Source organism: Ammoniphilus soli, assembly GCF_040813775.1.
Genome location: NZ_JBEGDL010000017.1, coordinates 57,672 through 105,825 on the forward strand (window position 1 = coordinate 57,672; position 48,154 = coordinate 105,825).

Annotated in this window: 38 protein-coding genes and 2 pseudogenes (1 of these 40 running past the window's edge); 2 read left to right on the top strand and 38 right to left on the bottom strand. The window is 42.3% G+C overall.

What is annotated here, in order from left to right:
- From ABLT31_RS25380 to ABLT31_RS25395, 4 genes are all read right to left on the bottom strand, one after another.
- A protein-coding gene (locus ABLT31_RS25380; protein ID WP_367757054.1) for a sugar ABC transporter substrate-binding protein crosses the window boundary here: on the bottom strand, positions 1-955 show its 5' portion. The gene continues 137 nt to the left of window position 1, outside the view; 955 of the gene's 1,092 nt are visible here — the first part of the coding sequence; its start codon is at positions 953-955; the stop codon falls past the left edge of the window.
- 27 nt (positions 956-982) lie between these two features.
- Positions 983-1,645, bottom strand: coding sequence for a ribulose-phosphate 3-epimerase (gene rpe, locus ABLT31_RS25385; protein ID WP_367757056.1), 663 nt, complete (start codon positions 1,643-1,645; stop codon positions 983-985).
- A 61-nt stretch (positions 1,646-1,706) separates the two neighbouring features.
- Positions 1,707-3,245 (bottom strand): FGGY-family carbohydrate kinase, encoded by a 1,539-nt coding sequence (locus ABLT31_RS25390; RefSeq protein WP_367757058.1) that lies wholly within the window; start codon positions 3,243-3,245, stop codon positions 1,707-1,709.
- Between the two features lie 29 nt (positions 3,246-3,274).
- Positions 3,275-4,213 carry a sugar-binding transcriptional regulator gene (locus ABLT31_RS25395; RefSeq protein WP_367757060.1) on the bottom strand — a complete coding sequence of 313 codons (939 nt, stop codon included), beginning with the start codon at positions 4,211-4,213 and terminating at the stop codon, positions 3,275-3,277.
- Positions 4,214-4,588: 375 nt separating this feature from the next.
- Here ABLT31_RS25395 and ABLT31_RS25400 point away from each other — a divergent pair, with 375 nt between their 5' ends.
- Complete coding sequence (locus ABLT31_RS25400; RefSeq protein WP_367757062.1) at positions 4,589-5,293, top strand: SDR family oxidoreductase; 705 nt, start codon at positions 4,589-4,591, stop codon at positions 5,291-5,293.
- A 135-nt stretch (positions 5,294-5,428) separates the two neighbouring features.
- Here ABLT31_RS25400 and ABLT31_RS25405 read toward each other — a convergent pair.
- From ABLT31_RS25405 to ABLT31_RS25480, 16 genes and pseudogenes are all read right to left on the bottom strand, one after another.
- Positions 5,429-6,283, bottom strand: a pseudogene (locus ABLT31_RS25405) (tyrosine-type recombinase/integrase).
- A gap of 1,194 nt (positions 6,284-7,477) precedes the next feature.
- Positions 7,478-8,839: an MFS transporter gene (locus ABLT31_RS25410; protein WP_367757064.1), complete on the bottom strand. Its 1,362-nt coding sequence runs from the start codon at positions 8,837-8,839 to the stop codon at positions 7,478-7,480.
- A 1,273-nt stretch (positions 8,840-10,112) separates the two neighbouring features.
- A complete protein-coding gene (locus ABLT31_RS25415) occupies positions 10,113-10,325 on the bottom strand; it encodes an aspartyl-phosphate phosphatase Spo0E family protein (RefSeq protein WP_367757066.1) in 213 nt (70 codons plus the stop codon).
- A gap of 357 nt (positions 10,326-10,682) precedes the next feature.
- Positions 10,683-10,955, bottom strand: a complete 273-nt coding sequence (locus tag ABLT31_RS25420; RefSeq protein WP_367757068.1) for a hypothetical protein — start codon at positions 10,953-10,955, stop codon at positions 10,683-10,685.
- A gap of 77 nt (positions 10,956-11,032) precedes the next feature.
- Entirely contained in the window at positions 11,033-11,422 is a 390-nt protein-coding gene (locus tag ABLT31_RS25425; RefSeq protein WP_367757070.1) for a carboxymuconolactone decarboxylase family protein, read from the bottom strand.
- Between the two features lie 118 nt (positions 11,423-11,540).
- A complete protein-coding gene (locus tag ABLT31_RS25430) occupies positions 11,541-11,732 on the bottom strand; it encodes a hypothetical protein (protein WP_367757072.1) in 192 nt (63 codons plus the stop codon).
- 146 nt (positions 11,733-11,878) lie between these two features.
- On the bottom strand, positions 11,879-13,933 hold the full coding sequence (locus ABLT31_RS25435; RefSeq protein WP_367757074.1) for a (Fe-S)-binding protein: 2,055 nt from the start codon (positions 13,931-13,933) through the stop codon (positions 11,879-11,881).
- Positions 13,934-14,349: 416 nt separating this feature from the next.
- Positions 14,350-15,327 carry an electron transfer flavoprotein subunit alpha/FixB family protein gene (locus ABLT31_RS25440; RefSeq protein ID WP_367757077.1) on the bottom strand — a complete coding sequence of 326 codons (978 nt, stop codon included), beginning with the start codon at positions 15,325-15,327 and terminating at the stop codon, positions 14,350-14,352.
- 14 nt (positions 15,328-15,341) lie between these two features.
- Positions 15,342-16,106, bottom strand: coding sequence for an electron transfer flavoprotein subunit beta/FixA family protein (locus tag ABLT31_RS25445; RefSeq protein ID WP_367757079.1), 765 nt, complete (start codon positions 16,104-16,106; stop codon positions 15,342-15,344).
- Between the two features lie 33 nt (positions 16,107-16,139).
- Complete coding sequence (locus tag ABLT31_RS25450) at positions 16,140-17,687, bottom strand: acyl-CoA carboxylase subunit beta (RefSeq protein ID WP_367757081.1); 1,548 nt, start codon at positions 17,685-17,687, stop codon at positions 16,140-16,142.
- Between the two features lie 50 nt (positions 17,688-17,737).
- The gene (gene acs, locus ABLT31_RS25455; RefSeq protein ID WP_367757083.1) at positions 17,738-19,702 is read right to left on the bottom strand and encodes an acetate--CoA ligase; all 1,965 of its coding nucleotides are present in this window, start codon (positions 19,700-19,702) and stop codon (positions 17,738-17,740) included.
- A gap of 47 nt (positions 19,703-19,749) precedes the next feature.
- On the bottom strand, positions 19,750-20,532 hold the full coding sequence (locus ABLT31_RS25460) for an enoyl-CoA hydratase (protein ID WP_367757086.1): 783 nt from the start codon (positions 20,530-20,532) through the stop codon (positions 19,750-19,752).
- A gap of 40 nt (positions 20,533-20,572) precedes the next feature.
- Complete coding sequence (locus ABLT31_RS25465; RefSeq protein WP_367757088.1) at positions 20,573-21,475, bottom strand: hydroxymethylglutaryl-CoA lyase; 903 nt, start codon at positions 21,473-21,475, stop codon at positions 20,573-20,575.
- Positions 21,476-21,510: 35 nt separating this feature from the next.
- Positions 21,511-21,723, bottom strand: a complete 213-nt coding sequence (locus ABLT31_RS25470) for an acetyl-CoA carboxylase biotin carboxyl carrier protein subunit (RefSeq protein WP_367757090.1) — start codon at positions 21,721-21,723, stop codon at positions 21,511-21,513.
- A 10-nt stretch (positions 21,724-21,733) separates the two neighbouring features.
- On the bottom strand, positions 21,734-23,095 hold the full coding sequence (locus tag ABLT31_RS25475) for an acetyl-CoA carboxylase biotin carboxylase subunit (RefSeq protein ID WP_367757092.1): 1,362 nt from the start codon (positions 23,093-23,095) through the stop codon (positions 21,734-21,736).
- Between the two features lie 35 nt (positions 23,096-23,130).
- Complete coding sequence (locus ABLT31_RS25480) at positions 23,131-24,270, bottom strand: acyl-CoA dehydrogenase (RefSeq protein WP_367757094.1); 1,140 nt, start codon at positions 24,268-24,270, stop codon at positions 23,131-23,133.
- A gap of 395 nt (positions 24,271-24,665) precedes the next feature.
- Here ABLT31_RS25480 and ABLT31_RS25485 point away from each other — a divergent pair, with 395 nt between their 5' ends.
- Positions 24,666-26,456 carry a helix-turn-helix domain-containing protein gene (locus ABLT31_RS25485; protein WP_367757096.1) on the top strand — a complete coding sequence of 597 codons (1,791 nt, stop codon included), beginning with the start codon at positions 24,666-24,668 and terminating at the stop codon, positions 26,454-26,456.
- 1,340 nt (positions 26,457-27,796) lie between these two features.
- Here ABLT31_RS25485 and ABLT31_RS25490 read toward each other — a convergent pair.
- The 18 genes and pseudogenes from ABLT31_RS25490 to ABLT31_RS25575 all read right to left on the bottom strand — a co-directional run bounded on the left by ABLT31_RS25490 (position 27,797) and on the right by ABLT31_RS25575 (position 46,156).
- A complete protein-coding gene (locus tag ABLT31_RS25490; protein ID WP_367757098.1) occupies positions 27,797-28,255 on the bottom strand; it encodes an acyl-CoA thioesterase in 459 nt (152 codons plus the stop codon).
- A 52-nt stretch (positions 28,256-28,307) separates the two neighbouring features.
- Entirely contained in the window at positions 28,308-29,420 is a 1,113-nt protein-coding gene (locus tag ABLT31_RS25495; protein ID WP_367757100.1) for a cupin domain-containing protein, read from the bottom strand.
- A gap of 19 nt (positions 29,421-29,439) precedes the next feature.
- The gene (locus ABLT31_RS25500) at positions 29,440-29,940 is read right to left on the bottom strand and encodes a DinB family protein (RefSeq protein WP_367757102.1); all 501 of its coding nucleotides are present in this window, start codon (positions 29,938-29,940) and stop codon (positions 29,440-29,442) included.
- A gap of 1 nt (position 29,941) precedes the next feature.
- Positions 29,942-30,886: a fumarylacetoacetate hydrolase family protein gene (locus ABLT31_RS25505; protein ID WP_367757104.1), complete on the bottom strand. Its 945-nt coding sequence runs from the start codon at positions 30,884-30,886 to the stop codon at positions 29,942-29,944.
- Positions 30,887-30,910: 24 nt separating this feature from the next.
- Positions 30,911-31,498, bottom strand: coding sequence for a hypothetical protein (locus tag ABLT31_RS25510; protein ID WP_367757106.1), 588 nt, complete (start codon positions 31,496-31,498; stop codon positions 30,911-30,913).
- A 100-nt stretch (positions 31,499-31,598) separates the two neighbouring features.
- The gene (locus tag ABLT31_RS25515) at positions 31,599-32,813 is read right to left on the bottom strand and encodes an FAD-dependent monooxygenase (protein WP_367757108.1); all 1,215 of its coding nucleotides are present in this window, start codon (positions 32,811-32,813) and stop codon (positions 31,599-31,601) included.
- A 50-nt stretch (positions 32,814-32,863) separates the two neighbouring features.
- Positions 32,864-34,042, bottom strand: a complete 1,179-nt coding sequence (locus tag ABLT31_RS25520; protein ID WP_367757110.1) for an acetyl-CoA C-acetyltransferase — start codon at positions 34,040-34,042, stop codon at positions 32,864-32,866.
- Positions 34,043-34,243: 201 nt separating this feature from the next.
- Positions 34,244-35,602: an acetyl-CoA carboxylase biotin carboxylase subunit gene (gene accC, locus ABLT31_RS25525; protein WP_367757112.1), complete on the bottom strand. Its 1,359-nt coding sequence runs from the start codon at positions 35,600-35,602 to the stop codon at positions 34,244-34,246.
- A 36-nt stretch (positions 35,603-35,638) separates the two neighbouring features.
- Complete coding sequence (locus ABLT31_RS25530; RefSeq protein WP_367757114.1) at positions 35,639-36,187, bottom strand: acetyl-CoA carboxylase biotin carboxyl carrier protein; 549 nt, start codon at positions 36,185-36,187, stop codon at positions 35,639-35,641.
- Positions 36,188-36,266: 79 nt separating this feature from the next.
- Positions 36,267-37,595 carry a phenylacetate--CoA ligase family protein gene (locus tag ABLT31_RS25535; RefSeq protein ID WP_367757116.1) on the bottom strand — a complete coding sequence of 443 codons (1,329 nt, stop codon included), beginning with the start codon at positions 37,593-37,595 and terminating at the stop codon, positions 36,267-36,269.
- 248 nt (positions 37,596-37,843) lie between these two features.
- A complete protein-coding gene (locus ABLT31_RS25540) occupies positions 37,844-38,623 on the bottom strand; it encodes an IclR family transcriptional regulator (RefSeq protein ID WP_367757118.1) in 780 nt (259 codons plus the stop codon).
- A 1-nt stretch (position 38,624) separates the two neighbouring features.
- On the bottom strand, positions 38,625-39,389 hold the full coding sequence (locus tag ABLT31_RS25545) for an IclR family transcriptional regulator (protein WP_367757121.1): 765 nt from the start codon (positions 39,387-39,389) through the stop codon (positions 38,625-38,627).
- A gap of 137 nt (positions 39,390-39,526) precedes the next feature.
- Entirely contained in the window at positions 39,527-40,330 is an 804-nt protein-coding gene (locus tag ABLT31_RS25550; RefSeq protein WP_367757123.1) for an SDR family NAD(P)-dependent oxidoreductase, read from the bottom strand.
- 169 nt (positions 40,331-40,499) lie between these two features.
- Positions 40,500-41,810 carry an MFS transporter gene (locus ABLT31_RS25555; RefSeq protein WP_367757125.1) on the bottom strand — a complete coding sequence of 437 codons (1,311 nt, stop codon included), beginning with the start codon at positions 41,808-41,810 and terminating at the stop codon, positions 40,500-40,502.
- 107 nt (positions 41,811-41,917) lie between these two features.
- A pseudogene (locus ABLT31_RS25560) lies at positions 41,918-42,905 on the bottom strand (acrylyl-CoA reductase family protein).
- A 74-nt stretch (positions 42,906-42,979) separates the two neighbouring features.
- Positions 42,980-44,464 carry a hypothetical protein gene (locus ABLT31_RS25565; protein ID WP_367757127.1) on the bottom strand — a complete coding sequence of 495 codons (1,485 nt, stop codon included), beginning with the start codon at positions 44,462-44,464 and terminating at the stop codon, positions 42,980-42,982.
- Between the two features lie 84 nt (positions 44,465-44,548).
- On the bottom strand, positions 44,549-45,307 hold the full coding sequence (locus tag ABLT31_RS25570; protein ID WP_367757129.1) for an SDR family NAD(P)-dependent oxidoreductase: 759 nt from the start codon (positions 45,305-45,307) through the stop codon (positions 44,549-44,551).
- Positions 45,308-45,319: 12 nt separating this feature from the next.
- Positions 45,320-46,156: an MBL fold metallo-hydrolase gene (locus ABLT31_RS25575; RefSeq protein WP_367757131.1), complete on the bottom strand. Its 837-nt coding sequence runs from the start codon at positions 46,154-46,156 to the stop codon at positions 45,320-45,322.
- Positions 46,157-48,154 lie beyond the last annotated feature (1,998 nt).

Here is a 48,154-nt window from a genome sequence, read left to right on the forward strand (position 1 = left end):
TGATTTCATAGATATAATTGGCAATTTTTTCACCCATTACTTCAAAGCCTTGTGCAACAGTTGCTACCATAGGAGAACCATTTTTCATTTCTTCAATCGCTGGTGCATGGCCATCAATCCCTACGACAATGATATCTTCTTTACTGAAGCCGGCAGCTTGAATCGCTGCAGCAGCAGCCATAGCAGGCTCATCCCAACCAGCCCATACAGCTTTAATATCTTTTCCATAACGTTGGAGATAGTCTTCCATAGTTTGTAATGTATCTTGGTAGAAATTGGTATAATCGATATTATGGGATTCAATAATTTCAATACCTGGATTCTCTTTTGCAACAAGATCTAATACTTCGCCTCTTTTGCGAACACCGTGATGTTCGGCCATCTTGAAGGCAACAATTTTCCCTTGGCCGCCTAAACGGTCAGTGAGGTAACTCGAAACCTTAGAGGACATTACGAAGTTGTTGCTCGTTATATCAACTTCAATGCCTGGAGTCCAGCCAGAATCGATGGAATAAACCGGAATACCAGCCTTTTGAGCGCTTTCCAGAGCAGCCTTCCCTGCACGCAAGTCAGCCATTGATACAATAATGGCATCTACTTTTCTTTGGACCGCATCTTCTACATTGGAAGCCCATGTTTGTCCAGAACCTTTACTGTCCGAGACGCTTAGCTCCCAATCATACCCTTGAGCTTTAATATAGTCTTCAAAGCCTTTCTTAGCCCGCTGTTCAGAATTAGCACCTGCGGTCATATGTACCCACGCAATCTTCAACTGCTTCTTCCCGCCGGAAGCAGGCTGAGCATTTCCGTTTGATTGTGGATCGGAAGCATTCGTGCTAGAATTAGAAGTAGATCCGCCTTCCTTACTGGAAGTCTGTTGAATTTCCTGGTTCGAGCATCCAACCAACAAAGCAACCAAAGCACTGAGAATCAAGTAAAACCATTTTCTTAGCATTCAATTTCTCCCCTTTAGTTAAGTTTTTCAGCTTTTTATTAAGAATAAAGACTTGACCTTCTCAACGTTTCGGCTGACATCCTCGTTGGAGAAGAGCATGGTCCCTATTACTAGATTTTGTGCCCCGTGTAAGACCAGGTCGGGAATTGTCCATTCGTTTACTCCGCCATCAACGGCAATGATAGCAGGCAAGTTTTCGGATTCGACAAGATCCCTTACTCTTTTTATCTTGGGCAAAACTTCCCTGCGCAATGGTTGGCCGCCAAAGCCAGGCTCTACTGTCATGAGATTGACCTGATCCACATCGCGAACGAGGGATTGTATCTGATCAAAAGTTGCTGTTGGAGCAAAGGCCATGGAAACTTGACAACCCCTCTTCTTCACTTGTTCTATTGCACGGAGGGGATGCGGACAGCTCTCAAATTGGATGGTTATCATGTCTGCACCTGCACTGATGAAACTGTCGATGACTTGGTCTTGCCTGTACATCTCGAGGTGAACATCAATGGGCAGTGATGTCACCTTGCGAAGATCTTCGATGGTTTTTGGACCAAAGGTCAGGTTATTGACATAATGACCATCCATAATATCCACATGAATCCAGTCTACCTTGTTTCTTTCAAGCTCCATTACATCTTTGGCCAAGTACACATGATTAGCGGCCAGTATGGACGCCGAAATCGTCGGCAATTGAACCACATCCTTTCCTTACTTTTACAGTTTTTATATACATAAAATGACTTTCGCCATGTTATGAAATGCCTGTTGTTTCTCTCATCCAATCGCCGAATTGGGGATACGCTTTTCGGTACTGTTCGGCTAGACGCTTATAAACTTCATGATTTCTCGAGTTGGGTTCAATTCTATCCTTGAAATGTACCATTTGACTGACGGCCTCTTGGATGTCTTTATGAGCCCCGGCAGCCACACTGGCCAGAATGGCTGAACCTAAACTAGGCGCCTGTGTAACGTTTGGTATGTTAATCCCGATATTGCTCACATCGGCATGAATCTGCATGTACAATCTATTGTTGGCAGCACCGCCTGCCAGATAGACTTCGTTTGCCTGGAATCCGTTATCCTTAAAGGTCTGGATGATATGATCCGTACCATAAGCTACCCCTTCCATTATGGCGCGGAATATGTGTTCACGGGTGTGCTTCAAGGATAGTCCATAAATCATTCCACGAACGGAAGGCTCAACAAAAGGCGTTCGATTTCCCTGCCAGTAGTCAAGGACTAGTAGTCCATCGGAACCCGGCTCAATTTCCGAAGCTTTCAAGGTTAATAAATCGTAAACGCTTACCCCCATCGTTTTAGCTGTCTCTTCTAAGTCCTTACAAAAATTAGTACGGAACCAATTGATAATGGATCCTGTTGAAATCTGACCTCCCTCTACCATTCTCAATCCCGGTACGATCGCATCGGGGAAAGAACCAAAAACACCTTTGGCGTGTATACTTTGCTCCGTTAAACCGAGCACAAGATGAGAAGATCCGGTAATCAAGGCCAGCCGTCCGGGCTTGACCACTCCCAATCCGATCATTCCGACAAAAGCATCTGCCCCTCCTTGGGCTACAGGAGTATCCTCGAGCAAACCAAGTTCATCTGCTGCCTCCTTGGATAGTCCCCCGACATGTTCACCCAGATCGTAGACATGCTTTGGGAACTTTACAATCAGATCTTCTAATCCTGCCCTCTCATAAAAACGATGAAGCCAGCCGCCCTCTTCCCGGTTATAGTACCATCTCGTCGTCGCCGTACAAATGCTCGCAGACCATTTGCCGGTGAGCTTATACATATACCAATCAGCGAAATCAACCACTTTCTCCGCTTTGTGGTAATTCTCCGGCTCGTTTCTTTTAAGCCAAAGCGCCTTACATGGCGCCCATTCGGCAGAGACGTTGCCAAACCCGTTAAACTTGAGAGCGTTATCACCGGTAGCCGCAATGAACGACGCTTCTTCACTAGCTCGTACATCCATCCAGATTAAAGATCTCCGTAAAGGAAATCCATCGTTCATGCATAGAACCAGACTACAAGCGGTTGCATCCATACCAATTCCGATGATCTGTTCCTTAGTCGCTTGTACCTCACTCATGGCCTTCCTGGTACTTGCTACAAGGCAATCCCACCACTCACGAGGGTCTTGTTCTGCCCAGCCTGGCTTCGGATGGTATGTTTTATAACTGGTACTGCCGAAAGCCACTTCATTCCCCTGAAGATCATAGAGACCCACACGTACACTCTCCGTACCTGCATCAATTCCCATGACCAACTCTTTTTTCACGAGATCCTTCCCCCTCTCTTTATTTGCACTTAGGCTAATTCAATTAAATATTTGGCTACATTCTCATCTGTAATGAGGGTATCAACCAATTTTCCTCTAAGTGCCGCTGCAATAACATCTCGTTTAGATTGAGTTCCTGCCACCAATATTACCTTGGATCCATTCCGGATTTCATAAAAATTAGGTCCGACCACTCGTTTGTGAAAATCTAAATCAAGAATCTCTCCCGTGGCGCCGAAAAACCATGATGCAATATCACCAACCACACCTTCTCTTTCCAACTGCATGGCTTCTTGTTCCGTAATACTTCCAATATCCAAGAAAGTGGAAGAGGAGACTACCCCCACGCTCACTATGGTAATATCAGCGTTAGTTGCCTTCTCTAATACTTGCTCAATCATTGAGTCTTGCATAATGGCGTCTTTTATCTCCTCACTTGAAACAATCGCTGGCGCATATAACGGAAAAACGGTACCTCCCAAACTTTCAGCTAATCTTCTGCAGATTTCATTAGCATGAATCTCCGGGTTAATATTGCCCAGGCCTCCGGATATCGGTACCACATTGCAGGCGACTTTTACTTTTGACTGGAAAGCATTTGCTAATTGACTAAGTGTCCTTCCCATTGAACACCCTATGGTCATACCTTCTTTTACATTCTGATATATATACTCAGCCCCCAATTTCCCAAGAGACTTGAGAATACTCTCCTCTTTTGTGGAATATACCGGAGCGACAAGAGCTTCGCTAATCCCGTACTTTCCCTTCAAGATTCTTTCGAGTTCATAGCAGCGCGAATGTGCCGGATGAATTTTAATTTCTACAATCCCCCGGTCTTTTGCTTCCTGAATCATTCGGGAAACCTTCGCCCTAGATAAATCTAATTGTGTTGCTATTTCCTGCTGAGATAGATTGTCGATATAGTACATATAAGCAACTTTCGTTAGAAGACCATCCCTATCCTGCAATTTTGTTCACCCCGTCTATCCACTGATGAGAATTTGTTCATTTTTGTGATCATATGCTCAATCCCTACGATGCAATTATATAACTGTCCTGTTTAATTGTCTACACTTTTTTAAATATTTTTTATTGGATTGTATTTCTTTTAGTTTTGCATTCTAATTTATATTACTGCATTATATGAAGTTATTTTTAGCATTCATATACCTATTGACAAAGTTCCGAGTTCATGTAAAATATCCAATAGTTAGATAATATATCCATACCTGCTCATCTGTTATTCTTCTGTCTGAAATCCCTTTCACCCCCTACAAAAACCTTATTTATCTTTCTTATTTTTCACTGTGTTGCCTAAGACTATTTCGTAAAGGTGGATTTCTATGCGCACTTGTATAATCACGGGAGCCGGTACAGGGATCGGTCGGGAGACGGCCATTCGCCTGAGTCAACGAGATGATATTGACAACTTTGCTCTCCTATCGTTGGGAGAGCAAGATTTATTGGATACAAAAAGCCTAATGAACCAAGATAAAAACATCATGTTATTCGATCTGGATATTACCCGTCATGAGGATGTCCAACAGGTCATTAATGAAATCTATCAAACATTCCATAGCATTGATATTGTGCTTAATATTGCGGGCTATGCTAAAGCTGCCAACATTTTGGAGTGTGATCTTGAAACCTGGAAAAAAACCTTTGATGTCAATGTAACGGCCATGTTTTGGCTTACCAAATTATCTGTGAACTTCATGAAGGATAAAGGCGGGATCATTCTTAACGTAGCTTCCACATCGGGGATTACATCCAGGCCTGGTTGGTTGGCTTATGCCTCGTCCAAATCGGCAGTCGTCGGCTTTTCTAGATCCTTAAGCGATGAGCTTAAGCCTTATAAAATTCGGGTGTACTCCGTGCTTCCGGGTCGTTGTGCCACATCGATGCGAAAAGGTCTTGTTCCTGATGAGGATGCGTCTACGATCATGCAACCTGAAGAAGTGGCAAATGTCATACACATGCTGGTATCTCCAGAGGAAAATTGCCTGGATGGACAAGACATCATTGTTCGAAAGCAAGCTTGGTCATAGATAAAACGGGTTGAGTGGAACTCAACCCGTTTTTGTGATTTCTATCCTTTTGTAAATCGGTCTGGTTTCTCCACATCGCATGCCTCGCCGAGTTTAATTTTCCGTTCCATTTTAATTAAATAATTGCACGTATATTCAAAACTTAGGCAACGATTCCACTGCATCAGCCAAGTCCTGATAACTATCCTTTAAATACCGGGAAGTGGTGGCAATATTACTGTGTCCACCTAGTCTTCTAACCTTCTCGATATTATTCCCCGTCGCTTTCAGCATCCACTTGAAGAAGGTATGCCGAAATTGATGAGGGGTGAGTTTCCGCTTGGGGGTACTGTAGGATTCGATCATCGTTTGAATCCCCCGGATCGAAAACTGAGGAGAACGCTGGCTATAGAAAACATAGAGAGGAATCTGCGACATGTTCTTTTTTATTGGCCACTTCCGAGCGGAACTTTAATCAATCGTGTACACGAATGCGTTTCATCTCGAGATCAAGGTCTTTCAATTTCAGGTTAGACAACTCCTCCACCCGAAGCCCGGCATAAGTCAATACATACACCACGGCCCGATCGCGGCGATATTTCTCCTCTGGATCCACCCCTCGGCTATTTACCGGTGTTTTTCGCATTCGAATCAGCAGATCCTCAAATTCCTCTTCGGTTAGCCACATGATCTTTTCATGATCTTCATCCGCCGTTTTCAGATCCTCGATCCCCTCCATCGGGTTATGTTGAAATTTCTTATTCTTTCGGGCCCAGGAGTAAAAACTGCGCAAAGCATTTAACCGACGGTTAATCGTAGAAACAGCAAGCGGCTGCCCTTCCGATGGGCGCATCATTTGAGCCACCCATTTCCGGATATCCGTTTCCGTCACGTAATCCTCTCCCTGAATGTCGGTGGCATCCAAAAATTGGTGAAGGTCATTCAGATAGGAAACAACCGTATGGCGGGAATCCCTTTTTTGTTTAAATAGGTTAAATAATCGATCAAGATCATGAAGTACACCTCTTCACTTATATGCTGAGTTTAAGAGGCTAAAAACACCCCGAAAATGTTAGGTGCAATTTTATTTGCGATCATCTTGCATAAATAAATGATACTGGTTTTGAATGATAAATTGTATACCTTCTTCGAATATAGCACTACGCCATTTGAATTCGAATCTAGCATCTAGATTCGAATTTACTTCACAGAACGTCCCTTCTGTGAAGGGTTTTAGTAGATTATGTCTCCAAGTCAGGTTCAAAATCTGCTATTATCTAATCAAAATTACTTCACGAAAGGTGAAAAAAGGAGTATTCCATAACAACATCTCAAACGAGTGCTCTTTCTCTTAGAGGATTTCCAATGTCTTCAATTGACGGTGAGGGGGTACGATCAGAAGAAATCTACAAAGAAGTTAAAACACATCAAATATGTCTATTGAGAAAACGATAAGATAGTAGAGTTACAAAAGAGAGGTTTTGTTACGGTATATTATGTAATTTCATCAAAATCTTCATTTAAGGTAAGGTTGCTGGAACATCAACGCAAATGGTAAATCACAAATATTTTACTTGTTTAGGCACCTTATGTTTTACGACTATAAGAGGTAGCTCGGAAAACATACAAAACTAGACTACCTTAAACCATCGTCTTTAATGTGCACAAAGAATGGTTTTTAGCTGAAAACTGCACGTTGTGGACAGAATAACTAGACTTATTCCATTATGACCACATTGTAGACCTCTACCACAACAACCGCATGGAATCGGGATTTATAACTTTAGCCATCGGTAAAGATGTCTGACCGGGGCTCACTTTGTGGTCATATACACAACGTACAATTCCATGTCTGTTAAGGTTTCGGGTTCAGTAGTCTAGATTTGTATGTGGTAGGGAATATTTTGGAAACAAAAATCCGGTTTTCCCAACTCTAAGGAGGAAGAACCGGCTTCTTGTTATTTAACTCTCGAATTCCGTTACTTCAATTAACGGTTTTCAAGCGTTTCCTCTAAAACTGTATATTTATTGCATAACTGCGTACCCTGCATATAAAAGATCTACTTACATCCCTCATCTAAAACAACACAATGTCATTGTGTTGTTTTTCGATCCATAAACCATCGTTTTTGGAATTCTATTATACCATGTGATCACCCAATGAAGAAATGCCTCTTTCTTATTTCTTTTTTATTCATGGTGAGATTATTTTGCTATGACATCCAGGCCCGAATCAATACGTTCTAAATTATTTTCGATAACCTGTTTAGAATCGTTCCTTTCCTTCACGAACAAAATGGCAATTGCTGAAATAATTCCTGGAATGGCAAACACAAGGAAATTCAATTGTAATGTCATATTCATGGACAGGAGAATCCCTCCTATCGTAGGACCTATGATTCCACCCAACCGTCCAACTCCCGACGACCAACCTATCCCTGTCGAACGCATTTCAATAGGATAATACTGGGAAACATAAGCATAGGCAATAATTTGTGTACCTATAGTTGTAGCTCCAGCTAGTGCAACAACTGCATACAAAACAAATGTACTAGCTTTTATTCCTAGTAAGGTTATAGATACCCCAGCTAAAATATAGAATAGAAACAAGATTTTTTTTGCGTGCCAACGATCTGCCGCCCATCCGCCAAAAACAGCACCGAAAATGGCACCTAGATTCAACACTACGAGGAACATTAAGCTTGACCCTAATTCATATCCTGCTTTTGCCATTAACTTGGGTAACCAAGTATTTAACCCATATACCATTAGAAGACACATGAAAAAACAGATCCAAAATATTATAGTACCTACGGCACGCCCACTTTTAAATAGTTGCATAACAGTAATACCGTTCTTTTTAGGAAGTATCATTTCATACTGATCATTTTTCTGAGGTATATATGAAGGATTTATTTTAGACAATAACTGACCAACCTGTTCGTTGCGATTTTTATACAAAAGAAACCCGATAGAATCAGACAGATATTTGTACATCAACGGCAGGATAATTATAGGTAAGGCGCCAATAAAGAAGATAGATTGCCATCCAAATTTTGGTATCAATACAATTCCTAGTCCAGCTGAAAGTACTCCACCTATAGAATAGCCGCTAAACATTATACAAACCAATGTACTCTTCATTGATTTTGGGGAATACTCTGTCATTAATGCAACCACGTTAGGCATAACTCCGCCTATTCCTAAACCTGCAATAAAACGGTAGATTCCAAATTCAGAGGGCCCCGTAGCCAATCCGCATAGTCCTGTGAATAAACTGAAAAGAGTAACACAAAATAATATCACATTTTTTCTTCCAAACCTATCCGCTAAGGTACCAAAAATGAGTGCTCCAAACATCATACCTAACAAAGCGTAACTGCCGATAGTTCCTGCCTGAACCGGGTTAAGTGACCATTCCTCCATAAGGACCGGCATAACAGTACCATATAATACTAAATCAAAACCATCAAAAATAATAACGACAGAACACCAGAATAGAACAAGTCCATGAAAGCGATTAAATTTTGATTCATCAATTTCACGATTTACATTAATTGAACGCATATTTCTCCTCCTTAATTATTACGAGACTCTTGTTCATCAAACAAAACCAGATTTTTCAATAACCCTTGACACCTCGATAGAGTTATACTTTAAGGAACATCCTCCTTTCCCGTCTCTCCTTCCATGAATACATTACTGATACAACCTCAAGCTGTTGGATTAAAAATTCATGCTTTGAAATTTCCAATCAATTAATATGTTTCTAATCTTCTTACAATTATAACAAACAGTGGATACTATACCATGTTGGTTTCCGACAAATATCAACAGATAAATTTTGTGTTTATTGCACAAAACAATAATGATTTGAAATAATTTACAATGAATAAATCCAGTTCATAATTGGTATTTGTAGGAGATCTGTCTAGTATTTCTTACATTTTTGTTTTTTTAAAAATTAAATAACTACTCTTCTTGAATCGACCATTTCCTCGGGCCAGTTTTAGATCTGGCTCTCCCAATACCCTTTGTGTTTTAGTACAAGCTAGGAAATACTTCTATCCCAGACTCGGCTAAAGCAGAATCATCTGTACATTCCGCTTCATTAAAAAGATAAAGTAGATTGGAACCTATCTTCTCGCTGGGCACACCAAATCACTATGTTGACTTAAACAAAATTGTGGTTAGTGCTATTGTGGAAATTCTAGATTTTTCATGAAAGATTTGTTTAATCCGATTTCATTGCTGCTGCTTTTTGCGATTTTTCCGTTCATTTATTATACCAAGTTAACCCCCGTACCTCCTCGATATTTACCCCTAAAAAGGAAGAATATCTGACATTATTCCAAAGTGAGGAGTATAAAAAACTCAATCCAATCGAGTCTCAAAATATTGGAGTATCATACACTCCATCTTTCTGCCTAGATTTCAAAGCAGAAAAAGCAGAGTTTGTAAATTATTTCATATGGGTACGAATAGCGTTAAATTCCGTATTCTAAGCCCAGAGTTCTTATTACTAGCAATTTTGACACTCGTTCAATAAGAAGTAAGCTTGTTTTTCATTATCCGTGTACCCATATAGTTTCCAACCATTTATAAGGTAAATTGCTACTTGATCGATATTTTCTAAAATTGTTTCTTCTGTTTGAATATACATAATATAATACATCTAAGCTCCCTCCTGATAATAAAGTAAGAGAAGATAAACATCATGGACAGTACAGTCGTTTTGATTGTTTTACATTTCATCCTTAGAATTTATTGCATATCGGTTTTTTTCGAAAATCAATTACCACCAAATCAGTAATCAATCGTTGCACAACTCGTTAACCAGTTAAAGGTTCCATAATGACGAGCTCCCGTTTGTCCCCCCCTTTTTGACACATCCAATTACCAGAGTTTGATAAGTAACTATTAATTCATCCAATTGCTGACTGACCTTTAATACTTCCGGATCCGTGATTCCTTTTATTGATGCCAATGTGTGCATGACTTCTCTTTTGGATTCCAATTGATTTAAGAGACTATATAAACCAGATAAAATCATTTTATAAAACCCCTTATAGGTCGACTTTTTTTGTCTCGTTTTTTCCTATGCTACTTAATGTTTTCTAATGAAATTACAATGATAAATCTTTTTACAATGTAACAACATGTTCAATCCCATAATAATAAGTCGAAAAAATTTGTTGGTTTTACACAAAATTTAATAATGAAGGTTTATAAAGAACACTGCTTTCCTCTTGTCAAATAGTTAGTGTTGACCAACAACTTGATAGAAAAAAAGCCTTTGGAATTCCGAAGGCTTGGAAATTTGGACCTATAAATGAATCGTTACATTCTTACCAAAATAAAATTTTATATAAATTGATATTTATAGCGATAGATAAGTTTATAAAACTCATCATCCACAAAGCCGTATAACAGGAATGGGTAACCGACTACGCTCCCCATTAGGAGTGGTAATGCACCTAAATTCAATTTTCCCTTCTACCTCAATCTTTTCTCCAACCCCCTTTGTAATTTCTAATTCATTACTCAGTATAGGGATGATTTTAATAATATCACCCTTAAACAGAATTCCTTTTTCGCATAAAATAAACGTGATACAATTATTACGTTTATCATCGTGATCAAAATAATGCCGTTTTCTAAAAATTTCTCCTGTGAGTCTCATTGGTTCCCACCTCATCATACGTTGAATGAACCTTGATCATAAAGTAACCAAACGCATAGTTAAAACCCACTAACTGATCACAGACGCTGATCGAACACTTTCTTTGCAAGCATTAAAGCATTTTGAACCCGAGGAAACCCAACATAAGGTATGAGCTGAATAATAGATTCTATAACCTCTCTGGAAGTAAGGCCCGCAGTTAAACCTCTATTAATATGAGTCTCCAACTGTTTATCAATCCCTTGGGTAACCAGGGATGAAATAGTGACAAGTGAACGTTGTTTATTATCTAAATCTGGTCGGCTATATATATCCCCATAGGCAAACTCAATAATCCAACTTCGAAAATCGGGAGCGATGCTGTCAAGTGGGTCTGGTATTTTATCGTTATCGTTTACAACATGGGCTGAGTCTTGATTGTATTCGAGGAATTTATTTAGACCCCTCTGATATCGTTCATTGTTCATAATACCCCTCCACGTGAAATTGGCTTTAGATTAAAAAATAAAACACTTATTTTCATGATTATGACTCTATTAGATCAATCTAAGGGCCTATGATTTTTCTGTTGGCTTGCTTGTTAACTTATAGGGATTCTTTTTTATAATGCTGTCTAAGTGTTGAAATTTGCTTGCACATATCGATAATGTTATCCAGTTTGATACGAATTTTCTGATATTCAGGTTCGGACATACTATTATATCCTGCTAATTTATACATATCCTGACGATAATCATCAATCTTACTACTTTCATTTACTAACTTGTAAAGCAACATTACATTTCCCTCCTTCATTATTTACCATCAATCTAAGATCCTCTAGACAAACGAGAGTATCTGTTAATTGATATCCAACAATACAAAATAACCTACCATTCATTGCAAAACTTCTTTTGTTCTATCCTAAATTAATTCAGAACATATTAAAGTGACCTCTCAACTATTTCAGCGATATCCAACGTTTTTACATGTTCTTCTGCTTCCTTGGCTTTCACTCCATCATTCATCATGGTCAAGCAGTAAGGGCAGTTGCTTCCGATAGTAGTCGGATTGAGGCGCAGCGCCTGTTCTGTCCGTTCCACATTAATCCGTTTCCCCTGCGTTTCTTCCATCCACATATTCCCACCGCCTGCTCCGCAACACATCGCATCCTGCTTGTTTCTCTCCATTTCCAACACGCCTACTCCAGGAATGGATTTTAAAATTTCACGTGGAATATCGTAAATGTCATTATACCGACCGATATAGCAAGAATCGTGATATGCAATGGCTTCCTGCACTTCTTTGGTAGGCTTAATGCGACCTTCCTGAATCAGCTTCCAAATCAATTCCGTATGATGATACACTTCCGCCTCTAGGCCAAATTCGGGATATTCATGTTTAAAGGTATTGTAGGTATGTGGACAGATGGTCACAATCTTTTTCACATTATAAGCTTGGAAATTAGCTATATTTTCTTGGCATAGCTGTTGAAATAAAAATTCGTTCCCCATGCGGCGAGCCGTGTCGCCAGAGTTGCGTTCCTCGTTCCCCAAAATAGCGAATTTCACCCCTGCCATATTCATGAGCTTGGCAAACGATAGGGCAATTTTCTGGCTCCGATTGTCAAAGGATCCCATGGAACCGACAAAGAACAGATACTCCAAATCTTCCACTTCATCCACGGTTGGCACCACAATGTCATTCCGACCTTCTCGCCATTTGATGCGTTCCTTCCGGTTAATCCCCCATGGATTGCTTTGGCGTTCGATATTTTGGAAATAGCGAGTCGCTTCGTGTGGCATGTTCCCTTCCGTCATGACTAAATATCGCCTCATATCAATAATTTTGTCCACATGTTCGTTAGCCACCGGACACTGGTCTTCACAATTCCGGCATGTCGTACAAGCCCATAATTCCTCTTCGGTGATCACGTCGCCAATTAAATTCGGCATTTCAAACGTCGCCGCTGTTTCCTGAGCGGCCGAGCCAACCGCTAATGATGAAGAGCCAAAAACTAAACCGGGCATCCATGGGTCACGTGATGTAACAGCCGCTCCTTTCTCTGTCAAATGATCCCTCATCTTCACGATGAGATCCATCGGAGACAAAGTTTTTCCCGTTCCGGAAGCAGGACACATATTCGTGCATCGTCCACATTCCGCGCAGGCATATAGATCGATCAGCTGCTGTTGGGTAAAGTTCTCGATTTTCCCGACCCCATATTCCTCGACTTCTTCATCCTCAAAATCAATCTTGCTCAATTTCCCTACCGGTCCGACTTTCTTGAAAAAGATATTGAACATCGCGAATAGCTCATGCGCTTGCTTCGACTGTGGAACGAAGACCATGAAGGATAACACGATCAGCATGTGAACCCACCAGAATAAATAAAACAAAACGGTAGCTGCTATCGTTCCGATACCGGAGAATGCTAGCGCAACCACTCCAGAGAAAGGAGCATAGACCAAATCCGGATGGTGCCCGAGCATGACCGTTTCAAAGCCCAATGAAAGCAGGATCGACAGGGTCAAAATGGTTAGCCCGATATAAACAAAAGCCGCTTTGCCATTTCGCTTCCATTGCAATCGCTTTAGCTTTTCCACATAACGGCGAAAGGCAGCATATCCCACGGCGCACAGCATAAGGAAGGTGGTCCATTCTTGTAGAAGACTGAAATATTTATGTCCATCGCCGAACGGGAATTCGTACCCTTTACTAAATCCCTTAATGACCAGTTCGATCAGTCCCACTTGGATAATCATAAAGCCATAAAATAAGATTAAGTGCATACAGCCGCTTTTCTTGTCCCTAAACAATTTCCGCTGCCCGAACCCATTGATTAACACGGCATTGATTCGTTCTTTCAGATTCGGTTCATAAGCGGCTTTTTTTCCAAGCTTCACAAACAAATAGCGGCTATATACAACATGGAGAAACATGTAGACGGCATAACTGGTGACAGCCAATAGAGCTAAAAAATTAAGTAATGATAACATTCCTCTGACCTCCTTTTATTTCTGTATTTTTCATGTTTTAATTGATATTCTCTTGCTTAGTAAAGTCCTTATTTTTTGACTTATTAGTTGGTTGATCACCTTCTGGCCCACCAGAGTTTCAGGATGGTCCACCAACTATGATAGCAGGAGTTTCTCCGTCTATTTTCCTTATTAGGAGTAAAAATATGGACATAGGCGGAGAAACTCCGGTTACCATCATCCAAAAAGCCCAATCAATCATTTTTGCTCTAGACTATTTAAATCTCAGACGGGTTACCCGAGGATCTCCGACTATTCCATACCCAGCCCATGATATCAATCGCCTAATTTTACTAGAGTCTATCCACCCATTAAAGAATGGATAGGCTCTACGTCGAATATCCGAGAGTTGAACCCTATCTATTAACCTACTTTTATCAAACCGTTGCACCATTCAACACTCGATTAAATTCTTCCGTCAATAAAGGTACAACCTCAAACAAATCTCCTACAATCCCATAGTCAGCCACTTGGAAAATCGGCGCTTCCGGATCTTTATTAATAGCCACGATCACTTTGGAGTTTGACATCCCCGCCAAGTGCTGAATGGCACCAGAAATCCCGCAAGCAATGTACAAGTCCGGCGTAACTACCTTCCCCGTTTGTCCGATCTGCAAGGCATAATCGCAATAGCTCGCATCGCATGCTCCGCGGGAGGCCCCTACGGCTCCTCCTAATACATCGGCTAACGCTTGCAAGGTTTTGAACCCTTCGGCACTTTTCACCCCGCGTCCTCCGGATACAACGATTTTCGCTTCACTTAAGTCAACTCCGCCAACGGCTTTACGTACCACTTCTTTCACGATCGTCCGAACATCCTTGATCGCAGGTTGGAATGTCAAGATTTGGGTTGATGCAGATGCTTCTTTCCGTTCGAAATTATTCGAACGAAGGGTAGCAAAGATGGTTCCTTCCTTGAAGCTCTTCTTTTGGAAAGCCTTCCCTGCATAGATCGGCCGGATAAAGGCGATGTTCCCATCCACGACTTCTACACCCGTACAATCGGTAATCAGACCCGTTCCTAAGCGAGCGGCTACTCTTGGAGCTAAATCTTTGCCAACACCCGTATGTCCCATTAAAACTACGTCTGCCCCTACTTCTTGAACTAATTGAACCAGCGCTTGAGTATAGGCATCTGTCGTATAGGCGGACAGGCTTGGCTCCCTACTTACATATAACTTATGAGCCCCATACCGGGAGAAATCCGAAAGACACTCCCCAGAATCAGCACCAAACAAAGCAGCGATGATCTCTCCACCTTCTGCGACTTGCTGGGCCACGGATAAAGCCTCCAAGGAAACCTGGCGCAACTTACCTTCCTTGACTTCAGTTAATACGAGTATTTTTCTTCCCACGGTTCTCCCTCCTCTTAGATCACTTTCGCTTCTGTACGAAGTAATTGGGCTAACTCGCTCACTTGCTGCTTCAATTCACCCTGTAAAACGCGTCCTGCCTGTTTTTTGGCTGGCAAGTACTGATCAATCACCGTCGTTCGTGCCTGCGTTTCCTCTTGAGATAAGCCGAGATCTTTGATCGAAATCACTTCCAATGGCTTTTTCTTCGCCTTCATAATGCCAGGAAGGGACGGATAGCGGGGTTCATTCAAGCCTTGTTGGGCTGTGACTAATACCGGCAAGGAAACTTCAATGACTTCCAAATCCCCTTCTACGTCCCTTTCAATAGTAGCCTTTCTATCATCTAGTGCTAGTTTTGTAATGCTAGAAACATGGGCAATATCCAATTCTTCTGCCACGCGAAGAGCCACCTGACCGGATCCCGAATCCACCGCCATATTGCCCCCGAGGATCAAGTCAAACGGACGATTTCGGATCGTGGCCGCTAACCATTTCGCTACGGTGTATTCATCGCATTCTTCTTCCTGTTCAATCCGTACCGCTTTATCCGCTCCCATTGCCAACGCTGTGCGCAGCGCACTTTCCGAACGTGCAGGTCCCACTGTCAGGACAATGACCTCTCCGCCGTTTTCCTCTTTTAATTTCACGGCTTCTTCGATCGCATATTCATCATAGGGATTGATGATGAATTCCACTCCATCTTCACTGATCTGGCCGTTTTGAATGGAAATCTTTTCCTCTGTATCAAAGGTTTGCTTTAAAATGACAAAGATATTCATCTGACTATCCTCCTTCTATTAAATGATCGTAGATTAAACCGGATATACCGGGTGCTTCCGCTCGGAGAACACGAGAACCTTTGATGAATAGGCCTCAAAACGGTTCACTAACTCATCACGCAAAGAATTGGCTGGGATGATTCCATCAATGATCATTTCGGAGGCGAGACGATAAATATCAATATCCTGCTTATATTCCTCCCGCTTTTGTTCAATAAAAGCAGCTCTCTCATGTTCAGGCAATTGGGCTATTTTATTGGCGTATACGGCATTTACCGCAGCTTCCGGTCCCATCACCGCAATTTGGGCCGTAGGCAAGGCGAGACAACAATCCGGTTCAAACGCAGGGCCTGCCATGGCATAAAGTCCTGCTCCATATGCCTTGCGAACAATAACCGAGATTTTAGGCACACTGGCTTCAGACATGGCCGAAATCATTTTTGCCCCATGGCGAATAATTCCCGCTCTTTCTACTTTGGTGCCAATCATGAATCCGGGCACATCCGCGAGAAACAGCAGCGGAATATGATACGCGTCACAAAGGGTAATAAATTTGGCTGCCTTATCCGCTGTATCATGGAACAAGACCCCTCCCTTCACTCTCGGCTGATTGGCAACGATTCCGATCGGTCTTCCATTCATTCGGGCCAATCCTGTGATCAGTTCACCAGCAAACAGCTTCTTGATTTCAAAAAACGACTCTTCATCAATGATTCGATCGATCAAGTCATACATATTAAAGGGAGCATTCTGATTCGATGGGATGATCTCTTCCAATGTTTTCTCATGTCGTTTCGGTGCCAAAGCTTCTCGTACAGGCGGTTTTTCAGCGAAATTGGCGGGAAAATAAGAGAGATAATGACGAGCCATTTCAATCGCTTCTTCTTCGTTTTTAGCCAGTACATCCCCACAACCCGACACCGAGCAATGCATGCGGGCACCGCCCATTTCTTCCAACGTTACTTTTTCTCCGATGACCATTTCGGCCATCCTCGGGGATCCGAGATACATCGAGGCATTGCCATCGACCATGACCACAATGTCACAAAAAGCGGGAATGTAAGCTCCTCCTGCTGCAGACGGGCCGAATAGGAGGCAAATCTGCGGGATTTTACCGGACAACTTGACCTGATTGTAAAAAATCCGGCCAGCCCCGCGCCGTCCAGGAAACATTTCGATTTGGTCCGTAATCCGCGCCCCTGCGGAATCTACAAGATAAATCAATGGTACTCTCAATTTTTCTGCCGTTTCTTGAATGCGAATGATCTTCTCGACCGTTCGCGATCCCCAGGATCCGGCTTTTACCGTAGAATCATTGGCCATGACACAAACCGTTTGGCCGCCCACTTTGCCGATGGCCGTGACCACACCGTCAGCCGGAAGATCACCGGCCATGCTGTTGGCAAACAAGGCATCCTCCAGTTCGAATCCGGGATCAAATAATAGCTTCAAACGGTCACGTACAAACAATTTTCCTTGTCGGGCATTGTTTTCATGATATTTCGGGGCACCCCCCTTTTTGATTTGTTCAATCCGACCCTGTAATGTTTGTTCTTGCCCCGATTTCAATTCGATGGACATGGCTTTCTCCTCCTTAATTCTCGATTGATGATCACCAACGGTCATACTAATTACTTTTGGAGCAACGGAGCAACCAGACTTTTAATTTGCTCCACCGCAGTCGGATCCTCCAGACCTGTAACATCACCTGCCACAGTACCTTCCATGACGATTTCCTTCAATAAGCGACGCATAATTTTGCCGCTAACGGTTTTGGGTAATGTATCCGTAAACAAGACGTGCTGAGGTCTCGCAATTTGGCCGATGCCGCTAACGATGGTTTCAATAATCCGATCCCTCAGTTCATCCGTCTCATCAATCCCAGCAGATAATTTAACAAATACCACAGGAACTTCACCTTTAATTGGATCAGGAATACCAAAAACAGCTGCTTCAGCTACTCCTTCACATTCTAAAACCGCACTCTCCATTTCCATGGTGCTAAGTCTATGGCCCGCCACGTTAAAGGCATCATCCGAACGTCCGACTACCCAGAAATATCCGTCTTCATCCTTTAAGGCAAGATCACTTGGATAATAGCAGCCCTCAACTTGGCTAAAATAAGCTTCATAGTAACGCTCAGGATCTTTCCACAATGTCCGGCATAACATAGGAAACGGCTTTTTGATCACTAAATTCCCTAAGGTTCCTGGAGGAACAGGATTTCCATGATCGTCAACAATATCCACGGCAGCTCCTAAAAACTCGACCCCCACGGAGCCCGGCTTCATCGGGGTTAACCACGCGGCTCCGGCTAGCGGACACCCGGCTGTTTCCGTCTGTCCCCAGGTATTATTCAGACAAATTTGTTTTCTTCCTAATACTTCATAAGTCCAATGCCATGTCTCCGGATCAAAAGGCTCCCCGACCAGGGAAATGACATCCAGGCCGCTTAAATCATAAGGCTCCATGGCTTTTTCCCCAAGACTTTTGAGCATTCTGAGTGCGGTTGGCGCTGTGAACAATTTATTGACACGATATTTGTCCATGATTTGATAGAATCGGTCGCGATCCGGATAGTCCGGTGCTCCCTCGTATACAACCGTTGTTACACCGTTAGCCAGGGAACCGACTACCCCCCAGATATGCATCGTCAGCCAGCCAACATCAGCGGTGCACCAGAAAACATCATCGGGTTGATGATCCATGTGATATCTAGCATAAATGTAATTTTGGACAACGAATGCCATCCCTGAGTGAACGACACCCTTTGGTTTTCCCGTCGTCCCGCTTGTGTAGAAAACAATCCCCGGCTCATTGGCTTCGATCCGTTCCGGTTCACACTTGATGCCAGCCGTTTTTCGAAGGTCATGCCACCAATAATCCCTTCCCGGTTTCATATCCAGCTCACTGTCCAATCGGTTTACCACGATCACCGCGGCAACATAGGGCATGTCACTGACAACGCTGTCAACTTTTTCTTTTAAAGGAATGACTTTTCCTCTTCGAAGACTAGCATCCGCCGTCACAATGACTTTGGGCTCAAAGTTTACCAGGCGATCCTTTAATGATTTTTCTGAGAAACCCGAGAAAATGGTATTATAGACAGCCCCAATGCGGAAACAAGCAAGAATAGCAATGAATGCTTCTGCAAGATTGGGGAGATAGATCGCCACGGCATCCCCTTTTTGGACCCCAAAAGATTTTAATACATTCGCAAAACGGTTCACTTCTGCAAGAAGCATTTGATAGGTATAGAATTTGGTATCACCGTTTTCTCCTTCCCAAATCAGAGCGGTCCGGTTGGCTGCACCGTTTTCAATGTGTCGATCCAGAAGATTGTAACAAGGATTGCTGATACCGCCCTTAAAGAACTGAAAATCGGGCAATTCACCGGAAATGGTTTCCTGCCACGGCTCATACCACATAAGCTCTCGGGCCACTTCCTCCCAAAATTCGGAAGGATTGGCTTTCGATTTAAATAGAAGTTCTTCAAAGGCTTTTCTGCTTTCAGACGAAGCGGAATGTTTCCCGTCTTTACTAGGAAAAATCAGCTTACTATTGGATAGAACTTGTTGAATACCCGTAACGTCCATGATCATAGCCTCCATTTTCACTTAAATCTCTTATTCACTTAATCTATCTACTCACCCTTGTAAACAGGGATACGCCTCTCTTTAAAGGCCTGCAGCCCTTCCAATCGATCCTTGGTGGGAATGATGATTTCATAGGCATTTTGCTCAATCGCCAGCCCGGTGTTTAAATCCACTTCTAACCCCTTTTCAATAGCAAACTTGGCTTGTGTTACCGCGATCGGAGCGTTTCGAGCGATCTGGTTCGCCAGATCTAACGCTTTACTGATTAAGGACTCAGCTGGCGTTACGTACTCCACTAACCCCATTTCCCGTGCTTCCTCTGCATCAATCCGTCTGGCCGTAAAAATAAGTTCTTTAGCGCGACCCTTACCGACCAATCTCGGCAAACGCTGGGTTCCGCCTGCACCCGGAATAATTCCGAGTGAAGTCTCCGTAAGACCAAACTTGGCTTTTTCGGAAGCAATCCGGATGTCACAAGCCAGCGCCAATTCCGTACCCCCTCCAAAAGCGACTCCATTGACGGCTGCAATGACCGGCTGGGGCAAATCTTCCAAATCTTTGATGTTCCCGCGAATCATAGATACCGTCTTACGCACCTGATTCATGTCCATACTTGCTCTCTCTTTTAAATCAGCCCCTGCACAAAAAGCTTTCTCCCCCGCTCCTGTGATCACCACACAGCGAACCGAACGATCGAACTTACAAGTTGCGATCGCTTCTTGCAGTTCTTTAAGCATTTGCAGCGATAAGGCATTCGCCGCATCCGGGCGATTTAACGTAATGAGAACAATTCCATTTTCCATGGAAGAGACTGCCACAGCTTTATCCATATTCATTCTCCTTCCTATTACCGATTCATCGTACCTTCACCTATCCATTTAATCCGCAGATTTGCAGACTATGGCTCGGTAAAGGCCTCCCTATCTTATCTCGGATAAAACAGGCTGCGGAAAGCAGCTTGTCTTGATGAACTCCCGTCTCAATCCCCATCTCGTCAAGCATATAGAGCAAATCATCCGTAGCCACATTGCCGGATGCACCGGGTGCATAAGGGCATCCTCCCAAACCTCCCAGGGAGGCATCAAATGTCGTGATGCCCATATCCAGTGATGCCACAATATTGGCAAGGGCTAACCCGCGCGTATCATGAAAGTGCAAGGCTAACTTTTCAGCGGGAAAACGTTTCAAGAGAATTTCCACCACGCCTTGCACCTGCTTCGGATTGGCTACTCCGATGGTGTCACCCAGTGACAATTCTCCAATTCCCATCTCGAATAAGGCCTCAGACACCCGGATCACCTCTTCGATGGAAACCTTCCCTTCATAGGGGCACCCGAAAACGGTTGAAACATATCCACGGACGGTCTTTCCAGCTAAGAGGGATTGTTGTACCACTTCTCTTAAAATTGGAAAGGTATCCTGGATCGATTTGTTGATATTTTTTCGATTATGCGTTTCACTGGATGACATAAACACAGCCACTTCATCCACATTGGCTTCTAACGCCAACTCCAAACCTTGGCGATTCGGCACCAGCGCCGTATACGTGATGTTTGGATCACGTTCAATCCTTTTCGCCACGTAGGCCGCATCCGCAAGGGCAGGGATCCACTTGGGGTTAACGAAAGAGGTTATTTCAATGTGTTGGAGCCCCGTTTTCGACAATTGATTGATCCATTCAATCTTATCCTCCGTAGGGATAAACACTTTCTCGTTTTGTAATCCGTCCCGCGGACCCACTTCTTTCAGCATCACTTTGCTTGGAAACTTCATAAGTCCGACCCTCTCTTCCAAACTCATTATCTTGTTTACTCGAACTCGACCAGAACATCTCCCTCATTTATAAAATCCCCTTCGTTCACCTTGACTTCCGTTACCGTTCCGCCCATTTCCGCTGCAATCGGAATCTCCATTTTCATCGATTCCAAGATGACCACATCTTGGCCTGTCTCAATTTGATCTCCGGGTTTGACCAACACCTTCCACACATTGCCTGCCATACTTGCTACGATTTCTCTCATGGGAAACCTCCTATTTTTTTAATGGTGTTTTATTTTGCTGTAAATAAGTAGATACAAAGCTGGTTGTCGTATCACCCGAACGGAATGCCGGATGTGCCGCAACTTCTAGCAGCATGGGAATATTCGTTTTGATTCCCTCGACTTGATAATGTCTTAACGCCTCCTGCAGAAGATCAATCGCCTGATCGCGATCCTTCCCTTTGACCACGAGCTTCGCAATCATGGGATCATAAAAGGGTGTAACGACCGATCCTTCGTTTACGGCCAATTCATGGCGAATGCCAGGACCTTCAGGGGTAACGAATCTCGTAATCGTACCGGGTGACGGAAAGAATGTCTTGGGATCTTCGGCATAGATTCGAACTTCGATCGCGTGACCCTCTCGTTTTATATCAGACTGCGTGAAATTTAAGGAATGACCGGCTGCTATTTTTAATTGTTCTGCCACTAAATCTAATCCTGTGATCTCTTCAGTTACCGGATGCTCCACCTGTAGCCGGGTGTTCATTTCAAGAAAATAGAAATTTTTATCTGCATCGACCAAAAATTCGATCGTACCAGCATTACGATAACCCAATGACTTGGCAGCTTTTACCGCTGCGTTTCCCATTTTGGCTCGAGTTTCTTCATCGAGAAAAGATGACGGAGCCTCCTCAACCACTTTCTGATGCCGTCGCTGCACCGAACAGTCTCGTTCCCATAAGTAGACCGTGTTCCCCAAACCATCAGCCAGGACCTGAATCTCAATGTGCCTTGGATTTTCTACGTACTTCTCTACATACATAGCCCCATCACCGAAGAAATCCTTTGCTCGCTTTTGATTTCCCTCAAATGCTTTACGAATTTCATCCGCACTGTGGACAATCTGCATGCCAATACCTCCCCCACCGGCTGAGGCCTTAAGCATAACCGGGTAACCCATACGATCGGCTACTTGTACCGCTTCTTCCGCATTCGCTAATGGATAGGTGATACCTGGAACGACGGGTACACCGGCTTCTTCCATCGCTTTTCGCGATTCAATTTTGCTTCCCATGCGGGACATGACATCCGGTGAAGGGCCGATGAAAACGATGCCCGCTTCCTCGCAGCGGCGTGCAAATTCGGCATTTTCTGAGAGGAGGCCATACCCGGGATGGATCGCTTCCACTTTGGATAATCGGGCAATCTGTATAATTTTATCGATGTTCAAATAACTCTCAACAACTCGTGGACCTCCAAGCAAATAGGCCTCATCCGCCATTTTGACATGCGGTGCTTCCTTATCAGCTTCTGAATAAACGCCGACCGTAGCAATACCTAATGACTTGCACGTACGCATGACACGAACCGCAATTTCTCCTCGATTAGCAATTAGAACTTTTTTGAACATAGAATGCCCTCCCACTGTTTTCTGCCCTATTTCTCTTAACAGCCGATTTGACGTGCAATGACCATTCGTTGTACTTCGGACGTTCCTTCCCCGATCTCCAAGAGCTTAGCATCACGGAAGAACCGCTCGACTTGATATTCCTTCATATAACCATACCCGCCATGAATCTGTACGGCTTGATCGCACACTCTCATGCAAATTTCTGAAGCAAATAATTTAGCCATGGCCGCTTCCTTTTTAAAACTTCTTCCTTGATCCTTCAACCATGCCGCTTTGTAAACCATGTTGCGAGCTAATTCAATATTCATCGCCATGTCAGCGAGTTTAAATTGAATCGCTTGGAAGGAAGATAAACTGTTGCCAAATTGTTTTCTTTCTTTTGCATATTGGAGAGATTTTTCATAAGCTCCTTGAGCAATACCAACGGCCATGGCCCCAATCCCGATCCTGCCTCCGTCAAGGGTAGCTAAAAATTGCTTAAATCCATTTCCTTCTACTCCAAGAAGATTTTCACTGGGAACGGTTACATTTTCTATTACTAGCTCCGTTGTATTCGAAGCATGAAGCCCCATCTTTTCATAATTGCTAATCACCGTAAATCCTGGGGCATCCGTCGGTACAATAAAAGCACTGATTCCGTTGGTTCCTTTGGAGCGATCGGTTACCGCAGTAAGCGCGAGGTTTTTAGCATAACTAGCATTGGTAATAAAACATTTTGAACCGGAAATCTTCCACTGATCCCCGTTCCGTGTCGCTGTTGTTTGGGTTCCGCCTGCGTCAGAACCAGCATTCGGTTCGGTCAGCCCAAAAGCACCCAAGTACTCTCCTGTACAAATCGGGGTTAGGTATTTCTCCTTTTGCTCGTGCGTTCCAAATAGATTGATAGGTGCTCCACCCAAAGAAATATGGGCGGAATAAGTGATTCCTGTGGATCCGCACACTCGGCTTAACTCTTCTACAGCGATGGCAAAACTGATCGTATCTGCTCCTCCCCCGCCATATCGTTCTGGAAAAGGCAACCCCATCACTCCTAGGTTGGCTAACTTATCGAAAACCTCCTTTGGAAATTCCCCTGTTCGATCCCTTTCGTCTGCACCGGGAGCAACTTCGCCTTCCGCAAAGTCACGAATCAACTTTCGTATCATCACTTGTTCTTCGGTCAAATCAAAATTCATCCGTCATCATCCTTCCATTTTCTAAAGTTGATTGAGCGATCAGTCTAAATAAAGAAAAATATCAATGAGCTCTTATTACTTCGTTATTCGAAAGGCTCCATCCCTCATGTTGATTTCGATGAACTCCTTTCTTTATTTGGCTGTTGTTAATCTACTAATAAGTATAATGATTCAAAAAAATATGACCATGTAGATACCGTATGAAAATCAATGAATAAAATTTGTGTTTTTTACACAAAAATTACTCAGAATAAAAATTAAATTGAAATATTAGTTTGAGTTTTATATTCTATTAAAAAACAGCCTTATCTGAATATCAAATTATTCTCTCAACTTCAAATTGATATTGATATTAGAAAACGATTACAAAGAAAGAAAAAAAAGGATGATGTTTAATGAACGAAACTTTAACTCACCGCCAACTTCAATCTTTAATGCATGTTTCTAACATATTAAACACGTCATTGAATATCGATAGCATTATTGATTCCATTATGATCGAAACCATATCTGTCGTCGATGCTGCAGATGGCGGAGCTTTATGGTTATATGATACCAACCAGGATTGTCTCATCGCCCAATCTGCTCAAGGTGAATTTTATCCACAGATTTTTAAACAAATTAAAATAAAACCTGGTGAATCCATGACGGGTATGACCTTTTCCGCCAAAAAAATTCTTCTTTTTCCTAGTGAGAAAGAAATAAAACAAGCTCTAGCAACTCTTTCGGAACATAATCATGATTTACTGAGAAGGTCTATTCCAAGCAACTTTAATTTTTCATCCGTTCTTTGTTCCCCCATTATGTTAAAGGGTGAGTGTATAGGGGTTTTTACATTAGACGCTTTCGATAAATCTCTACAATTTAAGCAAGAAGATATTCATCTTTTGGAAGCGATATGCCATCAAGCAGCCGTAGCTTTGGAGAAGGCAACACTCTATCAGGAAACGAAGAAAACCGTTCGCAAGCTTTCCTATTCCGTTGAGATCCACATGAGCTTAGCCAATCTGGTTCTGCAAGGGGAAGGACTTCAATCCATCATCAATTATATACACCAAACGATCAATCAGCACACTCTCCTATTTGACGATTTAGGGGAGTTGATCGCTTCAGCCTGTGATTCTTCTTTTTCTACCGAGATACTCCTTTATATGAAACAACAGGCCAAACCTATCATCGAAAACGCTCGCTCTGTTTCAGAAATAGAGATCAATGGTGTGCATTATCAACTCATCGTATTGCCTCTTGGGTCCAAACCTAAATACCTTGGCATGTTAATGATCCTTTCTACCAAACAAATGGGTGAAGTGGATATAGCTGCTCTCGAACATGCATGTACCGTCATTTCCCTTGAACTAGTCAAAGAACAGGCCATATTTGATACCCAACAAAGATTGAAGGGTGAGCTGATCGATAAGCTTATTTCAGGACAAATAGACGAAACGCTTATTCAAAAGGCAAAGAATCTGAATTTTGATCCCACGGGGAGTTATCTAGCATTGATTATGGATTTTAGCGACACACAGAATAGGCAGAAAAACCTTGAAGAAAGCATGATTCGGCATATGGTACAGATGGCTAACCATTTGTTTCATGAGAAATATCCACAAAGTATGGCAGTAAGCAATAATGATCAAATCGTAGTTCTTCTCTCCTTTGATCCTATGGAAACTTCCTCTAAAGTCATCTCTCAAATAAAAAAACTAGCGAGACGGTTTCAGCAGGAGATCTACTTAAAAAAATACTCAATGGAAATGAACATTGGGATTGGAAGGGTTAAACCCGGGTTGCTTTATGTCCATCAATCATTGCAAGAAGCCACAAAGTGCTTAAAATATATACAGAGCTACCATTTTGAAAACAATGTGCTTAGTTATTCGGATCTTGGTGTTCAAAGATTCATCATGCAAAACCCAAAAGAGGAATTGATGGATTTTATTCAAGAAGTGCTGGGTCCTATCATTGAATATGAGCAATCTCGGAAAGGAGAACTTCTCGAAACGCTTTTTGTTTATTTACAGTGTAATCAAAATATAAAAGAATCCGCGGATGCCTTACATGTTCATGTGAACACCTTGAACTACCGCTTAAAACGAATTGAAGAAATCCTCTCCATAGACTTTAAGGAAAGTAACCTGCTCAATATTCATTTAGCGATAAGTATGTATCAGTATATACAAAAATAAGACTTTATTACAGTATATAAAATCGGAACAAAAGGATAGTAAAAGTAATATCTTTTTAAATGTAATGTTCAGTTTGTGAATTAAAATGAATCAAAGTAACCCCAAAATGCAGTTAACCTCTCTATGAGGCTAGCTGCATTTTGTCTATTAATGTTATTCCCCCCATACATTGGATAGTTTAAGGGGTACCGCCACATGCATGAATAAGTACCGAATAACACCATTTAGCAGATGAGGAAATCATGCTTTTGTAAAAAGTACCGAAAACATATCTTTTCGATATTTTGGTGAGGAGATTCAGAATGGAGACAACAGTCAAAAATTACAGGCAGATACCCTACGTGTTGACCGAGGAAGAACAAAAATTCTAGGTCTCCCTAGTTCCAAGCATAACTTTCACCACATGCCGATCCCTCTACACCGGAGAGTTCTTCCACGCTGCGTTTCCAAGATCTTCACGTGTTCCATGGTCTTCGCCTGTCCCCACGAAGCTCAACACTCTCTTGTCCTTGTTTGTAAAGGTATACCTTTTTAACACGGTAAAAAATGCTAGATTTACTGTTTGTAAAGGTATAAAATTTAATTAATAAATATTTATAAAATGAAGGCCACCTTTACAAATAAAAAGGAGTAGTTCCATAGTGAACCCGCCAACGGGACATAGAATCGTGAAGTACAGAGAAAAAGAAATTAAATCGATGTCAAAATCACCTTCTAAATGAAGGTTTTTTTCTACTACCAAAGTAAAATAATTAATAGGGTTATAAAATAACGGTTTTGTTACTGTATTATTATGAAATTTCTCGAACGACCCCGTTATTGAATATTTTTTTTGTCCAGTGACACAAACAAGTCACAATAACCTATTCAAACCCTTATTCTACACCACTTTTTCATGTGACATGTTTGTGTCATTAGACATTTTGCAAATGTACAATTTTTTAATCTAATTTTGACTGATTTCTAACAAGCCTGGATCATTTATACCTTTTGCTATGACCAAATCGGCATGTTCTGTCGATATCTATCTAAATCCACTTATCCCCAAAACATATCTTAGAATCATTGTCTAATTCCTTTCAAAATGTGTTATCTTAAACTTGTGATCCAGTTTAGAAGTATATAGGCATCAATTCTGGACCTCTTACAAAGTCAAACTCTTTATATAATAACAATCCTGCCTCAAATTACTGTCAGCAAAAACCGCTTTCCTTGGGGAGTGTAGTTCTTGTTATATTCTTGTAGAATATTCATTAAAGAACCTCCATTGTATATGGTATGCGGTTGCTCCCTATCTACCATACACAATGGAGGCCCCATGTTCATGTGAGTATTCGGTATCAGCCCTCTGTTTCCTGTAACATAGGATACCTTGTGTTCGGTGAAACCAGGTTTGAACTCGACAAAGCCTCCCGGATTGTCTCCGGAATGGACTCAGCCTTAGGTTTGCCCTGTCCAAACGATGTCCAGGCTCTTATTTCATATCCGTTGGCAAGCAGCGTTTCACCCCTGTAGAACTCATGCCCGAGCTTATAAACTTTCTCCCGAAGTTCAAGTACTTTTGTTATAACTTGAAGAGAGTCCTCGAAAAATGCAGGAGACTTGAAGACGCAATGGGTCTCTAGTATCGGCATCGCTATCTTTTCCTTGGCATAGATTTGCGATAAGGAAAAACCTAGTGCATGAAACAATTCTGCCGTAGCTTGATCCATTAACTTATAGAAATTAGGGTAAAAGACAATGCCTGCCGCATCCGTGTCTCCCCATTTGACCTTATATTCATAAATCGATTGAACCATCCCGTTCTCCCCCGTTCGATTATTATATTTATCCCGACAATACATTCCTTCTTTAAGGAAGCAAAGGGACAAATTCATCATGTATATTCTGGTGACCATTATTTTCTATATAGATTTCTTCCCGTTGAACTTCAAATTTCTCCATGATCGGCAAGTCACTGACGGAGAATAAATAACTGTCCTCTAAAGCGATATGCTCGTGCCATGCCCAGTTCGGAACCACAAAGTAATCTCCTTTAGACCAATCGAAGCGGACGCCATTAATGACCGTATACCCAGAACCTTGGAAAACCTGATAAATCGTTGAGCTCGTGTGGCGATGTGCTTTGCCGTGGAATCCTTTCGGGAGCTTCTGCATCCAGGAAGCGATGTTTGGATTGGCCGTCTTTCCATTGGATGGATTGATATACTCGACTGCATTGCCATCGAATGGATCCGGTTCAAATCGGCTTAACCCTTCTATCGCAGCTAAGGTTTGCGACCATTTATATGCCCCAAGGGGAGCGACTTTCGGATAACGATCGGAAATCGGGCGCACCATTCCTCCGGCATATCGTTGAGCGGAGTAGTTATCCGGTACTTTAGGCTGCTCGATTCTTTCTGGATAAGGCTCAAAGAACGTTCCGCCGATCGCATAGATCGTGGGAATATCAAGCGCATCCATCCAAATCATCGGTTCGTCTCCCGGATGAGCGTGACCGTGCCATAACCCCCCTGGGGTGATCAAATAATCCCCTTCCTCCATGAAGATTCGTTCCCCTTGAACGATTGTATAAGCACCCGATCCGTTTGTAATGAAACGTAGGGCGCTTTGGGTATGGCGGTGTGACGGTGCCGTTTCTCCGGGTAAGATCAGTTGTACAGCCGCATAAAGGGTTTGGGTGGTCGAAGCCCATCCCCACGGTTCACGGCTTTTCAAGCCCGGATTTTGCAAGTAAATGGCTCTCCTTTCCCCTCCGCGATCAGGGGTGAAAATCTCACGTGCTTCCATCAGTTTGGCGTAAAGGGTTTCCGATTTCCATAAATAAGGGACAGCTTGTGGCTTAGGCTGCTTATGCATTAAATCAGGGATGGCATTCCAAAGGGGGCCGAGGTGGTACTTCTCAATCTCCTTATTAAACTCCTGAACCATAGAGCTGTTAAAAAAATCCAGTTTTTCAGCCAATACAGAGTCCTCCCCTACTTTATCGAATTTGATTTACAGCCGCATACTGGCCAATATTTCGTTTGATTTGGCCCTGGTGACTTTCCATGTGCTCAACTAATAAGTGATCCACGATAAAGGACATCGGCTTGGTTCCCCAACGAGGGTTTCTGCTGGGTGCCTCGATCGCCAAATCTTCGGGGGACAAGTTGCCAAGGATGCTATGAACCACTTTTTTGGTATCGATAATCCCTTCATGTATGTCCTCTGCCGTTCGTTGCTCAGCCTTTGCCACCGCAGCAAGCCTTCCTTCGTGAAGATGGTTACGACCCCATTCTGATCCGGGAGACTGGACCACAGCTTGGATTTCCTGGAGCCAATAAGGGATGATTTCCTCGACATGGCACAAAATCTCCATGATGGACCATACATCATCGGCCGGTTTCCAGCGCAGCTCTTCTTCAGATAAGGGCTTGACCAACTGGAGGATCTCATCCGTCAGCCGATAAATATCATTGATGGCTTTTTGGACCTGGCTCATGTTATTCCCCCTGCTCCACTTTTTTTACGCGATTCTCCAACGCCCCGATACGATCGATTTCGATTCGCACAACATCTCCATCCTTCAGGAATACTTGAGGATTGCGCGCTACCCCGACTCCGCCCGGTGTACCGGTTAAAATGACATCTCCGGGTTCTAGGGTCATGAGGCCGGAAAGAAATTCTACCAGATACTGGACCGTAAACACTAAGTTGGCCGTGTTCGAGCGTTGGCGCTCTTCTCCATTGACCGTGAGCACGACTTCCAATCCGGCAGGATCGCCGATTTCGTCCCCCGTCACGAGCCAGGGGCCCATCGGAGCGCTTCCCTCCACGGTCTTTCCTTGCAGCCATTGAATCGTTCTTCTTTGGATATCCCGATAGGTCACGTCGTTGACGATCGTATAGCCTGCCACGTAATCCAGTGCTTGGTCCGCGGAAACATTTCTTGCCCGTTTTCCGATGACAAACGCAAATTCCGCTTCATAATCCAATTGTTCCGATACCGGATAGAACGGAATATCATCCTGAGGACCGATGATCGTATTCGCGAACTTGGCAAAGATCACAGGATAGGGCGGAAGCTCCCGGCCCATTTCCAGGATATGCTCCCGGTAATTATGGCCAACGCAAATCATTTTGGCCGGATTTTGAACCGGAGCCTCCAACTGTACATCAGAAGCCGGAAGTACGACTTTACGGGAGAAGCTCTTCCCGCTATGGAGAGCGAAATCCACCGCCTCCTTGGCCACCGCCAGGCTTTGCTCCCCGCCCTGAAGAAATTCCACCATATTAGCCGGAACGTACGCTTCGGCAATTTGCTTCGCCCGCAGTTTTTCTTGAGAATTTAACATTTCTTCGCAAGCATAATTCAAATCAATGACCCGATTATCTATGATTGCCCCCACTCTTTGGTTTCCCTCATAACAAAAGGTAACTAAACGCATGTTTCCTCTCTCCTTTTGAATTGACTAAATTATATAAACCTGATTCCCTGTCATCCCCACCGGCCAATGGCCGGCTTCAAAAACCTCGATCAAAGGCGTGAATGGGTTGGTTTCCCATCCCTCGATATCAGCTAGAGTTTCCCATGCACAAGCCAATCCGAAGATATACATCACGGAGCCAACCGCCACTTTAACCATTCGCTCACCGTATTCGTTCAGCTCAGGAAAGGCTCCATCGAAGGCCTTATGAAATAACATTTCAGGGATGTTTTCTATCGTATAGGCGAGGACGGCTTCTCTCCCTAATTCTTTTGTTTTATCCTTCAGCTGTTTAGGGATCCACTGTATTCGAGACCATAATGGGCTATTTCCAAGACTCAATTCCTCTACAAAAGACGGCAGCTGATCTTTCGTCATCCAGACTACTTGAGTGTCATCTAAATCTAGATGACGAATAAATGTCTTCCATGCGTTTTCCGCTTCCCCTTGACCCTTTGATTGGCCTAAAGCCGAAAACCATTTCACTTCGGACAGACGGGTAATCCATTTTTCTACCTGAAGATGATTGGGACCGTAACCCGTTTCCTTCTTCACTTTAAGGACAGCTTCCATTCCATTCTCTCCTTTCGGGACACCACCGATTATTCGTTATTGAAAGGGTTGGCCGCTCCTTGTAGCAGAACAGCCGCAAATGACCCATGACTCTTGCCTTTTAATATTTCGTCGATAGCTGAGGCGGTCCGGACTTTGGACCATAAGGTCCTTCATCCAGCCATCTTCCTAAACGCGGAATGATCGGTGATAAGGAAGCGGCCACTTCACGTTTCATGTTCATATACGGGGAGCTTCCCTGAATATGCTCCAACGCCGTGGTAGAGGCGTCCCGATTATATAAGGAGGCGATTCTTCGTTCTTCAGCGCCTGCCGCGATAAACTGATTCGCTGCTTCCGGATTATCGACCTGTAAGGCTGCATGAATCGCTCTTGCAGCGATGAGGGCATCTGGAACACCCGAGTTCATCCCGCGGGCTCCAAACGGGGCGAAAAGGTGGGCGGCTTCACCGGCCAGAAGAACTCTTTTATTTTCATCGGTAAAGGATTGGGCCACAACTTGATAGAATTGATAAGTAGATACCCATGTAATACGATCTGCATACTTTGCATCCATCACGCGAGGCAGCCATTTTTTCACGCCTTCGATTCCGCCGAACTCTTCCGGATCATCCCCATCGAGCAGCTGCAAGTCCACTCGCCAATGGCCGGCAAAAGGAACATACATGACATTTCTGCCACCCATGGACGGATGCTGATAATGGAAAATCCGTTCCAGCGGCAATGGATTTTCTTCATCTTCTTTGACATCGACCACCAGGAAAAAGTCATTCGTACGCGGGCCTTCCATATCAATCCCCACCGCTTTGCGGACGGCCGAACGTGCCCCATCCGCGGCAATGATATAATCCGCTGTCCACACTTCGCCTGATTCCGTCGTTAATGTAGCCCCACTTTCGTTGGTCTTCACATCTCGGATCGGCGTATTCCATACAAACTCGACTCCCGCTTCCTGGCAGGCCTGATACAATAAACGTTCAATGACATCCTGCGGCAAGCTGGAAAATGGCGGAATTACATCTGATTTCGGCGTATCATACTTTTTTACATAAACTTCTTTTCCTTGGAAAAGGGTCCGTTTAATCGGCCATACCAGTCCGTGCTTCGCGAAAGCAAAACCTAAGCCTGGTGAGATTTCTTCCAAATGCGTGAGCGTCGCTTTGTGTATATAGATAGCCCGACTCCCCGGACGCGGACGACCCTCCCGTTCGGCTTCCAGAACCGTTGCCGGCAACCCTAAATGGCGAAGCGCTAATGCCGCTGTCAAACCTACCGGTCCTGCTCCCACGACCACTACCTGTCGATGATTTTGCATAAAATCTCCTCCTATAATGTCAATTCTCTTTTATATGAATGCTCCATCTCCTAGAGTCTTTCCCAGATCGCAGCAATCCCTTGTCCGCCTCCAATGCAGACAGCGGATGCCCCATATTTTTTTCCTCTCCTGCCAAGTTCATAAATTAAAGATAAGGTAATTCGTGTACCCGAAGCCGCTAAGGGATGACCTATGGCAACGGCTCCTCCATTCACATTGCCGATTTCGGAATCAAAGCCCAATTCCTTCTGGCAAGCTAAATATTGAGCAGAAAATGCCTCGTTGATTTCAATCAAGTCCAAATCATCCAGTTTCAGCTGGGCCTTCTGCAAAGCTTGCCGGATTGCAGGTACCGGACCTATCCCCATGAATTTAGGCTCGACTCCGATCACGTTCCAAGAGACCAGTCGCGCGATGGGCTTTAGCCCTTTTTGTGCTGCGTATTCTCCCGAAGTGACGATCACCGATGCCGCTCCATCCACCATGCCGCTGGCATTTCCCGGCGTAACGACCCCTCCTTCGATAAACCGGGCCTTCAGTTTACCTAGTTGGTCCATGCTTGTTTTCCGCGGATGTTCATCCGTATCTACGATCTTGTTTCCCTTTTTCCCGTGGACAGTGACCGGTACTATTTCTTCCTGAAAGTATCCCTTTTCCATAGCGAACAAGGCCCGTTGATGACTCAATAAAGCGTACTGATCAATTTCTTCACGGGAAAGCCCATACTTTTGGGCTAAATTTTCAGCCGTGACAGCCATGGTGCAGTCACCATAAGTATCATAGAGACCGTCCCACACCCAATCTTCCACGACAGGAGCACCTAGCGGACTGCCCCATCTCATCCCTCTGATGACATGAGGAACCTGGCTCATATTTTCCGTGCCGCCGGCTAATACTACGTTCGCCTCCCCCGTCAGGATATATCGTGCAGCGGTGAGAATCGATTCGAGTCCAGTTCCGCACAATCGATTAATAGTTAACCCCGGTACATGAATTGGAAGCCCAGCTTTCAAACCAACATGGCGGGCCAGATAGTGCGCATCTCTGCTGGATTGCTGAACATTGCCAAACACGACTTGATCTACTTCCTCCGGATTTATTTTCGCTTTTCTGATTGCTTCCCTTGCCGCAATTGCTCCTAAATCGGTTGCGGTAAGTTCACGAAACGACCCTGTTATTTCTGCAAAAGGCGTCCGTGCTCCCTCTACCAAAACAATATCCGCACTCATCGTATACTATACCTCCCTATAAACTAGGAATTATATTTGTCTCTATTTTAAAGTCCGAGTTTTTCAAACAATCTTGTATGAAAAAATGAGTTAACTCCTTATTATTTCTTTCAAGTACGGAATCATCGAAAGAATACCTGCCGCCACAAATCGAAACAACTGCATTCGCCCTGATCCAGGACGAATGCTTCCTTACTTTTTTTACTGCATTACTTTTTCTTGCATCATTTTTTCTAGTAAACGTGTATGGACCCGTCCGCTTGAAAAATCTTCGTTCTTTAATATTTCTTTCAAAAACGGAATCGTTGTACGAATCCCTTCCACCGCAAACTCTTCCAAAGCAACTAGCATTCTATTAATCGCGTGGGAGCGATCATGGCCATGAACAATCACCTTGGCAATCATGGAATCATAGAATACGGGTACCGTATACCCCTGATAACAATGGGTGTCCACCCTCACACCAGGGCCTTGGGGCATTTCCCATTTCGTAATCAACCCTGGGGTGGGACGGAACCCTTCCTCCGGTGCTTCCGCGTTGATCCGGCACTCAATGGCGTGACCGGAGAATCGAATGTCGGTTTGGGCAAATCGGAGTTTTTCCCCATTGGCCACATGAATCTGTTCCTGAATAAGATCCGCTCCTGTAATGGCTTCTGTCACGGGATGCTCCACCTGAATTCGCGTATTCATTTCAAGGAAATAAAACGTACCGGCATCCTGATCCACGATAAACTCGACAGTACCCGCATTTTCATAGGAAATGTTTTCTGCCAATCGGACGGCTGCATTCCGGATTTCTTGGCGGAGCTCCTCCGATACATTGGGCGCCATCGCTTCTTCAATTAATTTTTGATGCCTGCGCTGAGTGGAACAATCCCGTTCTCCCAGGTGAATGGCATTTCCATATTTATCTCCTAACACTTGCACTTCAATATGACGGGCGTTCGCAATATACTTTTCTACATACATTGTTCCGTCGCCAAAAGCCGCTTTTGCTTCTGCCGATGCGGATTCAAACACCGTTTTGATATTTTCTTTCTCTGTGACAATCTTCATGCCGCGACCACCGCCTCCAGCAGCGGCTTTTAACATGACAGGCAATCCAATTTTTTCGATAGTATGGATGACTTCATCATAAGAAGAAACTTTTTCGGAACCCGGAAGGACGGGAACGCCGCACTCTTGTGCGATGGAGCGGGCGACCAGCTTATTCCCCATTTTCCGTATGTGCTCCGGCTGGGGTCCCACATAGATCAGACCATTTTCCACACACGCGGTGGCCAATTCCGGCACTTCTGATAAAAATCCATAGCCTGGATGGACGGCATCCGCGCCAACCGCTAACGCCGTCGTAATAATTACCGGAATATTAAGGTAACTCTTTGCAGCACTTGCCGGTCCGATACAAACCGTTTTATCCGCTAATCTGGCTGGTAAGCTATTTCGGTCTGCCTCTGAAACAGCAAGCACGGTTTCGATGCCTAGTACCTTACATGTTCGAATAATACGAACAGCGATTTCGCCGCGATTAATAATGAAAATTCGTGAAATTGCCATTTGAAATCCCCCTCTCCCTGTATCCAATTGACTTGTTTAATTCACTTTAACGGAGAATAACGGTTGTCCGTATTCGACAAGCTGGGCATCTTGAACATGAATGTCAACAATTTCCCCTGAAACACCGGCAGTAAGGGCACTGTAAACTTTCATAATTTCAATCAATCCAACTGTTGTATCTTTTTCCACTCGATCTCCCACTTTCACATAGGGAGCGGCACCTGGCTCTGGCTGTGCATAAAACAACCCCGCTGTTAAAGCTTTGATCGTAATGATTCCCTCTTGTTCTTTAGCAGCCTCTTTGACTGGAGCTGCTTCTCGAATAACCGGCTCTACTGTTGCAGCTGCTTCATCTAAATGAGATTCAATTGTGGATATTGGTATCACATTATTTGGTGTGACAGGTTGTTCATTTCTCCCTTGGACATCATTGCTCTCTACTACACCGTTTTTACCGATCACAATTTTAAGATCTTGATTTTCCAGCTTTAAAAAGTCAAATGAGGATTCGTCCAATTTTTGAATAAGCTCAATGATATTTTTAACTTGATTGTCAGTGAATAGATCCCATCCATTTTTGCTCATCTTGTTTTCCTCCAATACATTTCATTTATTTTTAATTTTATTTTTTACAACTAGTGAAATTTCAAAATACCTTTCTAATCTACTTTTTATATAAATCCTCTGTCAGTTTTGCTTTCATTTCGAAACGCGGCAACGATTCTTCTGGAACTAATTGAACATCCGATGTAAAAAACAACTTGGAGCGTAAAACAGCCTCTAATTCTTTCTTTAACGCGCGTCTTTCCTCTTCATTTAGGTCCTTGGAGTACTCTACTTTAATTGGAAGCGGCGGCTCGGCTAAAGGTGGTTTTTCGTTTAAAAGAATGCGAATTTCACCTGTTGTTCTCGGTCTGAAACTGTTCACTACATCTTTAATAGCAGATGGGAAAACATTGACTCCTCGGACAATTAACATATCATCCGTTCGCCCGATACAGCGCAGACGGAAACTTGTCTTACCGCACTTACATGGCGTGGTATCCACTTGAACTAAATCTCTTGTTCTGAACCGGACAAGCGGCACACACTCACGGTCAATAGCTGTATAAACGAGCTCACCTTCCATATGATCCGCATGAGGTAGAACCTCCCCTGTTTCCGGATCAATAATTTCACAAATGACGTAATCAGATCCGATGAAGTGCATTCCATTTTGCTCTTGGCATTCACCGAACATCACAGGAGCCATATCCGCATTGCCCATGGCTTCTACTACTTTGCAGCCCCAATCCTGTTCAATTTTTTTTCGAACTTCGGGTAGCCCACCTCCAGGCTCTCCACCTACAGACATTAATTTAATCCCCAAGTCAGAAGGCTCCATATGGTAATTCTTTCTGACAAATTCAGCTAAATAAGTGGCATAGGAAGGCGTACAAAACAAAGCATCTGCCTTGAAATCGATGATACTTCTGATGACCCGATCAGAGGCACCTGTTCCGATAGGAATGAAAGTCGCACCCAATCTTTCAATTCCATCCTTGAATGAGCTTCCAACAAAGAAGGAAAGCCCCATGGCAAAAACAACTTTACTCTCTTTTCTTATGCCATGTGTATAAGCAACTCTTGCCAGCATTTCTGTCCATACATCATAATCATGTTTTGTAATCCCTACGTAAGTGGGTCGACCTGTCGTCCCAGAAGAAGAATGAACTCGAATTATATCCTTCATCTCAGCAACGGCATGTAATCCTAGCGGCGGCAGTGTATTTTGACTTTCTCTAATTTCATCCTTATAGGTAAAGGGCAATTTCCCTAAATCAGCTAATTGTTTGATATCACCTCTTACAATCCCAGCCTCTTGAAATTTCTTACGATAAAATGGCGATTTCCCAAAGATGTAATCCATTTGTTTTTGAAACTTAGCATTTTGAATATTTTCCACTTCTACATCTGGCTCAATAAACTCTTCCTTGATTTTTTCATAGATCATCTGCTCTCCCCCTCCAATGTAGGCGTTTCCATTTGCTTAATTAGATCATAACATGATTTTTTGTCATTTAAAAACCGTTCAGTTCTCTATGTGACAATTTATGTTTTTTATTTAAAAAATATTTAGATATAGCCTCGACTAGTAAACGACTTCCCTGTACTCCCAGACAAATAAAATGCCCATAACCCCAGTTTGAGGATTATGGGCATTTTTATATTGTTCAAACGTGTCAAATACACCTATTCTACTTAAGTATTTCTTTTTATGACTTGTTCCAGCTCTAACCCGGCTTCTCTTACCATTTCTACAAATCTATGAATAGCTGATTGTTGAATACGCTGTTCGGGGCCAATTAATTCAATCGCTGCTATAACCTGACCTGCTTCATTTCTAACTGGTACCGCAATGGATGTTAAACCGGAGAAAAAGTTGTTATAACTGATCGCATATCCATTTTTTTGAATGCGCTGTCGTTCCACTGAATCAATTGGGACACCTTCTATTAAATTTGACATATACATTGTGTTTTTCATATCTTCAGATGTGTGATATGCAATCAACACTTTCCCAGCACTTGTACTTAAGACAGACTGAGATTTCCCGATGAACGTTAATCCTTCATAAATGGGGTTCTCCGAATCTGCAGTGTTAATATACAACGTTTCATCTTCATACAAAATGCAGAGTGAAGCGGTTGCATTTGCCTTTTTAGCAAGTGAAGACAAAATTGGCGTTGATAGTTGATATAACTGCAGGTCTTTCATGACAACCGACTCCAGCGCGCGTACGGAAACACCTAGCCGATAATTATTATTAATGTGATCTTTCGCAATGAAACCCTCATTTTTAAGTGTAGATAGCAAGCGGTAAGCCGTACTGTCAGCAATTGAAAGCCTTTCCGCAATTTCTTTCAAGCTTAAATCCGGTTCCTCAAAACTGAATAGACCCAATAGTCGTAATGCGTTTTCAAGAGACGAAAATTTGTTTTGTTTCATTTCCCGTAATTCTGTCTTTTTATCGTAGTTCATATTAATAAATATAACCTAGCCTTCTCGAAATTTCTTTTCCTGCTTTCAGAACATATTTTATACTTTTAGGAATATCGATTCGCTTACTTGGACCCGTAATACTGATCGCAGCAGCGACCGATTCATTATAATCATAAATAGGGGCCGCAATAGTGGTAATTCCTTCAGTCAATTCATCCACACAAACAGCATAACCCTGCTCTTTAATCTGATCAAGGCTTTCTCTTAATTCCCCCGCATTTCGAACCGTTTTTGAACCAAACGGATAAAAACCTTGCTGTTCCATTAATTGAATGACGCCTGCCTGAACTTTCTGTTCTTTAAAAGCAAGCATCACTTTTCCGCATCCGGTGCAATACGCCGGAACTCGTTTACCTGTGTATGAAGATAAACGGACAGGGTGTATACTTTCGATTTTGTCCAAATAGACAGTCTCTGTCCCTTCTAGAATTCCAATATGCACAGCTTCACCAAGCTCATCAACTAAATTTTTTAAAATAGGCTGAGCTTCTCGGTGAATTTCCATCGTCGCGGTGACAATGCCGGATAATCGCAAGGTAGACAAGCCGAGCCTGTATTTTTTGGTTCCCTCTCTTTTTTTCAAATACCCGTACTCTTCTAAAGTTTTTAAGAGACGCTTCGTATTGCTAATGTTCATGTTTTTTTGTTGAGCAATCTCCGTTAATGTCCATTCTCGTTTTTCTATAGTGAACAAGCATAAGATTTGCATAGCATTTTGCACCGTCTCGATGGTATTATTACTCAATTTTATTCACACCTTCTCCTCTACCATATCATCATGCCCACTATAAAAATTGATCAATAGATGGTTCATCTTTAATGTATATTGAAGCATGGTTTCCTTAATACAGTCAACCCACCGGTCCATGCTCCACTTGTACCTTACACAGCTAGCCAACCACCATCAACGGCATATGAATAACCCGTACAGTAAGACGAAGCTTCCGAAGCTAAAAATAAAGCAATACCTTGTAATTCTTCTGAATTACCTAGCCTTTTTAAAAGCGTCATGTTAGCTAGTTTTTCCTGACGCGATAAATATTTAGGGTTATTAGTTTCGGGATCCATAAAACCCCCTGCAATATTGGTGCGAATGAAACCAGGTGCGATAGAATTTACTCTTATATTGTAAGGAGCAAGCTCAGCCGCCAGAGTTTTGGTCATATTGACAACCCCTGCCTTCGCAGCGGTGTATCCGACTATACAGGTATCTCCAGCAGCCCCAACATGCCCATAAATTGAAGCAGTATTTATAATACTTCCACCGCTTCCTTGAGCAATCATTATTTTAGCTGCCGAACGGTTAGTTAAAAATACACCGGTTAAATTAATGCCAATAACACGATCCCAAGTATCTTTTGAATATTCGTCAAAAGAACATCCACCTTCACTAATCCCCGCATTTGCAAAGCATATATCCAGCCTGCCCAATTTATCCACTGTATCGGCCACCATTTTTTCAACATCCGATTCGTTTGCGACGTCAGCTTGTAGTGCAATTATGGACTTCCCGGTTTTTTCCGAAAGATCCCTCGCTGCCTCTTCCGCACGTTGCAAATTAATATCTGCAACAGCAACATTGGCGCCCGCTTCAGCAACAGCTTTTGCATATTCTAATCCAATCCCGCTCGCACCGCCTGTGACAAGAGCCACCTTTCCACTAAGTCTAAACTTTTCCATTATCATTAAAATCATCCCCCTAACCTTAAACTAATGCAATACGATTTTGTTGATACTTCAGATAAATAAGGAAACTCGCGGTCCAATAAGCAGCAGTTTTACGAATAAAACCTGCTGTACAAACTGAACCGTGAGTATCCTTGTACGATTTACGATCATGGCTAAATTGGTTGATTTAGTGAGTCATGATAAGTGCCTTTTCTTTCTCAGCAGCATGCTGTTGTTGGGGTGGCCGGATGAATACAAAGCTTGTAATCGTAGCTGTTAGAACTAGAAATGCTGCAAAGTAAAAAGCATAATTGAAACTTTGAGTTGAATCAACGATATAACCAGTAAGAATCGGTGCAAATATTCCAGGGAATGTTTGGAACAATTGCAGAAGTCCCCCTTGTGATCCCGCCTGTTCTGGCATTGTATCAACGACGACCGGGGCTACCAGCGCTCCAGTAACAGCGTTAACCATCGCTGCTGCTGTAAGAAGGATAATGGCATATAGAGCAGAGTCTACCTTGACTGCATAAAACAAAGTTACGGCTACCACCAAAAAACTTCCGGCAGTGAGATATGCTCTCGCAATCCGTTTACTTCCCGTTCGTTTCAACAGAAAGTCTGAAAATCTTCCACCAAACACAAGCCCCAATGCGGCACCGATCCATGGGAACATAAGGGCAAATCCCATGGATTTCATGTCAAATCCACGTTGCATATTTAAATAACCGGGAAGCCATGTCATAAGAAAGTAAAGGGCGTAGCCGAAACAGAATGCCGACCACCAATTTGCGATAATGGTTCCACGTACTCCCTTCGGGATCATTAATAACTGCTTAATAGATTGTTGTTCTCCCGTAGAAGATGAAGCAATTCCCTCTTGTTCTTTTAGAATCCACTCTTTTTCCTCTTTGCTCACATACTTATTATTTTCCGGGCGATCTGTAAACCATTTATACCATCCCAATACCCAAATCAGACCTAATAATCCCATTACATAGAAAGGCATACGCCAGCCATATTCACTAATCATCCATACAATTATCGGAGCACCAAAAGCTGGTCCAAGGTATATTCCACCAAAAGCAACCCCAGTCGCGCTGCCATATTCTTTTGGACTCATCCAGTTGGTCATGATTCGTATTCCATTTGATAGAGTAGGTCCTTCTCCAACACCGAAAAGAACTCGCGCAACCACGAGTGATATAAAATTCCAGGCCCATGCCGTTCCCATGGTACACACCGACCATAACGTTACACCCCATACCCAGATCTTTTTGGGCCCAAACTTGTCAGCTCCTACTCCAGCTATAAGGGAGAAGGGAACCAACCCCCAAAAGAAAGCGCTTAAAATTATACCCCATTGTGTATTAGTGAATCCAAATTCTTTCATTATGGGCCCAGTGGCAATAGATACAACGACTCGGTCCATAAAATTGATAACCATTAGGATGGAGATAAAACTCATTATGAACCAACGGTAATTATTTCTGAACATTTAGAAAGTCCCTCCCAATAATAATTATATCTAAATTTAATAAATTCAAATAATTTAAGTTTCGACGGGCTGATTCGTTTTGTCCGGATCATCATAATCCGTCCAACTTACATTTTAACAATCGTTCGGCCACGTATTTTTCCATCTAAAATTTTGGATAGGACTTCAGGAAGATCTTCCAATGAAATTTCATTAACAATATCTTCGTTTAATTTTTGAGGCTTCATTTCTTTTCCTAAACTGTTCCATACTTTTTTTCTCGTTTCAAACGGGCAGTATACCGAATCAATCCCGAGCCAATTCACCCCCCTTGAAATAGCAGGACGTACCGTAGTCACCACATCCATTCCTCCGGTTAATCCACATGTGGCCACTGAACCACCATATTGGAGCGTGCTTAACACATATTGAAGGGTTTTACCGCCTACTGTATCAACAGCTCCAGCCCAACGTTCCTCTCGTATCGATTGTTGTTCCGAATCAACAATCTCATCACGATGGATAATGTGCGTTGCTCCTAATTGCCTTAAATAGTCATGCTCACCAGCTTTACCTGTACTAGCAACAACTTCATACCCTCTCTTTGATAAAATATCGACCGAAATACTGCCGACACCACCAGTAGCTCCTGTCACGAGCACTGGACCTTGTGTTGGATGTAAGCCATTATCCTCTAAACGTTGAATGGACAGAGCGGCTGTAAATCCGGCTGTACCAAGAATCATTGCTTCCCTTAAACTTAGGCCATCAGGTAATGGAACTACCCAATTAGCTGACACTCGGGCTATTTCGCTGTAACCACCATAATGGGAGGTTCCTAATTCATAACCTGTAACAATTACAGAATCGCCTTTCCTGAAACATTTATTTTTGGATTCCAATAACTGTTCCTGCCAAATCAATCCCAGGTATCATAGGATAAGATTTGACAAACTGGTTACGTATAGCCACCAGTGCATCTTTAAAATTCACACTAGAATAAGCTACACGAATCGTAACCTCATCATCGGGAAAATCATTGTTTGAAAACTGTTTAATATCCATTTGTCTATTACCATTCACTAAATCCAAAACAAATGCACGGAATTTATTCATTTTCCACTTCCCTTTTCTAGCAATTTAGTATGGCTTAAGACCATAGGCTAATAAACAAAACAATTATTCAAAAATTAGATATGTGTTTTTCTCTTCAGGACTAATAAACTATCTTGACTCTTAATTTCCACGTGTGTAACTTTCGACTTACCCAACTTGTCCAAAAGATTTAAGATTGGCATAGAAGCAGAGAAATATTTTTTATAAGGGCCGGCCATACGCATCGCTTCAATCTCCTGTGTCCCTTTCATAATATAACGGAGTAAAAATTCTTCATCTGACAAATGAGGTCCACCAAACTGTTCTTTGATTTTATGAATCGGTGTATCTTTGTCTTGATGAATTTGTAATTCTTTTGCCCTTGGAAGGCTTAAAATACGATCTCTCAAATTTTGATCCATCCAAGTATAGCCGGAATCTTCGCTGAAAGTTCCCTGGGCAAATTGAATGAGTTCATCAATAATAATCTGATATCGTTCTCCTGTTGCTACATTAAGTGCTGACTGACTGACAACAAATTGTGAATACGGGGTAATCATAACCGGATAGCCAAGTTCTTGACGAACGCGTACAGTTTCCTCTAACACTTCATCAAGACGTTCTTCTAAATTTAGCTGTTTTAGTTGATGTTTTAAATTTGAAATAACCCCCCCTGGAATCTGGTAAATATATTGTGAATAATCATATTGTAATGGAGCACCGACAGGCATTTTCTCTTCTTTACCCATCTCAAAAAGCCGTTCAGATACTTTTTTCACTCTTTCTATATCAAGATTACTGGTGTAACCATGATATTTTGCATTTTGAATCGTACTGAATACAGAAGGTTGTGATGATCCATCCGCTAATGGAGGAATAGCCGTATGAAGGGTTCTCGCTCCAAGTTTTAAAGCTTCCATATAAACACTTTCGGCAAGTCCGGTTGTACAATGTGAATGTACTTCTACCGGAATATTGTTGGCGTTGTTTAAAATAATTGGCAGCAAGGTCCGAATTCGGTCTATTGTCAACAAACCACCCTGGTCTTTTAGATAAATCACATTGGGTTTCATCGCTGCAAGTTCTCGCGTTTTTTCAGCATAGTAATCATCGGTGTGTCTCGGAGAAATCGTGTAAGATAAAGCCAATGCAATTTCGACACCCTGATTTCGTAAAAACGGAATATACCAAGGAAAAGATTTATCCAGTCTCCCAAAAATATTGGCCATGATTTGAATTCGGTTTAATGCCCCAGTGGCAATAAGACGTTCAAAAAACAACTTCACAACAGACGGTTCAGATGATGCCAGTTCAAATGGTTGGATAAAGGGACCTCCCATACAACCTTTAATTGTATTTGGCATCTTTTCCCCCAACATACGTGCCATTTCCCACGGATCTTCTTTTAAATCTCGTACAAATTTTTTGAAAAATATGGGGATAACCGGTACTTCAACCGCTCCATAGCCGGCACGATCCATATCATCCGCAACCGATTCCATCATACCTGTTCGCATGCCTGATGCCCACAAACTTTGAGACCCGTCCCTAAACGTGGTATCAATTAAATTTATCTCCATTATTGACAACCCCCTTCTACATATCTAGTAATTTGATACTATTATTTGAAATCAAATATTATATTAGTGCTTTAAAACGTATGGTTATAAGCCTTTTCCTCCATCCAGCTGCAATGCCGATCCAGTAATCATCTCTGCTTCTTTTGACACTAGATAGAGGGCGGAATTGGCGATTTCATCTGTTGTAACTAGTCTTTTCAAAGGAATATTATTAATAAAAGATGCAATTCCTTCTATTTTATCTTCACCAAGTATAATTTCCTCTAGCATCGGGGTATCTACAACTGCCGGACAAATTGCATTCACTCTTATATTAAATGGAGCCAACTCGATAGCTAATGCTTTCGTCATTGTAACCAGCGCCCCTTTACTTACAGCATAAATATTAGAACCGGGCACGGGTCTCACTCCTGTCATCGAGGACGTGAACAGAATAACTCCGTCTTTTTGTTCTTTCATATATGGTATCGCATGTTTAGCCGCTAAAAAAGATCCTTTGACATTAATTGAAAGTATCCGATCAATGGTATCCATAGTCACATTTTCAGCATTTTGAAAAGCAGTTGTTACGCCTGCATTGTTGAAAAGCACGTCAATCTTTCCGTATTGCTCAATCGTTTGAGCTATCAAGTTGATTATATCCGATTCTTCACTCACATCTGTCGCAATAAATAGAGCCTCACCACCTTGTTGCTCAATTTCTTCTTTCGTTGCTAGGCCATTTTTTTCGTCTAAATCAGCGATGATAACCTTTGCTCCCTGCTTTGCAAATAATAAACTGGTTGCTTTCCCTATCCCAGAACCTGCCCCTGTAATAATGGCTACCTTATTTAAGAGTTTCAATCTATATCCTCCTCATTCTTGAATAATTTCAATTGTTTGAAGGTCACTTGCCGCAATAACTTCCCCATCAAAATGTTTCGATGCATCTTGTATCACGTTCTGAATATCGGTTCCTCTCATAAAATGGGTCATAACCAACTTTTTAACCTCTGCTTCCTTTGCTATTATTGCTGCTTGAGCTGGTGAACAGTGCTCCTTTTTCAAATTTTCATATACCTTTTTAAATTCCGGGTCTCCTTCTCTTCCTTTCGGAAAAACTAAACAAGCATCTTGAATCAGAACATCTGCTCCCCTTGCCAGTTCTACAAGCTTTGGAGATGGTATCGTATCTCCAGAAAAGACTATAGAATGTCCGTTGAAATCAAACCGGTAAGCAAAAGTCGGAACATTATGAATGACTGGAGTCGTCGTTACGGTTGCAGGGATGTCACATTCTATTCGTCCAGTATCCTTCACTTCAATAATATTTACATTATCTAATAATCCAGCTGGTGAAATACCAATAGAAACCCGATAATCAATATCTTCCTTATATAAGTCTATTGTTTTTTTATGAAAGTCTCTCGTTCCTTCCGGACCAACTATCGTTAATTCCCGACGGCCTGAAGCCCAACCTCCAAGTAAAAATGAAGCATATCCCATCACATGATCAGAATGAAGATGAGTAAACCAAACATGTTTTATTTCTTCTGGTTCAATGCCTGATTTCATTAATTGCTGCGTAGTGCCATCTCCACAATCAACAAGAACTTTCAATTCATTAAGAAAGAGTACGTGTGCAGATTGAGATCTTAATATATTCGGACGTGGTGCACCAGTACCTAACATAATCACTTTAAAATTATCCATATATTCCCTCCAATTACAGCGAATATTTCATACTTTATGAAAGCGTTTTTTCTTGATCTAAAATGATATTATCACATAATTTTTTCAATTAAAAACAAGCTAATCCGCTATGTGATAATTTGTTTCGAAAATTTTTTTTAACCCATTCATTACAACTCTCATTCATGTGATTTTTCCGTAATAGTAGTCTGCTCAATTTTAAACAACTTGTCTTTATTTACAGTAATCCCGGGCTTACTTTCATAATGTTATTAAGTAATTAAGTCTCTATTTGGCTACCTAATTGTAACGCCAACAAAAAAAGACAACTAGACCCAGTCAGGTTAGTTATCTTTTTCTAACAGGATAGCTATACGTTCTGTCGTATGAGGGCTGATAGCACAGCCTGATCCTGGGATTTTACCAAACAGAAATGGACTGATCGATTTGATTCTTAAACAACCCAGCAAATCCTTCGTTCTCTGTTTTCAGATGGATCAAAATCTAATATTACCGCATTCGTTGGGATTAAAGTGTTATGTATGATTCGGATCGCCGTTCAAACCCACCAAGCTTCCCTACTTTCGATGTCACCTCTGAGATCCCTGTTTTGAGATGAAAGCAAGGCGAGTATTGGACCAAAGAGACGGAAAAATTGGTATCGGACCTCTGAATTGTATCGGGGGACAATGGATTTGTCCGATTTTGCTCCAAAAACATGGAACATTTCGTCCGTTATATCGTATTGGACTATACTACAAATGTAAAATTGATTAAATATTCTTGAAAATACGTTCAAACTATCTATGACTAGTTTAACAGGTGAAAAAAATCGACTAAATTGTTATGTGCAAAATTCTATGATCTAAACAAAAATATCTTCACGAAAGGTGAGAATGATGAGTATCCATGAACGACATTTCAAACAAATGATTACATTATAATCCGTCCTAACGGTCTAGGGTATCTACATATAGCAATCCCCTTTACCAATGATCCACTTCATAGCTTAATATTGATCACATTCAAACTCTTTCCCTAATTGCATTTCTATAAGATGAAAGTGCCGATCTATATTTTTGACTTACATCAGAAACCCGTGCGTACGAGATCTCAAAACAAAATCTTCCCTAAACCATTTGTAAAGGTATACCTTTTTAACACGATAAAAAACGCTAGATTTGCTGTTTGTAAAGGTATAAAATTTATTTAATAAATATTTGTAAAATAAATACCACCTTTACAAATAAAAAGGATTAGTTCCATAGTGAATATGGGGGCTACTTCAAATGAAAGTAATGTTTTAGACTAAGCCCCGGTAAACAACAAAGTGGCAATCCAGAACGATGAAAATAACGTCTGGATTGCCACTTTGTATTGAATTATTGAATCCCGTTAGCCATCCATGCAGCGCAAAACCAGCGCTGCACCACAGAGAATGAAAATATACCGAACTGTCCATACTGGTTCTTAATCCAGTCCATCCAATCCATAGATCAATGAATTGAGGCTCTCTCCATTTTTTTAAACGAATGAGACGGGTCCTCTTTGGTTTTGTCTTTTTTCGGAGTTAGAGAATTTTATTTTCATGGTAGTTCAATCACAACCAAAATTACATACCTGTCAGTTATACACTCTTTTGATTCTTTAATGTTCTTAGCAAATATCTTAAAGAACCTTTTTGTCCCATTTGACATTAAGTTCTATCCTCCTCAATCTACTTTCTGTTTAATACGGTTCCAAACTGTGGAAGTTTCGATTTACCATGGTTATTGTTATTAAATTAGCCCCCGTTACCGCAGCAACGAATCAAGGGACATGCCAATTCCGTCCCCGTGCTATCGAGGATCTATAGCTTAATAAACTATAAAACCGGTTCTTCCTTCATTAGCGTAGGAAAAACCGGTTTTTCGTTTCCAGAAAATGTCTTAGCGTATGTTTTGTCAAAAATCTTGGTACTACCCCATGCCCATCAAGCTAACAGCACTGAAAAAATAATTGTAATAAAATGTGGTTTTT

Excerpts from the sequence above, each read along its gene's own strand:
- ABLT31_RS25400 (WP_367757062.1), top strand. The coding sequence starts at position 4,589 with ATGCGCACTTGTATAATCACGGGAGCCGGTACAGGGATCGGTCGGGAG.
- ABLT31_RS25410 (WP_367757064.1), bottom strand. The coding sequence starts at position 8,839 with ATGCGTTCAATTAATGTAAATCGTGAAATTGATGAATCAAAATTTAAT.
- ABLT31_RS25415 (WP_367757066.1), bottom strand. The coding sequence starts at position 10,325 with ATGATTTTATCTGGTTTATATAGTCTCTTAAATCAATTGGAATCCAAA.
- ABLT31_RS25420 (WP_367757068.1), bottom strand. The coding sequence starts at position 10,955 with ATGAGACTCACAGGAGAAATTTTTAGAAAACGGCATTATTTTGATCAC.
- ABLT31_RS25425 (WP_367757070.1), bottom strand. The coding sequence starts at position 11,422 with ATGAACAATGAACGATATCAGAGGGGTCTAAATAAATTCCTCGAATAC.
- ABLT31_RS25430 (WP_367757072.1), bottom strand. The coding sequence starts at position 11,732 with ATGTTGCTTTACAAGTTAGTAAATGAAAGTAGTAAGATTGATGATTAT.
- ABLT31_RS25435 (WP_367757074.1), bottom strand. The coding sequence starts at position 13,933 with ATGTTATCATTACTTAATTTTTTAGCTCTATTGGCTGTCACCAGTTAT.
- ABLT31_RS25445 (WP_367757079.1), bottom strand. The coding sequence starts at position 16,106 with ATGAATATCTTTGTCATTTTAAAGCAAACCTTTGATACAGAGGAAAAG.
- ABLT31_RS25450 (WP_367757081.1), bottom strand. The coding sequence starts at position 17,687 with ATGTCCATCGAATTGAAATCGGGGCAAGAACAAACATTACAGGGTCGG.
- acs (WP_367757083.1), bottom strand. The coding sequence starts at position 19,702 with ATGGACGTTACGGGTATTCAACAAGTTCTATCCAATAGTAAGCTGATT.
- ABLT31_RS25460 (WP_367757086.1), bottom strand. The coding sequence starts at position 20,532 with ATGGATAAAGCTGTGGCAGTCTCTTCCATGGAAAATGGAATTGTTCTC.
- ABLT31_RS25465 (WP_367757088.1), bottom strand. The coding sequence starts at position 21,475 with ATGAAGTTTCCAAGCAAAGTGATGCTGAAAGAAGTGGGTCCGCGGGAC.
- ABLT31_RS25470 (WP_367757090.1), bottom strand. The coding sequence starts at position 21,723 with ATGAGAGAAATCGTAGCAAGTATGGCAGGCAATGTGTGGAAGGTGTTG.
- ABLT31_RS25475 (WP_367757092.1), bottom strand. The coding sequence starts at position 23,095 with ATGTTCAAAAAAGTTCTAATTGCTAATCGAGGAGAAATTGCGGTTCGT.
- ABLT31_RS25480 (WP_367757094.1), bottom strand. The coding sequence starts at position 24,270 with ATGAATTTTGATTTGACCGAAGAACAAGTGATGATACGAAAGTTGATT.
- ABLT31_RS25485 (WP_367757096.1), top strand. The coding sequence starts at position 24,666 with ATGAACGAAACTTTAACTCACCGCCAACTTCAATCTTTAATGCATGTT.
- ABLT31_RS25490 (WP_367757098.1), bottom strand. The coding sequence starts at position 28,255 with ATGGTTCAATCGATTTATGAATATAAGGTCAAATGGGGAGACACGGAT.
- ABLT31_RS25500 (WP_367757102.1), bottom strand. The coding sequence starts at position 29,940 with ATGAGCCAGGTCCAAAAAGCCATCAATGATATTTATCGGCTGACGGAT.
- ABLT31_RS25505 (WP_367757104.1), bottom strand. The coding sequence starts at position 30,886 with ATGCGTTTAGTTACCTTTTGTTATGAGGGAAACCAAAGAGTGGGGGCA.
- ABLT31_RS25510 (WP_367757106.1), bottom strand. The coding sequence starts at position 31,498 with ATGGAAGCTGTCCTTAAAGTGAAGAAGGAAACGGGTTACGGTCCCAAT.
- ABLT31_RS25515 (WP_367757108.1), bottom strand. The coding sequence starts at position 32,813 with ATGCAAAATCATCGACAGGTAGTGGTCGTGGGAGCAGGACCGGTAGGT.
- ABLT31_RS25520 (WP_367757110.1), bottom strand. The coding sequence starts at position 34,042 with ATGAGTGCGGATATTGTTTTGGTAGAGGGAGCACGGACGCCTTTTGCA.
- accC (WP_367757112.1), bottom strand. The coding sequence starts at position 35,602 with ATGGCAATTTCACGAATTTTCATTATTAATCGCGGCGAAATCGCTGTT.
- ABLT31_RS25530 (WP_367757114.1), bottom strand. The coding sequence starts at position 36,187 with ATGAGCAAAAATGGATGGGATCTATTCACTGACAATCAAGTTAAAAAT.
- ABLT31_RS25535 (WP_367757116.1), bottom strand. The coding sequence starts at position 37,595 with ATGATCTATGAAAAAATCAAGGAAGAGTTTATTGAGCCAGATGTAGAA.
- ABLT31_RS25540 (WP_367757118.1), bottom strand. The coding sequence starts at position 38,623 with ATGAACTACGATAAAAAGACAGAATTACGGGAAATGAAACAAAACAAA.
- ABLT31_RS25550 (WP_367757123.1), bottom strand. The coding sequence starts at position 40,330 with ATGATAATGGAAAAGTTTAGACTTAGTGGAAAGGTGGCTCTTGTCACA.
- ABLT31_RS25555 (WP_367757125.1), bottom strand. The coding sequence starts at position 41,810 with ATGTTCAGAAATAATTACCGTTGGTTCATAATGAGTTTTATCTCCATC.
- ABLT31_RS25565 (WP_367757127.1), bottom strand. The coding sequence starts at position 44,464 with ATGGAGATAAATTTAATTGATACCACGTTTAGGGACGGGTCTCAAAGT.
- ABLT31_RS25575 (WP_367757131.1), bottom strand. The coding sequence starts at position 46,156 with ATGGATAATTTTAAAGTGATTATGTTAGGTACTGGTGCACCACGTCCG.